The following is a 57,671-nucleotide window of genomic DNA, read 5'->3' as shown; positions in this document are numbered from 1 at the left end:
GCTTGAACAGTAGCGCTTGCTGTTTTAGCGTTAGAGTCAGTCCTGTTATCAGATTCGCTTACTTTTTCAAGGGACATGCGGACTTCATCACTGATACGAATAATGCGCTGGGCTTCCTCATAAGTGTCAGCATAGAGCTTGGTGTCTTCGTTGCGGTAAATCAGCACACCCATTTCATTATTATTGACTTGGCTAAATTCATAGAGATTCAGACTGGTAATGATGCACTCATTTTCGTTAAGGTAGCATTTGGCATGCAAGTTTTTGCAAAAGCTGGTACGGATAAAAGTAAGGTTTTTTAGCCAATTAATCTCTTCGGGGTGCAAGTCGTTTTTGCCATAGACAATGCGAATATCGATTTTAAGACGGTTACGATCCTCTAATAGCTCTTTGATGCGCTCATTGAGTTTTAAATAGGGGCTGATAATAATCAATCTGTCAGACGCATTTTTAATCAATTCTTCTAAATGATAAGTCGTCCCACTGCTATTTAAAAACTTTGCCATTCTAATGCCCCCAACATCTATTATCAAAATTTTTGCGTAGTCACAAAAAAACCCATCCCTAGCGTACTAGAAATGGGCAACATTGCAAACTACTTTTGTTTAGTATCGTCTCAAATAAACGTTAGTAGCGCTAATCGCAATAAATTAAGCTGGTTTATAACTGTCACGCAAGCTGACAATTTGATTAAACACGGGCTGGTCACTACTGTGCTCTTCGCTATCAGAGATAAAGTAGCCTTCACGCTCAAACTGGAAGCGCGTGCCAGCATCAGCATTGACCAATGATGGCTCAACCACGGCATTCAGCTCGGTCAATGAGTTAGGGTTCAATGCTTGATGGACGTCACTGACATTACTCGGATCTTCGACACTGAATAGCGGCTCGTATAGACGCACGGTGGCTGGAATCCCTTGGCTCGCCGATACCCAATGAATCACGCCTTTAACCTTGCGGCCTTCAGGATTTTGACCCAAGGTCGTCGGATCAATCGTCGCTTTTAGCTCCACGACGTTGCCACTATCATCGGTAATATGCTCGGTCACGGCCAATACATAAGTATTACGCAAACGAATTTCTGGCTTTTCAGGTGATAGACGCTTATAGCCTGCTGGCGGTTCAATCTCGTAATCGCCTTTATCGATATAAAGGGTCTCGGTAAACGGAATCTCACGCTCGCCCATATCGATATTGGGATGGTTTGGCTGCGTCAACCATAAGGTTTGTGCCTCAGCGTCAAAGCGCGCATTGACGCTGTCCGCTTTTAGCATTTTCCACTGACTTACCGCATCGCTGAAGTTAGTAATAGTCACTTTTAATGGCTTAAGCACCGCCATACCGCGTGCTGTAGTATTATCTAACGACTGACGAATACTAAATTCTAGCAAACGCATATCAGTCACACCATCCGCTTTGGAGACACCAACGCGATCACAGAAATCACGCAAGCCTTCAGGCGTATAGCCGCGACGACGCATACCAGCGACGGTTGGCATGCGTGGATCATCCCAGCCATCGACGATAGCTTCATCGACCAATTGCTTGAGCTTACGCTTACTGGTCAATGTATGGTCAACATTGAGGCGTGAGAACTCATACTGATGCGGCGGTTGCTCGAAGCCGATTTTATTGACAATCCAATCATAAAACGGACGATGGTCTTCAAATTCAAGGGTACATAGCGAATGAGTAATGCCTTCTAAGGCATCTGACAACGGATGGGCAAAATCATACATAGGATAGATGCACCATTTATCACCGGTCTGATGATGTTCTTGATGCATCACACGGTAGATAATTGGGTCGCGCATATTCATATTGGCATCAGTCATGTCAATTTTGGCACGTAATACGGCAGTACCGTCTACATATTTGCCGTTTTTCATGTCTTCAAACAATGCTAAATTGTCTGCTACGCTTGCATCACGCTGCGGTGATGCCTTGCCTGCTTCATTGAATGAGCCACGATTTTCTTTGATTTGCTCAGGGGTTTGTAGGTCAACGTATGCATCGCCTTGCTCGATCAACTGCACCGCCCAAACATATAGCTGGTCGAAGTAGCTAGAAGCATGCAGCGCCTCGCCTGCCCAGTCAAAACCCAACCATTGCACATCGTTTTTGATATTATCGATGTAATCTTGCTTTTCGGCCGTTGGGTTGGTGTCGTCATAGCGCAAATGACAGATACCACCAAACTCTTTAGCGACGCCAAAGTTTAGACAAATGGACTTTACGTGACCCAAATGCAAGTAGCCATTTGGCTCAGGCGGAAAACGGGTCACAATTTGCTGGTATTTTTGCGCATTGACATCGTCACGAATGATATTACGAATAAAGTCGTTTTTTTGTTCATCTTTTTGTGCATTGTTGCTTGAGTGCTCACTCATCGGGCATTGCTCCTAACGCAAATTGTCCATTCATGCAGCGTGCCATCACGCCTCATGAAAACTTAAACCAAACTATTAAAACCAATTTACTAAAACTAAGCTACTAAAAATGGATGGTCATAAACCCAATTGTTAAAATTGGCGCTGTTAAAATCAGCGTTCAAAAATCATTAAAAATGGAAAGTTGCGTTATTCTATCAGCTTTTGCAAACGCATTAACAGCCAGATACATGACACGGGATAAAAAAGCCGTTAGACTAGCCATAACTTTTAACCACCAACTTTTTATCCACCACTTAACAGCGTCATTTTAGGCGCTGCAATCAAAAAGGAATATCTTATGGTAGACATGCCACCAGTAGTAGAGCTTGAAACCAATATGGGTGCGATCGTTATCGAACTCAATGAAGAAAAAGCGCCAAAAACCGTAGAAAACTTTTTAAACTATGTAAAATCTGGTCATTATGACGGCACGATTTTTCATCGCATTATTGATGGCTTTATGATTCAAGGCGGCGGAATGGACGCTGAAATGAATGAAAAGCCAACCAATGCTCCAGTTGAAAACGAAGCAGACAATGGTCTAAAAAATGATGCTGGTACGATTGCGATGGCGCGTACGCAAGATCCGCATTCAGCAACCAGCCAGTTTTTCGTTAACGTAAAAGACAACGATTTTCTAAACCACTCTGGCAAAAACATGCAGGGTTGGGGCTACACTGTATTTGGTAAAGTAACAAGCGGTATGGATGTGATCGAAAAAATGCGCGGCGTTCCTACTGGTCGTTTCGGCATGCATGCTGACGTACCAAAAGAGCCAGTCGTTATCAACTCAGCGACCATCATTACTCAGTAATAGTTATTAAAGAATGGCTTCTCAGTAACATTTAATAAGTAATGGTTATTAAGTGATAGTCAAGATATAAGCATTATTGATAGAAGCTTATGACAAGTCACGAGGATAAGGATAAATGCAAAGTTTTGACCACCTAATTACCACCCGCCCTCATGAGGTGCGGCAAGTATTGATTAGCGATTTGCATTTATCGCCTGAAGAGCCTGCCTTAGTGCAGGCTTTTTTGGCGCTACTGGATGATTGCCTTGCCTTGCCTGCGCTTAAGCGCCTATTCATCTTGGGTGATTGGTTCGAAGTTTGGCTAGGCGATGATGTTTATTTGTCCTTATCAGAAGAGGAGCGACAAAGTCATTGGCTTACCCCACTTATCATTAAGTTGAAAGAACTACGGGTAGCTGGCTGCGAGATTTTAGTCATGCATGGCAACCGTGATTTTCTATTGGGGCAGCCTTTTTGTAATTTATTTGGTGGCGAGCTTATTTTTGAGCCTTACGCCTTAAAAGTCGGTCAACAAGACTACCGCTTAGAGCATGGCGATGCCTTGTGTACTGATGATAAAAAGTATCAGTTTTTTCGCAAAGTAATGCGCAATCCTATGACCCAATGGTATTTGCTGAACAAACCATTAGAGAAGCGCTTGGCTATCGCCGATAACATGCGTAAAAAAAGTCAAAAGAACAATGCTAATAAAGCCGCACATATTATGGATGTTAATGACAAAGCTGTAGCAGCCGCAATGAATAACGATGATGCGCTATTACACGGACATACTCATCGTCCAGATGTTCATCAGACTGCTAATAATAAAACCCGTTACGTCCTTGGCGACTGGCGCTTGCTCGATGAAGAAAAACGCCAACCCAAAGTTGTGGCGGTGATTGGTGCAATTGTGACAGAGGCCAGCGTAGAAAACGACCATACAGAATTTGATTTGGTTGAGTTTAGCTATCTAGTGTAGGGTGCGCCTCATTAAGTACCTTTCATTTAAAAGAAAAAAGGTCTGTTGCATAAGTAACAGACCCTTTTTTATACCTTTTCACATTCTGCTAACCATTATTCTGCTAACCATTATCCTAAGGCATGAGTTTAAAGAAATGCTGACGATAATGCTTTAGTTCACGGATAGAATCGCGAATATCATCCAATGCTAAATGACTGCCACCTTTTTCAAAGTTTCTGAGAATATCAGGACGCCAGCGGAAACACAGCTCTTTAATCGATGACACATCGAGGTTGCGATAATGGAAGAATCGCTCAAGCTCCGGCATTTGGCGCGCCATAAAGCGGCGATCTTGACAGATGGAGTTGCCACACATAGGTGACTTTCCGCTATCGACCCATTTATTGAGGAACTTAATCGTCTCGGCTTCAGCTTCTGCCAATGTCACGGTACTACGGCGCACACGATCCACCAACCCTGACTGCCCATGCTGCTTGGTATTCCAATCATCCATGCCGTTTAAAATACGGTCAGACACTTTGATAGCGAATACAGGTCCTTCAGCAAGGACATTTAAATCTTCATCCGTCACCACGGTAGCAATCTCGATAATCTCATCGTTGATGGTATCAAGTCCGGTCATTTCTAGGTCAATCCATACCAGCCCTTTTTTGCCTTGGTTTCTGATTTTAATCTTATTGGGATGGTCATCGGTACTCATATTTTGTCCTATGGTCAAAAAATTTTGGAACAACTTTGGCGCAGTATTACTTACGTAAATCATCGCCAGCTGGCAACGCGCAGATGGCATCGCTGTGCGCTTGGTGGTTCATAACGTCCAAAAAAACTTAAACATTACAAAACCACTGTCTGGCACAGGCGCTTTAGGCTGTATGTTAGCAAATTTTCACGCTACACTTAGCAATATTTTTTTAATAGGTCACACTCTCATGGCATTAATCCGGCAACGCAAGCTGACCAAACAACAGATTCGGCGCATCGACAAACAACAGCTGATCAGTCAAGACAGCATCGATGAGAGTTTGATGGATGGCGTGGTCATGGCGCACTATGGTAAGCAATTAGAAGTACAAGTCACCAGCTTGCCAGCGGTCATCCCAGCGCAGCCAGAAGTTGCCCCTGATGATCCTGAGCCGTTTTGGCAAACGCTTGAATTGGGTGATATTTGGCGCTGTCATGTACGTACCAATTTGCCGATGCTGGCCGCTGGTGACCAAGTACGCTGGAGCGCCGATTCTAATACGGGCTTTGGACGTATCGAATCAGTCAAACCGCGCACGTCTCTCGTCTCACGGCCTGATCGCTATCATAAGCTCAAACCGGTTGCTGCCAATGTCGATATTCTCGCCATTGTGTTTGCGCCGCTGCCTGCTGCTGCACCAACTTTAATCGATCGCTATTTGGTCGTCTGTCATCATGCTGGTGTAAAGCCGCTACTCGTACTTAATAAAGCTGATTTACTGGCAGCAGAAAACGGCGTTGATACCAGTGAGCTGTTGGCACAATATGCTGCCCTTGGTTATGAGAGCGTATTAACCTCAGTTGATTGCCCAGAAAACGTAGCAGATAGCGATGAGCAAGAAGGACTGGATGAGCTTAAGCGCTACATAGATAAAAAGCTGGTTATTTTTGCCGGACAATCGGGCGTTGGTAAAAGCAGTTTAATCAATGCGCTATTGCCAGACTCTGGGCAGATCGTCAATATCATCTCTGAGAACTCAAAGCTTGGTCAACATACCACCACCACCAGCCGTTTGTTACCTTTCAACCCTGATGATTTAACCCAAGGCGGTATCGTTGATACACCGGGTATTCGCGAATATGGTATTTGGCATTTGACGCCGGATGATATCCTCTCAGGCTTCGTTGAGCTTGCACCACTGTCAGGTGACTGTCAATTCCGTGATTGTCGCCACACTCATAACAGCAAAGGCTGCGCGTTATGGCAAGCCGTTGCTGACGGTGAAGTGCTACAACGCCGCGTTGAAAATTTGGTGACGCTAAGAGAAGAAGCTGACACCAAACCTTATTAACCGCTGCCTTATTAACTGTTAAACGTTAGGTTGAGCATCGCACGTTTACTATAGAGGACCTTATCGGTATAATAGCGCCTTGTTCAATATCGTTAGGCTGTCTTCTCAGCTTAACAGAACACTCATTTTTGGAGGTATGTTTTGGATCGTGCGCTAGAATTTGTGGGTAACCACCCGTTTTTATTTGGCATATTAGCCGTACTTGCCGTACTGTTCTTTGCTATCGAAAACAAACGTAGCGGTAAGAAAATATCACCCAATACCCTTGGGATGATGGTGAACTCGCAAAACGCGCAGCTTATCGATATTCGAGCCAAAAAAAAGTTTGAGACCGGTTATATCCAAGGCAGCCGTAACATACCTTTTACTGATCTCAAAGACCGCATCGAAGAGATTCGTGCGATTGAGCATCCAGTCATCATCATTTGCGATATGGGCGTGCAAGCAGGCGCAGCCATCCAAATGATTGGCAAAGACAGTGTTTACCGCTTAGAAGGCGGTGTTGGCGGTTGGCAAAGTGCTGGCATGCCGTTGGTCGGTGTAAAAGATGCCAAATCTAAAAATAAAGGTAAGGCAAAACCGAGCTTGCATAAGTAGCTTGCGTAAACCTACCTAATCAAATAGCTTGCTCAGGCTACACGCTCGTTCTCACTGCTAGCAGCGCAAAGTCAGAAAAAAGACACTTCTTCATTGGGTGTCTTTTTTTGTGTGGCATTTATGCTACTGTCACACCTTTTGGGCTTAGCCAGCTTGAATTTATGCTACCCATCCCCACTTTATAATGAGCATAACCAATTACATTTGTAATTTACTCGTTGGTGACGGATTATAATATTTTTTATAACATGAGTGTTTATAATAAAACTGTTGCCGCATAAACTGATAAATAAGGATTTACCATGACTGTATCTGTTAAAGTTTACACCACTCCTATCTGCCCTTACTGCTCAAACGCCAAACAACTGCTAAAATCTAAAGGCGTTGACTATGAAGAAATCGGCATGCATGACATGAGTAGCGATGAGCGCCGTGCTCTGATGCAAAAAACCAATAACTATCGCACCGTACCACAAATTTTCGTCGGTGAGACTTTCGTTGGTGGTTTTGATGAGCTCAATCAAATGAACCAACAGGGCAAACTTGACGAGCTATTAGCAGGTTAATCTGTTAACTTTGCTGACTGTCACTCTTTACCTGTGCTATCTTTGCGTTTGTAAAGATTTGATATTCGAAAATCAACAACCGTAAGAATAAAAAATTGGTAAAAAACATCGAGATAATGTCTAAATAACTTCGAAATAATATCGAAACATAGTCTCGATTTATATTACAATTATTGTTTGCCCACTCATTTGATTAACTTTTAGAGGAATTATCATGGCTGAAGAACAAGCACAACCACAATTGGCACTAGAACGCATTTATGTCAAAGACATGTCACTTGAAGTACCAGGCGCTGGCGTATTCACCAAAGAGTGGAACCCTGAGCTAGATATCAACTTATCAAGTAACGCTGAAAAACTTGACGACGATCATTATCAAGTGATTTTGACGGTAAGCGTCACGGCTAAAAACGCAGATGAAGCGGCGTTTATCGCTGAAGTGCATCAAGCCGGTATTTTCTTATTAAAAGATATTCCAGAAGATCAAATCGGTCAAATTTTAGGTGCTTACTGCCCGAACGTTTTGTTCCCATACGCTCGCGAAGTCATCAGTGACATCGTGACGCGTGGTAGCTTCCCGCAGTTATTGCTAGCACCCGTAAATTTTGATCAAGCTTACGCGCAAAGCCAGCAACAAGCGCAAGTGGATGCTGAAGGTAACGCATAAGTTTTAAATCAGAAGTGTACTGACTTTATAAGTCATATATTTTGATAAAAAAGCCGTTTACTCATGATGAGTGAGCGGCTTTTTTATGGGTTGGTTTCCATAATGTTAAGGCAGTTTTATAACTATCAATTTTTGGACATAAAAAAACCCTGCTAATGAACAGGGTTTTTACTGACTACATCTATCATTTACAATCGATAGCTAGCCTTTTAGGGCTGATAAGATTTGTTGCTTAACCTCATCGATGCCTTGGGTACCATCAAACTTGTCATAGTTAGGCGCTGCATTACCAACATCGCCGCCTTCTTTGGCTTTGTCTTGATAAAAACCAACGAGCGCTGATGTTTGCTCATGATAAGTAGACAGACGGTCGCGAATGGTAGACTCTTCATCGTCTTCACGCTGGATAAGCGCTTCGCCAGTCACATCATCAAGGCCTTCTTGCTTCGGTGGATTATGATCCACATGATAAACGCGACCTGAGCCTGGATGCTGGCGACGACCAGATAGGCGATTGACGATTTCATCATCAGGCACACTGATTTCAATCACATGATCAATCGCAACGTCTGCATCAGCAAGTGCTTGGGCTTGAGGAATCGTACGTGGAAAACCATCCAAGATACAACCATTCGCGCAATCAGGCTTAGCGATACGCTCTTTCACTAGGTTGATGATGAGATCGTCAGAAACCAAACCACCAGCATTCATAATGTCTTTGGCTTGTTTGCCAAGCTCGCTACCTTCTTTGATTGCTGCACGCAGCATATCACCCGTTGAGATCTGCGGAATATCATATTCTTTAGAGATAAACTGGGCTTGGGTACCTTTACCGGCGCCTGGTGGACCTAGCAAAATAATACGCATCATTACACGACTCTCCTTAAAAAATGGGATTTTGGGACAAATAAAAATCAGGGATTGGTTGATTGCAAAGCTACCTTACCTTGTGGCCTTGCAAAGCTCAAGTATTTTCATTATTACTGTGATAAGTTGCCATGACTTATCTGTTCATATAATGCTATTGCGCGTGACTCCGACGGGCAACAGCAGTGGGATTAAAAACTGATGGTGTGAGGAAATTATATCAAGGAACCTGTTGATTGATATCAACGTTGACCTGATTTTGCTCAGCGCTAATCACCACAGGATTACCCGATAAATCACCTGACTCTGCACTGGCATTGCCGCTATGGCTAATACGGGCAATGACGGCCAACTGTATTTTGTCCGCACGGGCAGATTTTAGCGTTCTTGTCGGCATCATGGCATCAAGATCGCTTAGACTGATATTGACCTCACCTTGCTTAATCACGCTAATTGGCAAACGCTTAGCAGCAAACGGTGGACCACCTTTGACATCGCGTATCGCTACAAACAAAACATCATCGCCTTTGACCAGCGGTAACAAACTGGCGTTGATCGTTATTGTGACGTCGATACCTTCAGAGGCTTGTTGTTGCTGAGTCGTCACATTAGCACTCAACTCGTCCAAACTGGCCAGCGCTTGTGTATGATCCCCAGGCTTGGCCGCAATACTAGCGCGCAAACGCTTAATCCAGCCTTGTGCTTGATCAAAGTTACTACTGCGTGCCTCACCCATTGCCATGAGCATTTGCGCACCCTCATGCTGTGGATTTTTGACTAAAACCGCCTCCAAAACGCGACGACTATTATCATCCAACTGCCCTTTATTGGCAAAGAAGCTAATCTGTGCGTACGTCGTCGCAATCTCTTCGTTATCTGGCGACAATCGATAGGCGCGCGACAATGCTTCTAATGCCGAGTCCGTCGCCTCTAATGATAAGAACAACTCTGATAAGCGCATCCAGCGATTGTAGTCATCAGCGTGGCGATAGACATTGGTTTGCATAGCGCTAATCAGCTGCTGCCCATCTTCAATGGCCCATGCTGGCGGCTGGTCAATCTTACCTGTGAGTAAATCATCAGCAACTTGACCGACTTTATCCTCGGCAGCCCACAATTCAAAAACAGGCGTGCGATCACCAATCATCAGATATGCCATGACAGCCAAGACCGGCACCCAAACTATAATAATCAATCGGCTTTTGATACCCGGTACGACCATCGGTGCTACAACGCGCTGTGCATCTAAAAGCTGACGTTCAAGCTCAAGCTTTTGGGTTTGATAATGGCTATCATCAATCGTGCCAGCATCCTTATCCGATTTTAGTTCTGCTAGACGCGCCCGAAAGACAGCGATATTGATATCAAGTAGCTGATTGTCCACGGGTTTATCTGGTGCGCGTGAGGCTCTTAACCACGGCATGATGGCGATAACACCAAGGATCAAAGCGATAAATAAGCTTAGAGCAATGAATAAGCCAACGGTAGAAAATAGGGTCATTTTTTGTCCTCGAGGCTGGTGGTGTCATGATCCGTTCTATTGACGCTATTATTGCTATCGGCGCGTGATAACAGGCGATCAAGTTCAGCTTGTTCTGCTGCCGTCAACGCAGCCGCGCTACTGTCCATCGTCACTCCACTTTGACCACTGGCAATACGCTGATGGCGCTTACTTTGCCAAAACCAACCAACAATTAAAAACACTAGTAATAAAGGCGGGAAAAACCATAGTATCCACGTCGAAGGACGGACAGGTGGCTTATAGCTAATAAAGTCACCATAGCGCTCCTGCATATAACTGCGAATTTCGGTATCACTGCGACCATCTTTGACCATATCGTAGGTTTTTTGCTTTAGGTCTTGGGCAATTGGCGCATCAGAACCTGCAAGGTTTTGATTTTGGCATTTGGGACAGCGCAGCTCTTCGATGAGACCACGATACTGGGCTTCTTGTTGTATAGAGTCAAAGTCGTAAACGTCAATGGCGGCATAAGCGGTCATACTTACGCTCATAGCAAGACTTATACTTAACAAACAGGCAGATATAAAGCTGGCGAATGTCGTGCTCAGAGTCTTCATTTGCTTTATAAGCATAGTCGTTATAGACATCGTCATCATTTGCACGCCTCCTTGACCTGAGTAGCGTCAGGACTGACATTACGCTTATTGGCTTCGTTGAGTACCATGAGACAAGGCGTGATACGACTTTGCCAATTGCTCTCATTAATCTCACCGATGATATGCTGACGAATCACTCCTTCACCATCGACGATGAAAGTCTCAGGCGCACCTGTCAAACCTAAGTCTAAAGCAAACTGTCCCGATAAATCCTGAATAGACATCGAGAAAGGATCACCACCACGGTTGAGATAGCTAAGGGCATCACCAATCTCATCTTTATAGTTGACGCCAACCAAATTGACACCGCGCTCTTCTAATTGCATTAAAAAAGGATGCTCGATAATACAAGTGGGACACCAAGAACCCCAAATATTTAGCAAAAACGGCTGATCAGGCAGATTGTCATTGGTCATAATACGGCTAGTATCGGATAACAATGGCAGCTCAAAAGCAGGTACTGGACGTTCAAGCGCGGTATTGGTCACGATCTCAGTCGGCTGACCTAAGCGCATGTAGAGCATAACCACAAAGCCTGCAAAGACGATGAGCGGAATGACAAACCATATCTTTAGCTGCTTTTTATTTATGGTCTTGTTGCCGTTTTGATTAGAGGTATTATTTGACCTAGTCATACTATTTGTCCCCCATCTTTGCTGCTGGTACTTCTACATCTGCTACTGTTGCAAAACCTGCAGCATTAATCACATTTTGGCTGACAGTCTTAGGTTTTTTGATGCGATAGCGCTTATCTAACATACTTAGCAGCCCACCTAGAGCCATAATAATAGCACCAAGCCATATCCAACGAATCAACGGCTTCACATAGATGCGTACCGCCCATTGGTTGCTGTCTTTAGCAATCGGTTCGCCAAGTGCCACATAAACATCACGCATGAGGCTGGCATCAATCGCCGCTTCAGTCATCGGCATCATACTAATGATATAGTTACGCTTTTCAGGGTACAAGGTAGTCACATCTTGACCGTCTTTGCTTACTAATACCTCGGCTTGTGTCGCATCAAAGTTACTGCCTTTGACTTCGCTAAAGCCTTTTACGGTAAAGTCATAGCCTTGCACGTGGACGCTATCGTTTGGTCCCAGCGCCACGTCACGCTCGATACTCAGACTGCTAGTAAAGGCAATACCGATAACCGCTATTAAGACGCCAATGTGTGCCGTTTGCTGACCCCAGTAGCTCAAACGTAATTGACTTAAGCCTTTTAAAAGGCTCGGTGCATTTTTGGTTTTGTCTTTGAAGTCGACCACCATCCAGAACAATACCCAAAAGCTAACCGCCAAAGTAACGCCAATATTGAGCATAGAAGAGGGATGGACAAAGTAGGTAATAATGGCCGCAAGCACCAGACTACTAACCGCAATGACCATACCAACGCCTAGTAATGGACGCTTGTCTTTTTTCCAACGGATATTGGAGCCCATACCCATTGCAATTAACAACAACCACGTTAAAGGCACAAACAGCGCATTGAAGTAAGGAGGACCAACGGACACTTGACCTAAATTAAAGGCATCAGCAATGATAGGATATAGCGTGCCAAGCAGCACCACCAAGGTCGAAATCAAAATAATGACGTTATTGATGACTAAGAATGACTCACGCGAGATGAGCTGGTACTGACTCTCAACCGTCAAGCTCCAGCCGCGGATAGCAAACATCAGTAAACCACCGCCAACGATCACACCCAAAATAACTAAAATAACCAGACCGCGCGTTGGATCGGCTGCGAACGAATGTACCGACGTAATGACCCCAGAGCGAACTAAGAAAGTACCGAGCAGACTGAGGGCAAAGGCAAAAATTGCCAGCATAATCGTCCAAGCCTTAAAGACACCGCGCTTTTCTGTGACTGCTAGCGAATGTAATAAAGCAAGACCCGCAAGCCATGGCATCAGTGAGGCGTTCTCTACCGGATCCCAGAACCACCAACCACCCCAGCCAAGCTCGTAATAGGCCCACCAAGAGCCCAGCGCGATACCAATGGTCAAAAAACCCCACGCAGCCAATGCCCATGGACGCGACCAACGCGTCCAAACGGCATCCAAGCGCCCTTCCCACAGTGCTGCCATACAAAACGCAAACGGCACCACCATACCCACATAACCCATATACAGCATAGGTGGATGAATAATCAGACCGAAATCTTGTAGAACCGGGTTTAAATCGGCCCCATCAACAGGCAGGTTCGGCAAGGTACGATCAAACGGCGATGAGGTGAAAATCAGCATCGCCAGCATCATCATCTGTACGCTAGCCAAAATCACCAGTACGCGCGCGCGCATAGATAGCGGCAAACCGCGGCTAAAGTACGACACCAAGGCACACCAAGTGGCCATGATGGTCATCCAAAGCAACAATGACCCTTCATGCCCGCCCCATGTTGCTGATAGCTTATAGTACCAAGGCAATAAAGTATTAGAGTGCTGGCTGACGTAAACTAGGCTAAAATCATTATAATAAAAGCCTGCCATCAAAGCGCCAAACGAGATAATCATTGCGGCAAACTGTGCCCACGCCAAACTTGGCGCCAAACGCTGCCAAGCAACGTGATCACGCATAACGCCAATGGTTGGTAATACTACTTGCAAAATCGCCAACATAAAAGCGATCAGCAAGGCAAAATAACCCAATTCTGTGATTAACATACGGTCTAACCTTGTTTACCTTGGATACAATTAAAGGTTCACCGATGGCATGGTTAGCCACTGGCAAACACTAAATAATCCTTTATTTGGTCATGGTTTACGGTTGAAAACTGAGGTTTTAGTGGCTATAGAAGCCCATAAAACCCGCTACTATTATCGTGATGTATTAATACGAATTATTAATACAAAGAAGCTGGCTTAAACTAGGGCATATCGAGCACTCAACCATAGCACTGGCAATAGCAGTGACTATATTATGAATGCTCTGTGAATCTTCAACACGCTCTAATATTGTTAACTATATTCTTTTATAAAGCTTTTAAAAGTTTTGACTCATTGCTCTACTACTGCATCGCTGGGAAAAACACCAATACCAAATGCAACCAACCTGCCAAAAATCCAGTCAATCCACCCAATACGATAAGTGTCATCTCATCTTCACGAAACGCTGGACGTAATAAATTCTGAAACTCATCTGGCGATAGCGCACGAATACGATCCCGAAACAGCCCAAATATCTTACTAGCGCGGCTTTCATTCAGCTCAGGATCTCGCAGTGGCACCATAGTAGCAACGATAGATTTGTCAATGATAGTATTTTTTAACTGTCCATACTCACGGCGACCAAGCCCTACGCGCAAGGTTGTGCTAATGACAGGAGATTCTAGCACTTCATATAGGTGCGACTTCATAAGTTCACGCGTTTGCACAGCACGATCCCCATACATCATCTCATTCATGATGTTCTCAAGCGTGACCAAATCCTTTACCACAATCTCAGCAAAAACTTCAGAGACTTCCTCTTGCCGTTTCATGAAACCACCCTGAAAACGATACTGACCAATATGTGGCAGCTGCGGCCTAATAAACGGGAAGCGACTTTGCAGCGCAAAAAACTTCACATAAGGGATAAAGTGTGGCTGCACTGGATTAAACACCATCCAAATGGCAATCCAGTTGGTGAGAAATCCCCAAATAGCGGCAAAGAAAGGCACTGTCCAATGCTGCGGCACCACCAAAAATATAAACATTTGGATAATACCGAAAACCAGTCCGATCAACGCACTGATATGCCAAATAAAGTTAATCTCTTTTTGGCCTACCTTCAAAAACATATCGACCATTAAGCGTCGATCATTTTCCATCGTATTAACGATCATTTTACGCATATCGACCAAGTCTTCGACATGATAAGTCAAATCCGTCACGAGCGACTGCATGATACTAGGCAGCTCTTTGTGCGCTTGAGCATAGACGCGACGCTTTAACGCATAAGGCAAATTGCCCCATAGTGCTGGCGAGTGATCCAGCATAATCTCATCAATCAGTGGCTCAAGGTTTTTATCCACCGTATCAGTGATGAATACTGCCATCTGCTCAGGTTCCATCGCCTTAAAAAACTCATTAAGCGAACCCAATTTGGAGAGCGTCTGATCTACAATCACCCCAGATATCTTGCCCGCTTTTCGCGGAACGATACCTTGCCAACCGATACCCGGTAGACCAAAAAATGGAAAGTTCGGAATACGAATACCCCAAAACTTGACCGGATAAAACAGCATTTTGAGCGCCATCCATACGTGTATCCAAGTGACGAATGCCGTCACTGGTGGAATGGTCAGCATGGCAAAAAACTCTGGGTGCTCAGCTATCGTCTGCCACAATGAAGTTGCGTCCATGACTTTCTGTGTCCCTGACGTGATGGTTGTCGTTGCTAATGAAATACGCTTAGCAAGTTGAGAACGCTTAAAAAGACGTTCCGCCCAAATAACTACTATAAAATAAATCGCCTGATTTTAGCATACTTGCCGTTTATTAGCACATGTAGACCAGAAGCAAGTTGTGACTAAAGGTGACATATTTTATGTGATTCTGATGGTAGGAAAAATATTAATATGGTCTATCGCTTGTCTGGCGTATTATGACAACAAAATAAATGGCTGAGTACTGCGCCCTCGCGTTTGTTCTGTTATAATTTGTGCTTAATTTGCAGCGAAACCTAGCATACCACCCCGTGCAATCCAATGCTTACTCATAATACTGTATGTGATTGAAATCCCTTATCTTTTATATCCATCGCGTTTTGGCTTACTTCCCTGCCCTTTTATTCCATTTCCAATGCTTCTCTGACCGCCTGAGTACTGATTTTCTATGAATAAACCGCTAGCTTCCGACACCGAACAGGTCAACCGTATTTTTGCGCACCGAATTATTATCTTTGGGCTGTTAATATTTTTGGGTCTGAGTGGTTTGCTAATACGCTATGGTTATTTGCAAGTTTATGCTCATGATAAATACACCACACAGGCAGACAATAATCGCATTAAGCTAATATCTGCGCCGCCAAGCCGTGGTTATATTTATGATCGTAATGGCGTGATTTTGGCAGATAATCAGCCCGTATTTACTGCCATGCTAAGCCCTGATGAAGTGGAAAACCCAGAACGCACTTTAAATTTGCTCGCGCCTATTTTTGAGCTTACTGATAAAGACATCACGGATATTTTGGCACGTCTGAGCAAAAGCAAAAATGATCCGGTAACCGTCAAAATCGACTTAACCGAGGCGCAACTGGCTCAGTTTAGCGAGCGCAAACCTTTCTTTCGTGGCGTAACCATCCAGAGTAAGCTGACACGCTCATATCCTTATGACGAGCTGTTTGCTCATGTCATTGGTTATGTCGGTCGTATCAATGATAAAGAAACCAAGCGCATTGACAAAGATCGCTATGCGGGCACGGATCTCATCGGCAAAATCGGCATCGAAGATTTTTATGAAGATATCTTACTTGGGCAACCGGGCTACCAATCGGTAGAAACAGACGCCCACGGCAACATCATCCGCCAACTAGACACCAAGCCACCGATTGCAGGGAATGACATTACCTTGAGCTTGGACTATGGTTTACAAACCATCGCCCAGCAGCAGCTCGATGGTCGTCGTGGTGCTATTGTGGCGATAGACCCCCAAAACGGTGACGTATTAGCCTTTGTCAGTAATCCAAGCTACGATCCCAACCCTTTTATCTCTGGCATCTCGTTTAAAGACTATGGCTCTCTGCGAGAAGACCTAGACCAGCCGCTCTACAACCGAGCGCTACAAGGCACCTACCCGCCCGGCTCTACCATTAAACCCTTTGAAGGCCTAGGCGGAATTCATTACGGTTTACGCAATTGGGACACCACCATCTATGATCCCGGTTATTTTAGCCTGCCTGGAGACTCACACCGTTTTCGCGATTGGAAACGCGGTGGTCACGGCACGGTCGATCTCAAAAAATCCATCGTGATGTCGGTTGATACCTACTATTATAAACTGGCCTACGAGATGGGCATTCAGCGTCTGCATGATTGGATGGTACGCTTTGGCTTTGGCGAAGAGACAGGCATTGACTTACCCAATGAAAAGTCAGGCATTATGCCTTCGCCTAAGTGGAAAAAAGACACTTACGATAAAGGCTGGTTACCTGGTGAAACCATCTCAGTCAGTATCGGTCAAGGGTATTTCTTGGCAACGCCGCTACAGATCGCTAATGCGACAGCGATGACTGCGAACAAAGGCTATCATATCACCCCGCATCTATTAAAAAGCAGCGATGGTGCGGCAGCGGTCAATGTCATCACCAAACCCGATGGCAAAATTGACTATAACGGCAAACCCTCTGATTGGCTGCGTATGCATGATGCGATGGAAAGTGTGGTTAAAGATGGTACGGGACGCGGTATCTATACCCCGCGCTATCGTATCGCGGGCAAGACTGGTACAGCACAGGTAAAATCCATCGCTCAAGGCAAACGTTATGATAAGTCTGCGATAGACAAACGCCACTGGGATCATGCGTGGTTCAATGGTTTTGCGCCAGTAGAAGACCCACAAATCGCCCTTGCCGTGTTGGTCGAAAACGGCGGCGGTGGTAGTGCCGTGGCAGCACCTATTGGTCGCGCACTGTTTGACTATTGGGTATTACAACGCAAAAACGGTCCTATCCTGCCACCCTCTGCTGATGAGCTAAAAGTTATCAAACGTCAAAAAGCCTTTGAAAAAATCATGCGTGACACCCTGCGTGATAAAGAAGAGGCACTAGCAGAGCAGGCAGCCGCACAAGCAGAAACCACGACAGCGACCGAATAAAAATCAATAAAGAAAAAGAATAGTGGCCATGAAAAAAACAGCAGCATCGCGTAATACCAAACAGAAAACATCTCATCAGGAAAAATCATCGTCGGCCGGTCAGGTACGTATTATCGGTGGGCAATTTAAACGTCGCAGCGTCAGTTTCATTGATGCTGAAGGTCTGCGCCCAACACCAGATCGCCTGCGGGAGACACTATTCAATTGGCTACTTGCCGACATCCATGGTGCATACGTACTTGATAGCTGTGCTGGTAGCGGCGTTTTAGGCTTTGAAGCGCTGTCTCGTGGCGCAGCACACTGCACCTTTATTGAGATGAATCGTCGGCAAAGTCAAATGCTAGGCCAAAGTGCTGAGCAGTTGCGGCTCAACGCTGACACCTATCAAATTATCAATGGCACAGCAGAGCAAGTATTGATGCAAAGTCACATCGTCCCGCGCCCTTTCGATGTCGTATTTATCGATCCGCCTTATGCTGAGGATTTATGGCAGCCTATTCTAGCAACGCTTATTACCCAAGCATTCATCAACACCGAGACGCTTATTTATTTAGAAGCGGACAGAGACTTAGCGACACAGTTGGAGCAGTTAGAAGAGACTATTAATAATAGTATGGTGACTCAACCATCTGTTATTCAGCAACCAATTAACTTTGAATGCTTGAAACAAGCCAAAGTTGGACAAGTTGTTGCTGGACTTTTTCGCCTATCATCGTCATAATTGTCGGGTTAATGAAAGCCGTTAATAAATTTTAAAAATGTTTAAAACCGCTAAAAAACTGGCCAACGCTGCAGTTTAATGTATATAAGGCGAAAATAAACCCCAATGCAGCTTGCAAGCGTAGGCGCTACTGCTTATAATGTGCAGTCTGTTTTTTGAGAGCCCCGTTTTCCCAGCTAAACTCTCAACGAATTCTAATTTTAAGGTTTTATCATGAAAACACTTAGTGCAAAACCAGCTGAAGTGACCCATGACTGGTATGTCGTAGATGCTGACGGCAAAACCCTTGGTCGCTTAGCCACTCAAATCGCTACTCGCTTACGTGGCAAGCATAAGCCATCTTTTACGCCGCACGTTGATACTGGTGACTTTATTGTTGTCATCAATGCTGACAAAATCACGGTAACGGGTAAAAAAGCGCAAGATAAGAAGTACTATCGTCACAGTGGCTACCCAGGTGGTATCAAAGAAACCAACTTCAGTAAACTGCTTGCACATAAGCCTGAAGATGTTCTACACAAAGCGGTTAAGGGTATGCTTCCAAAAGGTCCTCTTGGCTATGCGATGATCAAGAAGCTGAAACTTTATGCGGGTACTGAACATCCACATGAAGCACAGCAACCTAAAGCACTAGACATCTAAGGATATACTTATGGAACGCAATTACGGAACTGGTCGCCGCAAAACTTCTACCGCTCGTGTCTTTTTAGCGAAAGGTACTGGTAGCATTGTTGTTAACGGCAAACCACTTGATGAGTATTTCAGTCGCGAAACGTCGCGCATGGTTGTTCGTCAGCCTTTAGAATTACTTGACACCCCTACTGCTTATGACCTTTACATCACTGTAAAAGGCGGCGGTATTAGTGGTCAAGCTGGCGCAATCCGTCACGGCATCACGCGTGCATTGATTGAGCTTGACGAAGCCAACAAACCTGCTCTAAAAGCAGCTGGTTTTGTTACTCGTGATTCACGTCAAGTTGAACGTAAGAAATTGGGTCTACGTAAAGCACGTAAACGTCCACAATTCTCGAAACGTTAATCAAAGCTACTTCTTTGCTTTTTGTGGTTATCGCCTTTTTCTCAGAGTCGATTTAACACTATTAAGCAAAAGAATAGATTTGCAAAACCTCATAAGCTGGTCACAGTTTATGAGGTTTTTTTATGGCTGCTCATTAAGTGTCGAAAACCAGCTTGCAAACCAGTAGCGACTACCCCATCATTATAATAACTTTTTGTCATTAGCTCCGACGTTATAAACAGTGCTACAAAAGGACATTATGAAAGCGCCCGAACAATACGACCCCAGCAAACCGCCAGCAAAAAACAGCATACCACCACTGAGTATGCAGCGGTCGGATAAGTCACCCGCCATTCCTGTCGGCACGCCAACGATTACCCAAACTCATAAACGTACGGCACGAGCAGATAAAAAGCCCTTTCAATGGCAGTTCTTATCGCCTAAATATTGGGCAATTTGGCTATTGTTCTTGATGATGTTGCCCATGATTTATCTACCGCTACGCTGGCAGTTTTGGCTAGGGCGTAAAGTGGGTATCTTGTTTTACAAAGTTGTAGGCTCGCGGCGACGTGATACGCTCATTAATTTAAAACTGGCCTTTCCAGAAAAGCCGGAAGTTGAACGTGAGCTGATGGCAAAGCAGGTCTTTGTCAATCAAGGTATTGGTCTATTTGAAACCTTGTGTGCTTGGTTCCGCCCGAATGTCTTTACTCGCACCGTTTCTATTTCAGGACTACAGCATTTAGTTAATGCCCAAAACGAAAATCGTCCGGTCATTTTGCTAGGTGCACATTATACAATGCTTGATTTGGGTGGATTGTTTTGCGCGCAATTTTTTGCCTTAGACTGTATGTATCGTACACAGAATAACCCGCTACTTGATTGGTTCATTTATAACGGTCGCACCAATATCTTCGGTAAGCAAATCTCCAGTCGTGATATGCGTAGCTTGGTGAGTTCAATTAAAGCTGGGCATGTCATTTGGTATTCTCCTGACCAAGACTATGGTCTTAAGCAAGGTGTCATGGCACCGTTTTTTGGTGTGCCTGCAGCCACTATCACTGCCTCAAGACGCATGGCAAAATTGGGCAGCAAGGCGCATCCGCCTGCTGTCATGGCATTGCATACCTATCGGCAAACGCCAGATAACTTGCCGAGTGGCAAACGCCCGCATTATCATCTGACGATTACACCTGAGCTGCATAATTATCCAAGTAATGATGAGGTTGCTGACGCCACTCAGGTGAATGAAGTCTTAGAAGGACTCATTCGTATCGATCCCACCCAGTGGATGTGGTTTCATCGGCGCTTTAAACATGGGCCTAATGGTCGCACAAATATCTATAAGTAGACTTTATTCCCAAAAATATAAGTAAAATTTGCTATACTTTGAGGCTAATATTTTTGCCACTAACTGTGCAAAACTAACCATAAATTTATAATAATTTGATAAACCAAATAATGGATTTCCCATGAGTAACAACCGTACTTCTGATAATCAGACCTCTGATAGCCAAATCTCTAATAGCTCAACGCAAGCCAAACGCATTTTAACTGGTATCAAGCCAACAGGTACGCTACATTTAGGCAATTACGTTGGTGCTATTCGTCCAGCAATTCAGTCTATCCAAAACAGTGATGATGAAGCATTTTTCTTTTTAGCAGATTATCATGGCATTATTGGCTGTTACGACCCTGCCGTCATCCATGAGTCGACCAAAGCCATTGCCGCGACTTGGATTGCCTGCGGTCTTGACCCTGAGCGTGTGACTTTTTATCGTCAATCAGATGTACCAGAAATATCAGAGCTGGCTTGGATTTTAAATTGTTCATGTGCCAAAGGTCTGATGAATCGTGCTCATGCTTATAAAGCAGCGGTTGATATCAATATGGAAAAAGAAGACGTTGATCCTGATCAAGGTATTAATATGGGGCTGTTTGGATATCCAGTGCTGATGGCAGCAGATATCTTGATGTTCAATGCCACTCATGTGCCTGTTGGTCGTGATCAAATTCAGCATATTGAGATGGCACGTGATATCGCCGGTACATTTAACCACCGCTACAAACCGCTTTTCACCCTACCCTCAGCGGTCGTTGACGACAATATCCCGCTATTGACTGGTCTTGATGGTCGTAAGATGAGCAAAAGCTATGGCAATACCATTCCGCTATTTGGTGAGTCTAACCCGCAAGTCAGTGCCGAAAAACAAATGCACAAAGCCATCATGAAAATCGTCACTAACTCGCAGCTGCCTGAAGAGCCGAAAGATCCTGACGACTCTGCTATCTTTGAGATTTATAAAGCTTTTGCCACGCCGCAAGAAATTTCTGACATGCGTACGCAGTTTGCCGCTGGTATTGGCTGGGGCGATGCCAAGCAAGCATTATTTGACAAAATAGATGCTGAGATTGCCCCATTTCGCGAGCGTTACCAAGAGCTAATGGCCAATCCGAAAGAGCTGGAAGCAATCTTACAAATGGGTGCAGAAAAAGCCCGTCGCCATAGCCGTAAACAGTTAGACAAGACTCGCCGCGCCATTGGTATTCGTCCACTTGCCAAACTTAAATAGTCATTTAATGATGGTCACCAATACGGATATAAAACGTGGATACTGACCTACAGTATGGACAAGCAGCTGTATCACAAGCTGTCTTGTCCATAGATGCCTATCAAATGTCTGAATCTCTAACGAGTCATGACGCTACAAGTGCTACAGACCGCTCAACTATCCGTGATACGTCGTTACGCATCTATCAAACGCCAGTACAGCATTTGCCAGAAGATCTTTACGTGCCACCACAAGCATTTGCTATTTGGTTAGAGCAGTTTGCTGGACCGTTAGATTTTTTATTATATCTGGTCAAAAAAAACAACGTTGATCTGACGCAAATGCCAATACTGCCTATCACTGAGCAATACTTGGCTTACATCAGCGAATTAGATACCGAGCACTTTGAGTTGGCCGGTGATTATCTATTGATGGCATCAACGTTGATTGCGATTAAAACCGAGCTATTACTACCCAAGCCAGAGACCCCTACCGATGAGCGCGACCCAAAAGCTGAGCTGATTGAGCGCCTTGAGGAGTATGCGCAAATTAAAGTAGCCAGTCAGCGCTTGGATAGTCTGGTACGTCTTGAGCGTGATGTGTTCTTGGCGATGGTCAGTATGCCCAGTCAAGACATCATAAATGCCGAGCTGCCGAACTACTCACCGAATTTATTGATTGATAGCTTGTTCAAAATGCAGCTACAGCCAGACTATCAAATGCATTCCATCAAGGTCGATACCGTTCCACTTGCCGATCGCATTGCCAGTATTAGTAGGCAATTAAGCACGGATGGTGCACGCTCCTTTTATGAGCTACTAGACAAAGCGCAAGGTAAAATAGGTGTGGTGGTCAGCTTTGTCGCCGTGCTCGAGCTGATGAAGCGGCAACTAGTTGGTGTTGTGGTAAATTCTGCTTCTGACGGTGATAAGACCTCAATGGATACGAATCAATCTGCTATAAACGAGCAAATGAGACCATTGACCTTACAGTGGTTGGCTTAATGATTTTCAAAAGAGAGCTTTTCTAATGACAGATATTCAGTGTCAACATCTTGAAGAGATAAGCAAGCATATCGAAGTGCTGTTGCATGCATCTGAAGCACCACTCCATGCCAATGCCTTAAAGAAGCACCTGTCGTTGTCTAATAAAGAGCTAAAACAAGCCTTAGACCTACTAAGACAACGCTTAGATACGGGCGTCCTTAGCCTACATGAAACTGCCAGTGGTTATCGCTTGCAAATCGCAGATAGCTACAGCCTTTTAATCCAACGCGTGTTCCCGCAACGTCAAGAACGACTGAGCCAGGCCCTACTTGAGACCTTAAGTGTGGTTGCTTATAAACAACCAGTGACCCGCAGTGATATCGAGCACGTGCGCGGTGTCACACTATCGAGCAATATATTGCGCCAATTGTTTGATAAAGGTTGGATTGAAGAGAAGGGCTATAAAGAGACTTTGGGTCGACCAGCATTGCTACATACCACTGCGCAATTCTTAGATGCATTTGGACTGAGTGATTTAGATGAGTTACCACCAATGCCAGATATGGCAGCCATCAAGACCATGGCCTAATGTTTATATCGCTTCGAAAAAAAGGACAGACCTCATTAGGTCTGTCCTTTTTTCGAAGCTGATTGGTGTAAACCAATACAGCTTGAGTGTGTCATCAATTAGCAGTACTGATTACTGATTACTGATTACTGATTACTGATTACTGATTACTGATTAATAATATCAACACCCTTTGGCGGAGTAAATTTGAACTGACTGCTGCTAATGCTTGGGTTTAGCTTGATACCGCTGAATTTGATAGAAGTGGTTTGACCCAGGGTATCGTTTAATACCATCATCACTGGTTTACCACCGCTAAAACTCATTGATAAACTCTTAAAACTGGCACTATCTGACTTTGGATACAGCACATAATAGTTTTTATTATCGTACGGCTGGGTGATTTTAAAGCTTTGATCAATTTTACTTGGATCACCTGACAATAACAGTGCTGGGGTGTTGCCCACTTGGCTATCGACGTTTTGTTTGGTCGCTTGCTCTAAATCTTTATCATAGACCCACATAGAGCTACCATTAGCAATGATCAGCTGCTGTGAGGGTGATTTTGTCTCCCAGCGAAAATTGTTTGGACGCTGCACACTCATAGAGCCAGAAAAAGTACCACTGCTAGCGCCTTTTGTCGTTTGGCTAAAGTTGGCTGTCATGCTTTTTGTGTTTGTTAGCAGTTTATTCAAACGCGTCGCTGCTGTTAGATTGTCAGCAGGCGCGGCGGTAGCAGACTGGGTCAATGCCATCATTGGAGCTGCAACACCAAGCGAAGTCATTAATACACCCGCTAAAGCACCGCTCATTATTTTTTGTTTTAGAGTGGTTGTCTGTTCAATCGCTTGTTTGTTTAGTAAAGTCATTATTAATTCTCTCTTAAAGTGCGTAATCGCTAAAAAATAAATGTTCTTATTAAATTTTTTGTTTTCGATAATGTTTAACTCACCAGATAAAACCAGTGTCATTAAGCAATGCGCACAGTGTGCCAGTTTTTTCATTACGCGCCTAGTCATGATTTGCAATCATTACTACGCCTGCCATACACGCTTGTAACCAACTCTGTTACACAGTACGTCAAGGTTTTTAGATAGGGTTTTAAAGGCTGTGATGGCTCACGAACGCAAATCTACTATAAAGTATAGATATAAAAAAGCCTCCACTACCATACGGTAATAGAGGCTTTTCTAGTCATCAGATTATTTTATTCACAGAGAATAAAATAATTCAGATGGGCAATTATGCACTTTCAACCATAACATAACGACGGTTGAATTTACCTTTGGTCGCAAACTTTACAACACCGTCATTCAGTGCAAATAAAGTGTGATCACGACCCATGCCAACGCCTTCGCCTGCGTGGAATTCTGTACCACGTTGACGAACGATGATGTTACCAGCGACGATGGCTTGACCGCCAAAGATTTTTACGCCGAGCATTTTTGGGTTTGAATCACGACCGTTACGTGACGAGCCGGCAGCTTTTTTATGTGCCATGAGAAAATCTCCTTGTTAATGTGACTTATCGCTAATGCGACAACTCTTAAGCATTTAGTGCGCTGTTTAGCAATAATTGCTAAATGGGTAATTAGGCATTAATGGCTTTGATTTTTAACAAGGTATACCATTGGCGGTGACCTTGCTCTTTGTGATAATGCTTACGACGGTTGTGCTTGACGATACGAATTTTTTCGCCGCGACCATGCTCAACAACTTCAACTTCAACGCTAGCACCTTCAACGATAGGCTGACCGATTTTGACAGTTTCACCGTCAACAATCATCAATACGTCTTCAAATTTGATTGTAGCGCCAGTTTCTGCTTTTAGTAGTTCAACTTTAAGCAATTCATCGACGACTACACGGTGCTGTTTACCACCAGTTTTGATTACTGCGTACATTGTATGACTCCGTTTAACCCGTGTGCCGTGGCTGATGTTATACCAACGCTTTTACGACGAACACGACAGGGAAAAATTAAAGGCAAGATTTTACGGCTTTTTGCTCATAAAAGCAAGCCGCGCCTCTTGTTTTTGTAAGGTGGTTACACTAATGACAATCACTCATCCTGCTATATCTACTGCTGATTATAAGAGCGTCATAGACAACAATTCTAATATGAGCATACAAAACAGTAATGACGAATGATCGATTAAGCCCAACAGCGGTTATTATAACTTATGCAATCAGTTACTTACAGCCTTTTATGAGTCATTTATGTGATTAAAAAATTTTAAATAAGCTAGGGAACATATATTCAAAATATAAAAGGTTTTTACAGTTTTTATTCTTCTTAACCAGCGCAGTAAAGCGTGTATAAAACATTTTTATTCTACTTCTGCTATATACTTTAACCCACAATTTAAACGTACAGCTATGCTATTATAAGCAAAACGATACCTTACCTATAGATAGATAAAGTCAAGGTTATAAAAACTCTCTTTATTCTTATTAATATGACTATTTATTATGACTATTACCTCTTCAACTAATACCTCTTCTATGACTCAATCCATGCCTAGCTATGCTGATATTCAAAGTATCGTCGCTGATGATTTTGAGGTGATGGACAAGCAAGTATTTGGTAGTCTCAACTCAAAAGTACAGCTCGTCATGAGCGTCTCGCAGCATGTAATCAATGCTGGTGGCAAACGTATGCGTCCACTGATTACCTTATTATGTGCCCGCATGTTCAATGACAATCCATCAGAAAAAGCCATGCATTTAGCTGCCATCACTGAGATGCTGCATACTGCTACCCTCGTCCACGATGATGTCATTGATGAGTCAGGACAGCGCCGCGGTAAGCCAACGGCGAATGCCACATGGGACAATGCCACCGCAGTATTGGTCGGTGATTACCTCATTGCCCGCGCCTTTAATCTTTTGGTCGGTTTTCAAAGCTTGCCATTGTTGCAAGTGTTCTCGGATGGTACTTGTGATATTGCTGAAGGTGAAGTGTTGCAGCTACAGCATCAGCATAACCCTGCCGCGACAGAAGAAGACTACCTACGCATTATCGATGGCAAAACCTCACGTCTGTTTATGATGGCGACCCAAGGTGCCGCTATCTTGCAAGATAAAACAGAATATATGACGGCATTGGGTGATTTCGGACAACACTTTGGCAATGCCTTTCAGATTATCGATGATGTGCTTGATTATAGTGGTGATAGTGAAGTGATGGGCAAAAACCTAGGCGACGACCTTGCTGAAGGCAAACCTACTTTACCAACGATCAAAGCGCTTGAGTTGCTAAAAAACAGCGATACAGAAGGCTATGAGCAGCTCCGCATTGCCGTACAAACTGGGAAAACGCCTAACGCTGAACAGCTTATTGAGTTGGTGCGCCGCTCAGGCTCATTAGATTATTGCAAACAGCGTGCTTTGGAAGAAACTAAACTGGCGCAACAAGCACTGAGCACGCTACCAGACAATCGCTATCGTCAAGGTTTACATCAACTGACCGAGCTTGCTAGCGCACGTTTAGTGTAGATAGTGTAGCAGCATCGTTTTTTAACAGTTGTTAGTCTCGATTCGCATTTCTATTGTGATGCTAATTTATGCATAGTAGAAACTATTGAGCGCTATTTTTATGGTCATAATTAGTAGTTGATAAATTCGTTATTTTGTTTACAAACCCAAATTTTCATTGTTTAAAAGCCTCAATGATTATGTGGTTTATAAATATAACAAAAGTTTACAATATGTTTTGATAGTAGGTTGTATGTAGCCCTATTAGCGGTTAACTGAGGTGAGGCTTACTATAGCGGCACCTCGTTTATTCATAAAACGTAATATTGCCGCTTTTTGCCGCCTTCCCTCTCCTAAAGTACTTGACTGTGGGGTAACCCCATTAGTTTATAATAACTGATTAAGTTTACTAATCAACTCTGTGGCTTGCCTACATCTATGATGCTAAAAACCTTGCCTGATAATTCATCATACAAACATAAGAACTGGGCATTCTAGTCATTACGTGATATTAAAATTGGTTCTATTAAAACTGATATTATCGAAAGTGATCTGAGCAAGATATGGCGTGTACTTAGCGTTAAGACTGCCCCTACATTTAATACCTTTAAAATTTCATACATTAAGATTTATTTACTTATAAATTTTTTATACTGTCACTATTTATTTTATACCTATTGCCGAGGACATTGATGAAGCACTCTACTCTTGCGCTTGTAATAGCATCTGTACTATCTGGAGCTGTACTGATTGGCTGTGACAAAAACGAGGACGCCGCTGGCGCAGATGCCGCACAGCAGCAGATGCCGCCTGCGGTTGTCAACGTTCAGACTGTCACTCTCGATACCGTACCCCAAGTACAAACATTCTCTGGACGCACTGCGGCCTATCAAACCGCTGACGTTCGTCCACAAGTTAATGGCGTCATTGACGAGGTACTGTTCCGTGAGGGCGGTAATGTCAAAAAAGACCAGCCACTCTATCGTATCAATACTGATAACTATGCCACTTCTATCACCAGCGGTGAAGCAGCAGTTGCTCAGTCTCAAGCCAATTATCAGACTGCACTGGCCAATAACGCCAATGCCAAAGCTGAATTGGGCAGTCGCCAAGCTTCATTAGCCCAAGCGGTCAATGATTTTCAGCGACTACAAGGTCTTGTAGAGATCGACGCTATCTCTAAACAACAATACGATCAAGCACAGACAGAAGTCCGTACAGCACAAGCTTCATTAGAAAGTGCGCGTGCGGCGGTCGGTCAGACACAAGCAGGTATCGAAAGCGCGAAAGCAGGTATCCAAACGGCTCAAGCAGGATTGGAGTCCAGCACGTTAGATCTTAATCGCACGATTGTACGGGCACCGATCTCAGGGCGCACAGAGCGCTCGAATGTGACTGCGGGTACTTTAGTCAGCGCCAGTCAAGCCAGTCCACTGGTGACGATTTCGCGTCTAGACCCTATCTATGTAGATATCAGTCAATCATCGTCTGAGCTGCTCAAATTACGCCAGCAAATATCTGAAGGCAAAGCACAGCCCGGTATGAACTCGGTTGAATTGGTTCTAGAAGATGGCTCAGTCTATCCTGTACGTGGCAAGCTTGCATTGTCTGAAGCAAAGGTTGATGCGTCAACTGGCGCTGTGACCTTGCGTGCCATCTTCCCGAACAGCAATAACATCTTGCTGCCGGGTATGTATGTCACTGCACGCTTGACCCAAAGCGTCATTACCAATGCCGCGCTAGTGCCGCAAAGTGCAGTGTCACGTACGCCTAAGAGTGAGACGCAAGTCTATATCGTCGATGAAAACAACAAAATCCAAGTACGTCCAGTCACTATTAATGGTACTTATAACGGACAATGGGTAGTTACTGACGGTCTAAAAGCAGGTGATAAGGTCGTGATTATTGGTGGCTCAAAAGTCAAACCTGATCAAGAGGTAGTCGCTAAGCCATTAGAAAGCACCAATCCAGCACCATCTGCAAAAGGACAAGGCATGCCAAACGCCAAAACGCCTCAGCAAGCTGCAAAAACGGTGGATAAGCCAGCTGGTAACGGAACTTCTGCTAAGAAACCTACAGAAACCACTGCTAACTAATTCCATTCAAAGATAGGAAGACTTAGGGATATACTATGTCACGTTTTTTTATTAATCGCCCTATTTTTGCATGGGTTATGGCTATTTTAGTCATGCTCATCGGGGTGATATCGGTCATTAACCTACCGATCGAACAGTATCCACGTATTGCACCACCGACCATCTCAGTCAGTGCCAGCTATCCTGGTGCTAACGCACAAACTGTCGAGAACTCAGTCGTACAGATCATTGAACAACGTATGAAGGGTCTTGATGGTCTGATGTATATGTCGTCATCGAGCTCGTCAAATGGTAGCGCCTCAGTGACGCTTACCTTTGAGAATGGTACTGATTCTGATACCGCACAAGTACAAGTACAGAACAAATTGCAAGCAGCGATGAGCTCCTTGCCTGAGTCAGTTCAGCGTCAGGGCGTCAACGTCAATAAATCGTCTAGCAGCTTTTTGATGGTGCAAGCATTTATTTCTGAAGATGGCACCATGGATCGAGCGGATATTGCCGATTACATTAACTCCAATGTCGTCGATTCGATCAGTCGTGTAGAGGGTGTGGGTGAAGTTCAAGTCTTCGGTTCTACCTATGCGATGCGTGTATGGCTTGACCCTTCACGCCTACGCAGCTATAACATGGTACCGTCTGATGTCGTCAATGCAATACGAGCGCAGAACGCGCAAGTATCTGCTGGTCAGCTAGGTCAAGCACCTGCTGATACCGACCAACAGGTTATCAATGCCACCGTTACAGTGCAAAGCTATCTACAAACACCTGAAGAATTCCAAAATATTCTGTTAAAAACAGACACCTCAGGCGCCCAAGTACGCTTAGGCGATGTGGCAGATGTCGAAATCGGTAGTGCAGACTATAGTGTAGTATCGCTATACAACGGTCAAGAAGCTGCCGCTTTGGGTATTTCACTCGCAGGTGGTGCTAACGCGCTTGAGACTCGTGAAGCCGTTGGCGCACGTATGGCGGAGCTAGAAAAAAACTTCCCAATTGGTCTAGCCTCAGTCGTTCCTTATGACACCACGCCATTCGTACGCTTGTCTATCGAACAAGTCGTCATGACCCTCATTGAGGCGATTGTGTTGGTATTTATCGTCATGTTCATTTTCTTACAGAACTGGCGTGCAACTATTATTCCGACGCTTGCCGTACCTGTCGTTTTATTGGGCACGTTTGCAGTGCTTTATGTAGCGGGTTTTAGTATCAACGTGCTGACCATGTTTGCGATGGTACTATCCATCGGTCTACTGGTCGATGATGCGATCGTTGTGGTAGAGAACGTTGAACGTATCTTAGAAGAAGATCCTCATATTTCTATTAAAGACGCGACCATTCAATCGATGGGTGAGATTAGTAAGATTGTTATCGGTATTGCTTTGATTCTATCAGCAGTATTTGTACCGATGGCCTTCTTCGGTGGTTCAACGGGCGTAATTTACCGTCAGTTCTCCATTACTTTGATTACTGCTATGGTGTTATCAGCCATTGTTGCCCTTGTTTTCACCCCTGCGCTATGCGTGACCTTATTAAAACGTGGCAAGAGCCATGAAAAAGGCAACGAAGAAAAGCAAAAAGGCTTTTTTGGCTGGTTTAACCGCTCATTCTTTAAGCTTAGTCGTTCATACGAAGGCTTTGTCGGTAAAAGCTTTCGCTTCAAATGGTTATATTTGATTGGTTATGCGGCCATTATTGGCGTCATGGTGGTGGTATTCTTACGTATTCCCGGCTCATTTTTACCAGAAGAAGATCAAGGTATTATGTTTACCTTGGTTCAGCTTCCTGCCGGTTCGACGTTAGATGAAACACAAGAAGTGCTCGATAAAGTAAGAAACTATTACGACACTCAAGAAACCGATAACATTGCCTCCGTCTTTACCATTGCAGGCTTCAGCTTTGCAGGTCAAGGGCAAAATATGGGACTGGCATTCGTTCGCCTGTCAGATTGGGAAGCGCGTTCCGGTGATGAGAACACCGCTCAGGCTGTTGCTGGTCGAGCAATGGGTTACTTCTTTACCCAATTAAATGAAGCGCAAGTTTTTGCGATTGTACCGCCAGCCATTACCGAACTTGGTAACGCCAGTGGTTTTGATTTAATGCTCCAAGATAATGGTAACCTTGGTCATGATGGGCTACTTGAAGCACGAAACATGCTGCTAGGCATGGCAGCGCAAAACGAGCAAGTCGCTGGTGTACGTCCTAACGGTCAGGAAGACTCACCGCAGCTTAAGGTGAATATCAACCAAGAGCAAGCCGCCGCTTATGGCTTGTCACTAGGTAATATCAATAGCGTTATCTCAACCGCTTGGGGCTCAAGCTACGTTAATGACTTCATTGATCGTGGCCGTATTAAACGCGTCTTTGTTCAAGGTGAAGCGAGTAGCCGCACCAATCCTGATGATATTGGTAAATGGTATGTGCGAAATGAAATGGGCGATATGATCTCATTTAATGCTTTTTCGACCAGTGAATGGCAATCAGGCTCACCACGTCTGACCCGCTACAATAGCTTACCGTCTATGAACATTCAAGGTAGTGCTGCGCCCGGTCTAAGTACTGGTGAAGCCATGAGCTCGATGGAAACCATGATTGAGAAGCTACCTGAAGGTATCGGTTACGAGTGGACAGGTATGTCACTAGAAGAGCAAAAGTCAGGCGCTCAAGCACCGATGCTCTACGCGCTTTCAATCTTAGTCGTGTTCTTATGTTTGGCAGCCCTCTATGAAAGCTGGTCTATCCCCTTCTCTGTCCTACTGGTCATTCCACTTGGGGTATTAGGGGCAGTCATATTTACGTGGTTACGAGGTTTCGCCAACGATATTTACCTGCAAGTAGGTCTATTGACGGTGGTTGGTCTATCGGCCAAAAACGCCATCTTGATTATCGAGTTCGCTAAAGAGCATCAAGAGGAAGGCTATAGTCTAAAAGAGGCAGTCATGACAGCAGCACGCCAACGTCTGCGCCCCATTATCATGACCTCACTTGCCTTTGGTCTAGGTGTTGTGCCATTATTCTTGGCGAGTGGTCCAGGTTCAGGCAGTCAGAACGCCATTGGTACCAGTGTGGTTGGCGGTGTTGTAACGGCGACCCTCTTAGGCATCTTCTTTATCCCAATGTTCTACATTTGGATACGCAGTGTGTTCCCTCACAAGTATGACAACAATAAGCCAAATGATAAAGGCGATGGCGACAATGGTACGCCTGCTCCTCAGAACCCAACTCCCTCAGAGAGTTATCAGCCTGCAAGCCTTGGAGACAATACATAATGAGTGCTCAAAAAACATGTACAACCAATACTACAGCGGTGGTAGCCTCTGCTACCCTTGCGCGCCCAGTTCTATCACGCATGCGCAAGAACAGCGGTCGTTTAATCGGCTTGACTGCTTTAGCGATGAGTATGGCGGCTTGTAACACCATTCCAAAAGCCGATACTCGCCCTGTACTTGCTGAGCCCAATATCTCTATTGAACAAGCCTACGGGGCGTTCGACAAGGAAACGGCTAGTAACGCGTCACAGCCAAGTATTGCGGGTCAACGCTGGCAAAACTTCTACAGCGATGAGCGTCTAAAAGGGCTGATTGCTTTAGGACTTGAGAACAATAAAGACTTTGAAAGTGCCCGTTTAGCCATTGAAAAAGCACGAGCGCAATATCAAATCACCGATATTAACGACCTCCCAACCATCAATGGTAGTGGCGGCTACACGCGCCAAGCACAGAATAGAACCGACAAAAACCCCAACAGTAGTTATAACGTCAACCTAGGATTGGCCAACTACGAGCTGGATTTTTGGGGTAAGATTTCTAGCCTAAAAGATCAAGCGTTGCAGAATTTTTTGGCGACTACAGCCGCGAAGGATTCGACTCAAATTAGTCTAATCAGTAATATTGCCCAAAGCTATGCCAATTTAAGCTATAGCTTGGCACAGCTTAAGCTGGCAGAAGCTACTGTTGAGAGTCGTGACAGATCATTGTTTATTGCGAGCAAACGTTTTGAGGCAGGCATTGATCCTAAACTGCCTTCACTTCAAGCCAGTGCTTCTTTAGAAAATGCTAAGCTTGCCGTATTACGGGCACAAAGCAGCATCTTGACCTCACGTAATGCCTTGCAATATTTGATTGGTGCTTCTATTCCAAACGAGTTGATTCCAACACCGGCAGTCAGCAATATTACTAGCCAGCAACTCTTTAATGCTGGCTTACCAAGTGAGTTGTTACGCTATCGCCCTGATGTCCTACAAGCGGAATACAACCTAAAAGCTGCGGGTGCCAATATCGAAGTGGCACGTGCGTCTTACTTCCCTTCTATTAGCTTAGCAAGTAGTGTTGGTGTCAGTAGCGGTAGCTTAGATGATCTATTCAAAAGCGGTGCAGTCGGCTGGTCTTTTGGCCCAAGTATTAGTGTCCCAATCTTTGATGCAGGACGTTTGGATGCTGAATACAATGTGGCCAAAATCGAGCGTGAGCAGACGCTTTCGAGTTATGAGCGCTCTATCCAAACCGCATTCCGCGAAGTGTCGGATGTGCTAGCGACGCGCGCCACCTTGGGTGAGCAGTTAGAATCCCAGTATCGCCTACAAGATAACTTTGAGCAAACCTATCAAATTGCCGATGCACGCTTTAAAGCGGGTGTCTCCAACTATCTAGATGTCCTCGATGCCCAGCGTTCGTTGTTCTCAACCCAGCAGGGAATTTTGGATTTAGAACTACAAAAACTTGTCAGCCAAATTGAATTGTACCAAGCGCTCGGTGGCGGTGCTAATCTTGATGTGCCAACGGTCATCCCTGTGCCGCAATATACCAACTTGGTTCAAGTCGTCAATCTACCTGCCTATAGCAACAAAGTAAAAGCGGCTAACGCGATTGATGCGGCGAGCTCAGCACGTGTGGCGTCTGTACAAGAAGCCATCGCAATCAAACAAGCGCAGCCGCTAGAAACCACTACCTTTGAGCCGACTGCTATCGTCGATGTCAATAGCGATGGTAAAACAGATGCTGCAGTGGGTGTGATTACCGAAGAGACGCGTTTCAATGAAAATAGTGTTGAGCAAGTGCCGGTCACACAGATTGTTGAGCCTTAAATGGTTCGATCTTAAAATCGTGACATCACAGTATCCTTGTATTGACAGTTGATAAGTACCATTAGCCCTGCCGACTTGGTAGGGCTTTTTGCTTTTATCAGTTGTCTTTGGTTATAGTAGAATCACTAGGGCGTGTCTTCATTTCAAAAATGGTGATAAAAATGAGGTAAATTGCCGTCAAACAAGAAAAATAGTGCAGATAATATCGGGATATTAACCAGCTATTTGACGATGTTTGGCAAGATTTAGCCATTTTTAGCCCATTTAGATGACTATCGAGTGAATTGAAGACACGCCCTAGGCTAGCGGCTATTTTGTTAGCGCCCATTTTCAAATATTACATCTATAGTCGATACTATAGTTAATACTAAATAAAATGGATACGTTATTTAATAACGCGAAGCTGGTATAAATTTTTCTTGCTTGCTATGCCTACGCAGACAGAGACTAAAAAAAAATTATATCAATCACACTGTCTCTTTTTTATATTGAACTGACTATATCAGTACCTATGCTCCAATGACATGAAGCGATAACCATTAAAACGATCGTAAGGAATGATTATGACCTATACCTTTAACCGCCAATACCCTGCCACTCGCCTGCGCCGCCTACGTTATAACGATAATGTACGGGCTATGATTCGTGAAGTAGAGCTACATCCTAAGCATTTCATCGCCCCCGTATTTGTCTTAGAAGGCAACAACCAGCGCGAAACCATCGCTAGTATGCCGGGTGTTGAACGCTTGTCAGTTGATTTACTGATTGATTATGCCAAGGAATTATTAACAGAAGGTGTCACCACTATCGACATCTTCCCTGTCATTGATAATGCCTTAAAAACGCCTGATGGCAAAGCAGCCTATGATGAAAATGCCCTGACTGCACGTACGATAAAGGCGGTCAAAGACGCTGTGCCAGAAATGGTTGTCATGACCGATGTGGCATTAGATCCTTATACTTCACACGGTCAAGACGGCCTGCTCGATGACAGTGGTTATGTCATCAACGATGCAACCATCGAAGTATTGGTCAAGCAAGCGTTAGTACACGCCCGCGCAGGTGCTGATATCATCTCTCCTAGTGACATGATGGATGGTCGTATCAAAGCTATGCGTGATGCGTTTGAAGCAGAAGGTTTTGTGAATACCGCGATTATGGCCTACTCAGCCAAGTATGCCTCTGCATATTATGGTCCATTCCGTGATGCTGTCGGTAGTGCTGGCAATCTAAAAGGTGGGCATAAGAAACAATATCAGATGGACTTTGGCAATCGTGCTGAAGCACTGCATGAAGTGGCTATGGACATTAACGAAGGTGCTGATATGGTCATGATAAAACCCGGTCAGCCATACTTAGATTTGATTCGTGAAGTTAAAGACACCTTTGGCGTACCAACCTTTGCCTATCAAGTGTCTGGTGAATACGCCATGCATATGGCTGCTATTCAAAATGGCTGGCTCAGTGATGCAGTCATTTTAGAGTCTTTGATTGGTTTCCGCCGTGCGGGTGCTGATGGTATCTTGACGTACTTTGCGCTAGAGGCAGCACGTCAGCTAAATAATGCTTGATAGTAACTAAAATACCTTTTGTCTTGTAAAAAATGCCCCAGCTGCTTCATAGTCGCTGGGGCGATTTTTTATACTGCAACTCTATTTGAGGCAAAAGATTTTTATTGTGCTTACGAAGTATCTATATTTATAACTGCTCACGATTATGCGCTGTCATAAAATCAATAGCAGGACCAACAGGTATGATACGAGTGGGATTTATGTTGGCATGACTGGTGTAGTAATGCTGCTTGATGTGAGTCATATTCACCGTCTCTGCAATACCTGGCACTTGGTATAAATCACGCAGATAGCCCCACAGATTTGGATAATCAACAATGCGATGCAGATTACATTTAAAATGCCCAACATAAACAGCATCAAAACGCACCAAGGTGGTAAACAGTCGCCAATCGGCTTCGGTTATAGTGCTGCCTGTTAGATAACGCTGGTGTGCCAAGCGCGCCTCAAGTGTATCTAGTGCCGCAAACAGCTCAATCACGGCCTCTTCATAGGCTTCTTGTGTGGTCGAAAACCCAGTTTTATACACGCCATTATTAATCGTAGAATAAACAAACGTATTGATATCATCGATTTCGCTCAACAGATCTGCTGGCAAAAAATTACCTGCTACAGCACCAACTTCGTCGAAAGCTGAATTAAACATGCGAATGATTTCAGATGATTCATTACTCACGATCGTATTGGTCTTCTTATCCCATAAAATCGGCACTGTGACACGGCCTGTATAATCTGGCTTTGCTTTGGTATACAGCTCATACGCATAGTCTGCATGGATAACTGGGTCAGCAACGACGCCTGCACCATCTGCAAATGTCCAACCGTGCTCACCCATATAGGGATTAACCACGGATATTGGGATGAGGTCTTCTAAACCTTTGAGCTTACGATAAATCAAAGCACGATGCGCCCAAGGACACGCAAGCGACACATATAGATGGTAACGGTCAGATTCGGCTTTAAAGCCCTTAATACCTGTTGGCCTTGCCCTGCCATCCACGGTCACCCAGTTTCTAAAGCCTGCGTCTTCACGCTCAAAACGTCCACCGTTGGCTTCTGTCTCGTACCATTTGTCTTGCCATTGTCCGTCTACCAATAAGCCCATATTATTCTCCGACTATTTCTAATTTTCATTTGACGCTATTAGGCATGACTGAATCTAAGTCATTACTATTATGACTCTCACTTCAGTTAGAGAGATATCATACCAGTTATAGGCTTTTATTTATTAGGATTAGCCTTATTATTAACAATAAAAACTAAACTTATTAAATGATATATTTAGAAAATATACATAAAAAATATTTTGTAATATTCAATATAGGGCTTAATACCAAATATTATGATAATAAAATAAGATTATGATAAAAAAGACTTGCAAAGTCTGAGAAACTTGCTAAAATGCTCAACCTAAATAGGCGTATAGCTCAGTTGGTTAGAGCGCTACCTTGACATGGTAGAGGTCAGCAGTTCGAGTCTGCTTATGCCTACCAAATATTTAGAAAGCCCCAGTCTAACGATTGGGGCTTTTTTTGTCTGAAAAATATAGGCTGTAGGGGGAAATCCTTGCTTATATCAACTCATAGTTATGGTTATTTAATCAGCTTCAAATCAATTGAAAAAGCGACGGTGACCAAAACGTGATCAACCCTTAAAAATCATTAAAATTAAAATCCTCTTTTTGACCTTTACCGTGAATGAGCTATGCTGAAAAAACCGTACACCTAAACTTGGTAAACTAAGCGTATTAATCGGAGTTCACCATGACCAAGAAATTAAGAACCTACAGTGACGAATTTAAAGCTGAAGCTGTTAAAAGGACAGCAGACAACAACGGCAATATTTCAGCGACTGCAAAACAGCTTGGCATAGCCATGCAGACCTTCTCTACTGGCACAGTAAAGCCAACCAAGGCAAGCTTGTCGGCATAGAACAATATGATCCCGAACTTATGACGGCTCTTCAAGAAATAAAGCAGCTCAAGCAACAACTTAAAGTTGCTGAAGAGGAACGTTAAGAAACAGTCTAGTAGACTGTTTTAGTGACGCAAGACGTAGGTGACAGCTAGTAAGTTACGCCTTTATTAAAGACAATCAGCAGATATTTAACATCACCACTGACTCAAATCATAACAAGCTAGTTTATCCAAACGTGCTGGATCAAAAGTTTGACGCCAGTCAACCTAATGAATCTTGGGTCAGTGACATAACTTATATCTGGACGAATGAGGGCTGGCTGTACTTGGCTGGTGTTAAAGACTTATATACCAAAGAGCTCGTCGGCTACGCTATAAGTAAGCGCATGACCGCTGATTTATTTTGCCGTGCATTGAATATGGCAATCAAGAACAAGAGACCAGACCAAGGGCTAATAATCCACTCTGACAGGGGCAGCCAGTATTGCAGTCATGCCTACCACAAGATTATCAAACAGCATCAATTTACAGGCTCCTTGAGTGGTAAGGGCAACTGCTTTGATAACGCTCCGATAGAAAGCTTCTGGGTACATTGAAGAATGAGCTTGTGTATCACCAGAACTATAAAACAAGGTTTACAGCGATCAATGATATCATCGGCTATATCGAGCTGTACTACATGAGGAGCGATTAGCAAAATAAAAAGCCAGATACTTGCAGTATTTGGCTTTTCATAAGGCTCTAAATTATTTTAGAGTGAAGAGTAAGAAGGTAAATCAATCGACTTAGATAACGTCACCATACCCATTATTCATACTATTCTCATCAAACTGCTGCATCATATCTAACATAGAGCCCAGTGTACTTTGATGCTGGGAGCTAGAAACGTTAGTAGGGTTTGGATTACTAATGCCATAAGCACCAAATATCTGATCCGCGCTGATACTACCGCCTGATGCAAAGCTGATATTACCAACTGCTGACTCTCCTCCTTCAAAGAAGTCAGCGATTGTTAATTGGTCAGTAGCGCCACTCACTTTGAGAATCAGATCGTCATTGCTGCGCATGAGTCCACTGGCTATATCGTTAAAACCAACTCCATCAAAATAGATGTTGTCAATGCCGCCGCCCGTGTTGTCTATGGTATCTTGTCCAAATCCTGCTTCGAAGTAATAGAGATCGTCGCCTTCACCACCTTTTAATAGATCATTACCCAGTCCACCAATGAGAATGTCATTACCTAGTCCACCATCCAACTGATCGTCGTCTAGTAGTCCCTGAAGTCTGTTATCGACTTCCGTACCTTGAAGTTGGTCATCACCATCTGTACCGATAATATCAGCACCTGCATCATTATTAGGTGCATTAGGGGTTGTATTATCGACAGGTGTGGCTTCCGGTATTGCTTTACCAAATAGCCCAAAGATTTGCTCGTGTGAAATACTACCGCCAGTCTCAAAGCTAATAGTTTCAATGATGCTATCGCCATTACTAAAGTAGTCTTTGATCGTGACTTGATTATTGGCATTGCCATTCACTCGTAAAATGAGATCATTACCAGAACTCATCAACCCTGATCCAATCTGATTATAAGTGATACCGTTACTAAAGATAATTTCGTCTACACCATGCGTATCAATAATAGTATCTATGCCAGCTGTGTAGATATACGTATCGTTACCTCTGCCACCTTTCAACTGGTCGTTACCTGCCGTGTCTACGATAGTATTATCACCCGATAGATCTGTATTATCAGTAGGTACTTCAGGATCGGTTGGTGTGGTGGTGTCGTCATTGCCACCATTATCTGTATCACCACTGCCAGATTCAGGTAATGCTGTCAATTGACTAGCGATACTCTGAGCAGAGATAACCATATTACTGCTTGGAACAATATAATCGATGGCTTTATCATTACTACTAAAATGTCCTTCAACTTTAACTTGCTGATTCAAGTCCCCATCGACTAGGATAATGAGATCATCTCCTTCTTGATGGTAGCTGAGTTGGCTCTTATCTATACCTTGAAAGAAGATGCCGTCATTACCACCACCAGCGTTGTCAATGATATCCATCCCTTGATTGGCTTTGTAGATGTAGCTGTCATTACCTGCGCCGCCAGATAAGGTGTCGTTACCGTCTTCACCAGATAAGGTGTCATTGCCTGTGCCGCCGTTGAGAATATCATTACCTGAGTTGCTACCTGAGCCGTTACCGCCTGCTAGGTAGTCGTCACCTGCACCACCATTCAAGGTATCATTACCAGTAAACCCAAACAGCTGGTCATCACCTAAATAGCCGTTGATAATATCATTACCAGTCGTTCCTGAAAGCTGTTCGCTACTGTCTGTGCCTTCTACGGTATTGGTAGGGGTGGTATCGACAGGCGTGTCAACGGGCTGACTTGAATTGACAGTGAGACTGACATAAGCGCCTGCGCTGGTGCCAAAGAGGTCACCTGCCCACAAGATAAACGAGTAGTTGCCGATGCTGTCTACAGAAGGTTCACCCGTTAAGGTTAATGTGTCTGCATCAAAATGCAACCAATCAGGAATCTCTGGATAACTGCCGCTCGCATCTTTTTCTGCTAAGGTGATGCGGTAGTTCAGCGCGCTATCCCACGCATCTTGATCGACGATGGTGTCTGCATCAAATTGGACGTTTAGACTGTCGTCATCATTGATGGTGATGGCTTGTGGGTGTTTATTGACAGTTGGTGCGTGATTATCTGCTCTATCGATGATGGCGGCTTCAATGTCCTGTTGGGTAAGGATGACTTCTGCGCCGTTGTTGTCAAAGATGATGCGGTCGATTTTGTTGTCGATTACAATATCACTGGGGTCATCTAAATTATTTAGAAGAAAGTTTTGGTCTGTTGAAAACTGAAACTCATCAGCTGATGCTTGAGGGGTAAAATAATCGAAGAAAGTAATACTATCTCCATTACCTTTAAGACGAACAACCAGCATATCATGTACACTTAAAGTGTTTTCAACACGGGTAAATATAGCATCATTGAGATCGTAACCTTCTATTACAAGGGTGTCTTGAGACGATATATCATTAGTAGCACTGACTGTATCTTTGCCACCACCTTTTTTATAAATGATAGTATCATTACCCGTCTGACCGCTCACAAAGTTATCTTGAGAATTCAAAGTAATCGTATTGTCTAGCTCGTTACCAAACGCTGTTTTAGCGTCACCTTTTAAGATAAGGTTTTCAACATTCCGTTGTAATATATGGTATTTACCAGTATCTTGCCATATGTTCTGCTCATTCATCTGATAATAGTGATGATCTACCCACTGCTCTACAGTATCAATACCACCGCTATCGCCTATAATATAGTTAAATTCATTCAATTCGCCCTCAGCAACTTTGTCACCCTCTATTAAGGTAATAGAACCATTATCGTTAGTCACAAGCGTCTCATATTGATCAACGACGTAATAGTCATGTCCTGCGCCTCCTGATAAAAGGTCGGCTCCCTGTTTGCCATCTAGGTAGTTGCTTCCTGAATTACCGTAAATTTCATTATTGAATTCACTACCTATACCATTGAGATCACTCGTGCCTCTTAAATGTAACTCTTCAATATTAGTACCAGACAAGTTAAAGGAGTCATCGATAAATATACGATCATACCCTTCATCCTCGTTCTCAACGATAGTGTCCTGATTGTCAGCAAAATAGTTATCATCACCTTCGCCACCAATCAAGGTATCAGCACCTTCGCCACCCTCCAGCCAATCTTGTCCTTGACCACCTTGGAGCTCATCATCACCTTGGTGACCAAACATAGTATCATCACCTTCACCCGCGATAATGATATCGTTAGCATTACCTCCATTGATGATATCGTCACCTGTTTCGCCATCAATATGGTTTGATTCGGTCCAGCTACCCTGCAACTCATCATTTCCTTCTAGACCATAGATATGATGGTTCGATGTGACATAAATATCATTAACTTGATCATCTTTGTCAGAACCTATGATATAGGCATCTCTTAAGATACTATCAATACTGATTTTTGGGCTATCAATAAAGCTGATATCAATATTGGCTAAATCCTTATTATCTACTTCTCGAAGTATCAGTTGGTTATCTACTCCATATAAAAGGTAAAGATCACCATCTTGATAATAAGTTTCTTTGAGTAATGATTTTTCAAAGTTAAATTGTAAGTATGACCCATCTTTCTGTGACCAATCTTCAATTATTTCATCATTTCCAGAATTAGAATCAAAGATGTAAGTGTCATAACCAGTGTGTCCAAATAATTTATCGTTACCAGCTTTGCCGTCAAGTATGTCGTTTGACTCAAATGTGTGAAGCTGGTTATCTCTACTATTACCAGTTAAGTAGTCATCACCCTCCCAACCACTAAAATAGTCAGAATCAGAATTTTCGATATTTTCAATAGGCTGACTTATGATTGTTTCAAAGCTTACGATCTCATCGTCAAACACAAACTCTAAAGTACGATCAGTATCTAAGAATAACCCGTTAGTGATTGTAAACTCTTGCTCTTCATATCCAATAATTAGGTTTTTACCCTGAGACTTAAATGAGACCATGCTTAATGGAATGCTTTCAAAGATTAATTTATCCGTACCAGTTGAGCCATAATCAAAATCGACAATATCCGATCCAGTATCTAAACTAAAGATGTAAGTATTATCTCCACCTTGACCGATAAGAGTGTCATTACCTAAGCCGCTGACAAATACCTCGTCAGCATCAGAACCAGTAACTTTTTTATCATTTACTCCTGATAAATAAATAGTGTTTTCACCGCTAGATACCTCAAACTCTGTTACTGAATCATCGATAAATATAGAGTTTACAATGTCTCCATGTTCTACGATGTATTGATCTATAACGACATTATTAGTGGTATACCAATTTGCTAGAGTTAGATAACCTTCACCAAAATTGTATTCCGAGAATTCGTCAGTGTTAATACCTAACAGGTTAAGTAAGTGAATACTGGTTTTACCGGCATCTGTTAGATAATTTGTATCTAATAGCGCTTCTAACTTAAAAAAGTTAGTAAAATTTAATTGATTAAATTGGTACACTTCAATACTGTCAAAGTAAGGCTTAAGTATCGTCTGGTTGATAATATCAGACTCTACAGCAGTCTTAATATCTTGATAGACATTAAGAAATTCAGATGTCTGATCAGAAGTAGCTTGGTTAATATAATCGGTTGGATTAATGCCAGTAATCGCATCAATGAGTTTGACCATTTGCTTATCATTTTGGTTCAAATAACTATAGTTAGTAACCGTATTCGTTTCACTAACATATTCTGGTAGATCTTGATTTGGTCTTATTTGAATCACATGTTCAGCATTTTCGTTTTCAGTCCATTTAATATTATTGTTATTAACGATAGCCACTTCACTATCATTATTCTTACTGTCTGTGCCCGCCCATAACTCTAATAATTTATCAGACTGGTCGAAAATATTTTCAATATCTTTGTTTTCATCTAAATATTTAGCTAATATCGATAATTCATCAGTACCCTTGGCAGCGTCTGCTAGGTCATCTAAACGGCCAAATCCAGAAAGATTCAGACCGTCAGTTTTTTCATCAGGTGTCGATATAAAGTCACTATGAATCAAATCTTGGTCAAAGTTAATGTCCGCCATCAATAATGTGTTGCCGTCATTATCTACATAACTTCCTTGTTCTTTTACAGTGCCGCCGCTTGTCTCTACCTCGTTGCTTGAATCGAAGCTTAGATTTAATTCGGATATACCTATCTGTTCAAGAGTTTTAAGTTCATCTTGAGAAGTGACACCATCAATATTAGTATCTTGCCAAACTCTTAACTCACTAAAACTGGTATCGTCTTTATTGATCACACCATCAGCATTGGTATCTAAATCCGCCAATGCTTCAAAACCATGTTTGGCAATCAATCCACTATTTAGTTCAGTTTGATCCCCGAACATCTCCTTACCATTGTTAATGACACCATCTTTATTAATATCTCTAACTAAAAATCCATCCTCACTCGATAACCAACCTGTAGCAGTTTTGATGCCGTCACCGTCGTTATCAAACATGACACCTTGCTTATTGTTTTCAGCAACTGTGTTAATAACTCCATCTTTGTTAAGATCTAATACCAGAGGATCATAATATTCTATTTGATATTCTGATTCAAAATTGCCATCTTGATCTTTTTGTAAGTTTGGAAGAAGAGAGTTTAGTAATAGTGAGTTGCCACTGAGATTAAACATCGTTTGATCGGTCACCATATGAGAAAATGGCTCATCCGATTTCTCATTAGAGTCTACAACAAACTGACCACCAGCCTTTCTTTCTACACTATAGCCTTCAGCAACTATCTTTGAAGTGAAATTGTCACTAGTGATAATGATATTATTTGCGTTGTATTCCATATAATTGCCAAGCCCGTCCTGCCACTTGACTACAACATCCGACTTATCCTCGTTATTACTTATAGATAATATTTGCCAATCATTGTCTAGTAGGTTGTCATCTCCTAATAGGATTTGACCTTTCCTATCTGTATCAACAATATAATTGGTTTTACCATCTTGAAGTGTGGCAAGTTCAAAGAAATAAGCATCTTCACCTTCGCCACCATAAAGATAATCCTCACCTTGTCCTGCCATTAAAAAGTCATCACCTTCATCACCATAGAGCTTATCATCACCCGATCCGCCATAGATGAGATCAGAACCTTTTCCACCTTTGATAATGTCATTACCAGACTCAAGACCTATCGGATTATTGTAATCTGCATCATCACCATAAAGGTTATCTGCTCCATCTCCTCCATTAATAGTGTCGTTACCTCCGCCACCGTAAACAGTATCATCACCGCTACCAGCATTGATAGTGTCATCACCATGGAACGATCCACCTATTGACTGCGAATCGCCCTCAATATAGTCATCACCTTCTCCACCTTCAATGATATCGTTACCACCGTTACCCCAAATACTATCGTCACCTGCCCCACCATACAAAGTATCATTGCCGTGATATTGACCTTTGATTTCTTCTGTATCACCAATTATTTGATCATTGCCTTCACCACCGCTAATAGTATCTTTACCACCATTACCAACTAACATATTGTTGTTATCGTTACCAGTAATAACGTTATCACTATCATCACCGATGGCATTTTTCGCATCAGCCAGAAGTGTAACGTTTTCTACATTATTGCCATCGATCAAAGTGTAGTTAATAGTTGAATAAACAGTATCTATACCTGCATCAGCTTGCTCTAGAACTTCATCTTTTTCGTTATCAACATAATAGATATCATCTCCCTTTTGGCCCGCCATCTGATCAGCACCTTGCTCACCATTTAGGGTATTATCACTTTCATTACCAATGAGGATATTATCTTTATCATTGCCTTTTATGGAGGAGCTCAATGTGTCAATCAATATGGCATTATCTGCATCTGAAGTCAGTTCAGCTTCACCAGATACTTCAAGCATATTCTTGGCTAAGGCTTTAACGTCATTAGAAGTATAGTTTTCACCATCTATCTCCCACGTCTCAATATTGTCTACATTGACAATTAGACCATCACCTAACGCACTATAATAAATATGCCCTTTGTAATTATATAAATGATTAGTATTGATCTCTTCAAGCACTATTTTACTATTTTTATCTGAGTCAATTATTGTATTAAGTCCATCACCTTGATTAAACACATAAGTATCTTGTCCTTGGCCACCAGATAATATGTTATCGAGTTCATTACTCACTAATGTATCATCGCCACTACCGCCAATAGCGTTCTCAATGTGAGTATTATATCCAATGAAGCTTTGGCTAGGCGCAAGGATACTGTCATTTTTCTCAGCAATATATGACCAGCCACCTTGGTTAATATCTATATATGTACTTTCGGTTTGGACTGATGCATCAAATGTGTCAACGCCAGCACCATCCCATATATATTTGTTTTCAAAGCCATATATGTCGTTCCCTATAGCATTATCTATATTTACACCATGAAGATATTGCAGTGCCGCTATATCAAATAGTTTTAAATCAGTATCGTTCTCGCCATTTGAAGAGTAAGTCATAATAGAGTTATTTTGATTATTCTCATCGCTTGGCAAATATGGCATTTCAAAAGGATGTTTTAGTCCAAATACATGTCCTAACTCATGAAGTAGTACTTCAAATCCATACTCTCCTGATTGTAATAGGCCCTCTCCTCCATACATTTTGGAGTTGAGATGTACCTCCCCTGTAGCTGAATCTCCATAACCAGAAAATGTGCTGCTACCCGCTGTGGACAAGTCATCCAAATATAGCTTTAAGTCTGGTGCTTCGGTAGTATTATCTTCTTCGATAGTAAGACCAAGAACCTCAGCATATTTTGAAAGTGCCTCCCTTACCGCATCTTTTTGTTCTTCAGTAAAGGCTTGGTAGCCATTCAATTTATCGTCTAGGTTATCTAAGAATCCATAAGTAATACTTGTCTTACCTTTTAAAGGAATGTCTGCGCGATCCACTAAAGCATCTATAAAATAAGCCATACCTTCTTCTAATGATGAAGTAGCTTGTAGCGAATCTGCTGTTAGTGGTGCCATCTCGAAAATATCGTCTACATTCCAAGATATACCATCGTTGAATTTGAACTGAGAAATTTCTGTATTGTTAGTATATGGGTCTATTTCTGAGACGTATACTGCCTCCTCAGTAGCTTCTACCATATGGTTTGAAGTGTTGTTAGCAACATAGTAATCTTTGATTGTGACGCTATTTTTTTGAGAGTTTTCACTTTCTGAGTAGGTAATCTTAAGATCTCTATCCTCGATGTTTTCAACATTTCGAATCTTCGATGATTCGAAGTTAAATTGAACAAGATTAAGATTAAAAGTATTTTCCGATTTTAGATTGAGAAGTATCTCTATAATCGTGTCATCACCGTCATTCATATCGAATATATAGACATCTTCTCCAAATCCACCCTTTAGCGTGTCATTGTCAGCTCCACCTATAAGAATGTCGTTACCTGAATTACCCTCTAAAATATCCATACCGGCTTTACCCATGAGGATATCATCGCCTATACCACCATCAATTGCATCTACATCTTTTCCGCCTTCAAGAACATCATCACCGACACCACCAAATATAGCATTATGACCATCACCACCAAATATTCGATCATTTCCCTCGTTGCCAGAGAGCTTTTCAGGTTCTTCACCTTCGTTACTACCTCCCCAGATATAATCGTCACCTAAACCGCCAGATATTGTGTCTGTTCCATCGTCTCCATGTAGATAGTCATTACCTGTACCCCCTAAGATTGTATCGTTATCATCGCCTCCGTGGATGATATCATCACCGCCATTCCCTTCAATTTCATCGTCACCTTTACCGCCATAAATCAAATCTGCACCTTCTTCCTCAGTATTGTAAAATGAAGGATTTCTATCATATTGATCTAATAAACTATCTCCATATACCCTGTCGTCTCCGGAACCACCATATATAACGTCGTTACCATAACCTGCTTTAATGTAATCATCACCTTCACCACCATCTATATAATCATTGCCTCTGCCTGCTCTAATACCGTCATTTCCTGAACCTCCATAGATCTTATCATTCCCGTCCTTTCCAAAGAGAAAGTCATCACCACCCTCACCATAAATAATATCGGCGTCTGATGATCCAAAGACAATATCACCTCCATCTCCTGATTTTATTAAGTCATTATCAGGATTAGCATTTCTAACTTCAGGTACATATGACCAAGTTGCACCTTCAGGATCAGGATTAGAATCTACGGACAATCCGGCTGTCATATAGCTCTTAACACTGCCATCATAAAAGATACTAAATTCCTCACCATAAATATTTACTGTTTTTTTATACCCTACGTCATAATACAGCTCATTACTCTGCTCGGTACTAAACTCTAAAGAGCTTGAAATATAATCATGACCGCTACCCCCTTTTATGACATCATGACCTTCACCTGTGTGGATAGTGTTTCTACCTGTGGTATTGCTTGCATCTACATGCACCGAACCTGTTGTAGAGATTATTTTGTTCTCACCTTTCCCATATAATTCAGGCGAGGTTTGTGACTCAATAGCTTGCCACTGCTGTTGCTCAATAGATTCATTAAAATTTAGACCAAAATGGCCTTGCTTAAAATCTTCAATATATATAGTATTTTTATAGTTGCCCAACTTATTAATAGTAACTGTACCGTTTGTACCATCTTCTGAAGCGAACTTTCTAATCTCATACTGACCGTCGCCACTTAACCAATATTGTTTTTCTGCATCAAACTCGCCTAGCGTCAAGACTGCTGCATCAATCTCAATGGTTCCTGTACCATCGTTGTCTTTGATACTATCAGTACCAAGCTCACTGCTCTTAAACGCATAAGTTTCATTACCTGCGCCACCGATCAAACGATCACTACCTGCACCACCTCGCAGAGTTCCTGAGTTATTTTCCCCACTTATCAGTAGGTCACTGTCTGCACCACCATCTAAAATATCTATACCTTTATCACTGGCATACAGTACGTCATTACCTTCATTACCTTCCAAAAAGTCAATATCTTGATCATCGCCTGCGTAGATAGTGTCATTACCCTCGCCGCCACGAGCGTCATCCTTACCACCGCCTGCATAGATAATATCGTTGCCTGAGCCGCCTAATAGATTGCCACCCAGTAATTGATTATCATCTTCGTCTCCTGAGAAGATAATGTCATTACCCTCGCCACCATCGGCTATTAATACACCAGTACCGCCAATGAGGACATCATTACCCTCGCCACCTTTTAGGTTATCAAGACCACTACCGCCATGCAAATAATCATGACCCTTACCGCCTAGTAGAATGTCAGTATCACTGCCACCTAGTAAGATGTCATTACCATCACCGCCAGTTAAGGTGTCATCACCACTACCACCGAGTAAGGTATCATCGCCATCACCACCGATTAGAGTATCGTTACCCTTATTACCTTCTAGGTAGTCACTGCCTGCGCCACTATCTAGAGTGTCATCGCCTTTGCCACCGAATAAGAAGTCATTGGTATCTCCATAGTCTAATGATTTGACTGGTTGTCCATCATCCGCTGCGAAGATAACTTCTGAACGATAAGCGCCAATACCATTGTTACCTGAGCCATAGTCGGTATATTTACTTAAGATATCCTGCTCTGTGGTTATATCTCGATAGCTGTGTTCTCCATTGCTCGTGCCTGTGGTTAGCTCTTGGATTTTGGCTTCAAGCATTTCGGCACGCTTTTCGATATATTCGTCTGTCATACCATCAGGGTGTGCTGCGCTATAGAGTTCTAGTTCACCATTTTCATTAAATTGCGCATAGTCAATATCAGTGATGACGAATGGGTTTAGTTTTAAGAGGGCATAGCGATACGCGAGGTCACTCTTGGCAAGGGCGGCAAGTTGATCATCGGTTATATTTGCATCAATGAGAGAGGTGTTTGCTTTTAGCAGTTCTGGAATCTGCGCTTGATCAATGTTTTTACCAAATAGTAGCGTACCGATTTTATCAAAGATGTCGGCCTTGCCATCTCCATCCAAATCCTTGGTTAGCTGATATAAGTCTTTAGCAGCGTCTTCACCGTATATACCCGCTACGATACCAACTGATATAGCTGCGACGGCTGCGACAGGAGCGGACAAGCCTAGTACAAAGGCACCTGCTAAACCAACTAGTGCTGTTGCTACAGCACCAGATATTTCTGCACCAAACTCTCCTACCGCAAACTCAATCCAAACTTCTTTTGCGCCCTCACTATCTCCAGCCTCTTCTAGTGCTTTAGCTTGTGCATTAGTAGAGGACAATGCTAATAAAATAAGGGCTGAGCTAACGACAGGTAAGTTTTTGACAATTTTATTATCTGTAAAAGCTCCGTACTTACTATGAAAGTCTTTTAATGTGTCCTGTAATGAATTGAATAGTCCTGGATTACTATTTGCCAGTTCCACGAGTTTCTCTGGCGTATTAATTTCTAACCATGTACCCGTGTTTTGAAAACTTAACTTTGACAGTTCGGTATGTTGAATGGCATTAGCGACTATAGCGTTGCTTGGATTCTCAAACTGCCTAATCTGTTCAACAGGAATATTGTCAATAGTAATACCATCTCGTTGTAACAAAGCTGGAATTTCAGTATTGATAAGGATAGTGGTCTGAAAATCATCTGCTCTCTGTATTATCGTGTTGGTACCTGCCATTATTCTGACATTGGCATTATCGGGAAGCTCATCAACAAACTTTTTAGAAACCACATTCCACAACGACGGACTATTCGAATCATTGATCATTTTTCCATATTCACTTGCCCATATTTTTTTTTGTGATGCTGTTAAGGCAGTATTGAAGGAAGAAAAACCTAGGTCTTTACCTATTTCATTGTAGAATTTGGTATAAGCCAAGTTCTTAAACAAAGTAGTAAAATCAGGATGGTCGGCAAGTTTTCCTGCAGGTGTTTGAAATACTGATATAAGGTCATTATTTCCCTTGGCAATATTTTTAACTATTGGTTGAGTAGGCTGATTACCATCTAGATATCCGCTATAGAGTAAATGAGTACGACCGTCAGCCTCTCCAGCGGAGGCAGATGTACTCTCAACCACTAACATCAACTCGTCAAATGAGTTTGCTTGTTTTGCAGCTTCTAAAGCAGATTTAACGTCAGTATAAGTATTCACACTAGGTTCCTTTTGAATTATCGCTATCTATATAAATAAAAGTGGGTAGGATTAAGAAAAATTCAGCTGTTTGCTTTCAATAAATGTATAAGTTCTACTCATAGCGATACGTTTTACTTTTTCAGGCAACCCGCTGAGATTATCTCCCGTTAGCATATCTCCACCATAAATAAGCGCTTGCGTCATTACTTCTTTGATGTGAGGCAGACTTTCCCTCAATATAGAAGAACAATAGTATATGGATAACTCATAACCCTCTGCTGTTTCAATCATAGTGCAGATACCCTTATTAAACAGATAAGCGTAACGTAGCGTATCTCCTTTAACAGACGAATAATTACCTACATTGAAAATCATCTCGCCTGTTGCTTCAATGACAGCTACTCTCCAACTACAATCAATCATGCATCCAGCATGTTGTCTGTCAAAAAACATACCATATAGCGCTTCTTTAACCTCTGGTGAAGCGAAAAGTAAATCTAAGTCGTCGTCCGTAATTTCTCTAAATATAAAAGTCATTGTTTATCTCATAAATGTATAAATGGTTACCATGATCTAATTACGCTTGATAAAGATCATAGACTGAGGAATGCAATGTTCTTATCGATAGCTAAAAAATAAAAATCCCCTATGTTCTTTAGCCATTTTAACTTTATAACTTCACCTTACTCATCGGGATAGCACACTCCATAACTATCAGTCCAGCGATACTGGGTGATAGTACCTCTTTCGCTTGATCCATCAGACTTTGAATGGCGAGCGCATAGGCCATACCCCAGTCTCCAGCAGGTACAGGTAGGTTGTCGAGTATTTCAGTTTTAAGCGGTTGCCATAGTTCAAGACACTGCATAAGGGTATAGCGGATAGGATGACCTTCAGGCAAGCGCGGCTGACCAAATTCAGGCGTGCCAATGCTAGCCGTTGTATGTTCAACTATCGCATTGACGTCAGGAAGTGTACCGCCATGCGACTGTACTGCACCACCAACCAATGACCAAACTGACAGCTTATCCTCGAGTAAGGGTTGATTGATGCCATTACCGTAGTAGTAGTTGTTACCTTGCTCATCACTGATAGTAATGATGGCATCCTCACCACCTGTGGATTTATTATTCTTCATCTCCTTCAAGGCCCTTTGTTGACACGCATAACCCGCTAACGAGCCAAGGGCTGCAAAGGCAGACTCGACATGGACACCTTTGTCATCACTCATGGTAGACAAAATACGTTCTACGATAGCACCAGCGGCTATCTTTGCTGCAATGTACGGATCAGAAACTTGTTTCTCTTGAATTTGACGTTGTAGTGCGATTAATGCTGGGTCTTGAGGTTGTGACATGGTTATGTTCCTATTGGATAATGTAAATGGTTATTATATTCTACTTTTATCGATTGACTTACTCTGAAGTCTTGTCTAACTTTATTGTTTCAACTTAGTTTGTCCGCACCCCATGTCCATAACGTGCCATCGTCCTTGACCCCTGCACTCCATGAGCTGGTCATCGCAAGACGCTTAGGTTCGATGTTGATCTCAAGTGGGGTTTCTAATGGCTCATCTGACATATTTGCCACAGGATATTTGTCTTCGGTGAGGGTTTGAAGGTATTCGATAGGGGTTTTATCGCAGGCGGATAACATAGACATCATGAGTATGTTTGCTGAACTCGTGGTTGGTTTTATCTTTAGGAAACTATTTATTTTTCGCATGAGTGGTAGTATTTCAGAGATAATCAGCAACCAATACTAACAATTGTTTACATAAGTGTGTAGTTTTTTTATTGTATTTTTATGCCAAATATCAACATCTTGAATCTAATGTGGCTTCATAAGATAGATGCTCTCAATTATTGATAAAAGGACTAGAAAAGATAAAGGTTAAGAAGATGGACACAGAGAAGTGGAAGTACATACTGGAGCGTGGATTGTAATCTTGATATATTGAATTCTTGGCCGCTATGAGAAGTAGCGTTATAGAAGCGCATATTGAACCATGTGAGGCTATATGATTTATGAAAGATAAACAGAACAACTTGGTAGAGATATAGAAGATACCGCTGTATGTTTCTAACGGTATCTAAGATTTAACTTTGAACTTCCCCTTCTGTCAGTGCCATCAGATGCTTCTCTTGCAAAACTTGAGCAGGATCTCGCAATTGTTCAAGCTCAGCATCCAATCTGGTTAACTTGGTTTTTAGCGGCGTTACATAAATATGAATTAGACATAATATACGACTAGCAAAAAATACTTTTGCCTTAAAATAAGATAGTTGACCGTTATAAATGGCTAAAAACCAATTATCGCCTAAGATATTATGGGCAGAGTAGCAGTCAAAAACACGGCCAAATGGCAGTGCCTAATTACGAGTTAAATATTAATTTACATTAGGGTCTGTTGAAGTCAGTTGGTTAGAGCGCTACCTTGACATGGTAGAGGATGTCAGCAGTTCGAGTCTGCTTATGCCTACCAAATTTAGAAAGCCCCGATCTCACGATTGGGGCTTTTTTTGTCTGAAAAATATGGGCTATAGCGGGAAAGGAAACTATACGTCGATTCAAATCTCCTCTTTTGGCACTTTCAGCAAACGTCATCAAAAAACGTGTGTGCCCAAATTGTGCCTAAGTTGCGCCTGCTCTCTATTTTGCCTTTCTTTCAAAGTAGCACTTTCGACCTCTACCCTAAATTATTTAAAACACTCTCAAGTGGCACAATAGGCGATTCATACGACAATGCCTTGGCTGAAACCGTCAACGGGCTATATAAGTCTGAGGTGATTAAGTACCTAAAAGAACAGTAACATGCGGTGAACGATGTTGAACTGGCAGCCCTTGAATGGGTAGTACTTCGAGCACAGCTCTCATCTTGCAAAGCTAAATCGATAACTAATCTATTTTTAACGCTTCTCAGGTTTAATAAAGCTCGACTGCATAGTGCAATTGGTCATGTCTCACCTTTTGAGTTTGAAAAGCGGTATTATGATAATTTAACCCTGTCAGGCATTGCTGATTGACTTAAGTAAACCAGTCTCTAATATAGTCCGCCAGATCACTACCCTTAGGGAGTTCGAACATGATCCTGAAACTTAACGTCAAACTCCATTATCGACTCTCCGCGCCAATGGACCTTTTACTTCAGATCGAAGCCGCCGATCTTGTGGATCAGCGGGTGCGTTCGACCGAGATTTGGACATCAGACGTTGCGCATTTTTCACGGGTCGCCGCCGATGATGGCATAGGAGAGCGGATTTGGATCCGCGCCGAAGGGGATTTTAGCTGCACTTACATCGCAGAAATTGCCGTTGACCGTCCTATCTTGGACATATCGGCACTGCCCCAAACGCCACTACACCTTTTGCCCGGAGAGACGATCAAACATTTGATGCCATCTCGCTATTGCCCGTCAGACGAGTTCCAAGCCTTCGTGGACGCCGAGTTTGGCGATCTCGCCGGCGGCGCACGGATTGCCGCGATGCGTGATTGGATCGAGTCGGCGTTTAGCTATGTGCCCGGATCGAGCCACGCACAAACCACCGCGCTCGACAGCTTTGTTCAACGTCAGGGCGTCTGCCGCGACTTCGCGCATGTTCTCGTGACACTAGCGCGTGCGTCGTCGATACCCGCTAGGTTCGCGAGTGTTTATGCGCCCGATGTGACGCCACAGGACTTCCATGCCGTGGCCGAAGTCTATCTCGGGGGAAGCTGGCACCTCATTGATCCGACCGGCATGGCAGATGCCGACACGATGGCACGCATCGGTGTTGGATCTGACGCTTCCAGCGTCGCGTTCTTAACCTCGTTCGGATCCATGGAGTTTGTCAACCAATCGGTATCCGTAACCAGACAAGCTTAGAATCCTGACCCTAGGCATGCGGACCTGCGTTTAAGACAATGACCGCCGCCATAACAGAAGGGAGGCGGCAGTGGTCTTGCTCAATCGGTTTCGCGCTCTTTGCCCTGCGGATCAAGGACACGGTAGGCATGCCATATTGCGTGTCCAAGAATAAGCAAGACCAAGATCTACTACAAACGAGTAACGGCGTCGGTGTTATTGTCTTAAGACAGATACTGTCCCTCATGCACGATAAAAACTTTACTAAAGCGTCTCAGGCTGCTGCCTTTTTAGGACTGATCCCTATTCAATCTCTAAACCCATTTTCAAAGTGGTATATTCGTTCAATGATTTATCAGTATATGTTCGATGCACTATACAGGCATCAAACTGCTATTGTTAGATATGAACTTAATGACTATAAAATCGACAGCATGGGTCATTATAATCGAGCTGTCTGATTAAAACCTCCCATGTTATTTTCTACAATTTCTTCAGAATAGCTCAATTGACATTGTAGTTTAGCGAACTGGATTGCACTCAAAAAAGATCACATAAAAGTAGGCAACGTCGTTTTATGGATCACTTGTCTAACTGATAAGTGGGTATGTATGTCTTTAACGCTAGTAAGCTTATGTAGCTTACGAGTAAATTCTTCATAACCGTTGAGATCTGGGCTTACCACCTCTAATAAGTAATCGTAAGAGCCCGAAACAACATGTCCATTAATCACCTCATCCATCTCAGATAACGCTTTTTCAAAGGCTATAATTGATTCTTCTTGATGGTTGCTCAGACTAACTTCTACAAAAAAGCTCATCGTAATACCAACTTTAGCTTTGTTTACGTTCGCCTGATAGCCCTCTATATAAAACTCATCTTCTAAACGTTTCAAGCGCCTGGCACAAGGTGAGGGTGACAACCCTATTCGCTCGGCTAATTCAGCCGTTGATAAGCGTCCTTCTTTTTGAAGCACTTCCAGAATATGACGATCAATTTTATCCATAAATTACCTCTCTAGTGCTTTCAGCTAAAATTTCACAGTTATTTAGCATTATCCATCAAACAACTGTGAAATTGCAATCAATAAACAGAGATAAAGGCGTGGCTTTTGATTGATAATTGATTTTTAAATATAAGCATAAGTAATCAATATGAATACAGTATTTCAGTCCTCACCACGTAAAAAACCCTTATTCATAATGTCGCCGCTAATGAAAGGCTATGTGGCTATGATTATTGTGTTATTTATATGGTCAGGCTTTGCATTAACTGTTCGAGCTGTTGGTGCGTCGTCGTTAAGCATTGCTGATGTCATGTTAATTAGATTTAGCGTGCCCCTACTTCTATTGACGCCATGGGTATTGTCCAGTTTGAAGGAAATCAAAAATATTAGATGGTCTGATATCACGTTTATTATGCTTGGCGGTGTTCCTTTTCTCTTGCTAGCCACTTTTGGCGCGAGCACTGCTCCCGCAGCTTACGTTGGCACTATTTTGACAGGGACGCCAGTATTCTTTGCCGCACTCTTGTCCTTTATTTTTTATCGCCAACGAATCTCGCTGAGTAAATTTTTGGCATTTCTTCTTATTCTCTTTGGCATAGCCACTATGATTGTCGGGAATGCAAGGTCAATACCTGACAGTCTTCTATATGGCGCAGCCTTTTTACTGATAGCGAGTCTGGTTTGGGCGGGTTACACCTTAGGCTTAAAAAATACGAAATTGAGTCCAATAGCTGTTGCTATCGTACTTTCTTATATGTCATTCTTTGTGACATTGGTGATGGTACTATCTGGTATTTTGAAGACAAATCTAGGGGTGATTTCTTTTGACGACGCCCTACCTTTTATCTTAGTACAAGGTGTTGGCGTTGGTGTTATCTCAACCATTGGATTTTCTTATGCGGTCAATAAACTTGGTTCTATTCGCTCTTTGTTACTTGGCTCCCTGTCTCCCGGATTAACCGCATTACTCGCAGCGTTGATACTTCATGAAGCCTTATCAATTGCAATGATATGCGGCATAGCGCTAAGCACAATTGGCGTCATTTTGTCTAATCGGGCAAAATAAATGAGGACATGTCCTCATTTTAAAAATGAAGATAAAAAAGAAATAAACTACCGTCAAACACTGTTTGGCAGAATTTATCACCTCTATAGTTATACTTCCATGAAGTGTCAATTCAATCTTTTCCCTGTACTCCATTTTGTCGATAAGCAGTATATGTATTGTCTGTACCAGATATTAATCTTTCTACCTTACTTGCAAACATGCGAGCAGATGTAGCTCCGCGACTAAAACCAACTACATCTCAGTACACTGTTATCGGCTTCTTATTACCCTTATATTGTTTATCTACTTTAGCTAAATATTGTTCCAAGTAACCAATCATAGTATTTACTCGTCTAACTATGGATAGTCCAAACCCACCATCCGTTTAATCACCTTTTTCTCCAGTATACGGATCTGTCGTAGCGTTACCTGAAATATAGAATGCATTATTTTCAGCAAATTTGCCAAATGCTTTATTCTGTTTAGTTATTTTTTTAACATCGACTTTTCCAGTTTTCTTATTAATGTCAAACATGCGTGGCTCATTCACATCAGCTTGATAAGCATCTCTAAACTTCACTACATTACTCTACTTAGTTGTTGGAGAGGATAAATACCTTATGTATTCATCTGTAGTTACTGTGAAATCAGGGTTAAAGGTAATGTTGTAATGTACAAATGAACTTCTTGCATAGTTGTAAGGGCTCAAGTTGTCATATTTTTGCATGACTTTGCGAGGATGGAAGGTATAGGTGTGCCAATCGATAGCTTCTTTAGAAGCTATTTTGGCCTCATTTACAGCTTTATACTTTGGTATGTTAAATCAGTTCTCATAAAAGTCGGCTTTAGCTTTTTCAAAAACGGCCTTAGACTCATAGTTTTCTTCTAGAAGAGGTTCATCGACAAATGCTTCTCTCGGTATAGGCGGAAATTTATGATACTCTTCATTTTCTGATAGCCATATTCCGTATCGAAATACTATCTTTTCAGGTAATGGTATTTCTTGGCTCAATGCACAGTGACTGACATCAAACTTACCATCAGGTGTATTACTACAAACTACGGGAGTTGTCGCTTCAACGATCATCTGAGGCACATTATTGTAGTTATTCTCTTTATCCTCTGGAAACCATTCTGCTGAACCGCCCCGGGATTGTCGGAGACTTAATATTCTGAGAGAATACGACAATGAAAAGACAAACCTACACTCCTGAG

42 protein-coding genes, 2 tRNA genes and 2 pseudogenes (1 of these 46 running past the window's edge) are annotated in these 57,671 nt (G+C 42.8%); 26 read left to right on the top strand and 20 right to left on the bottom strand.

The features are described from left to right. Together AAEY72_RS11480 and AAEY72_RS11475 are read right to left on the bottom strand one after the other, a co-directional pair. A protein-coding gene (locus tag AAEY72_RS11480; RefSeq protein WP_352310612.1) for a phospholipase D family protein crosses the window boundary here: on the bottom strand, positions 1-506 show its 5' portion. 241 nt of this gene lie to the left of the window's left edge; only the first 506 of its 747 coding nucleotides appear in the window; it begins with the start codon at positions 504-506; its stop codon lies off the left edge, out of view. A gap of 144 nt (positions 507-650) precedes the next feature. Continuing rightward, positions 651-2,390 carry a glutamine--tRNA ligase/YqeY domain fusion protein gene (locus tag AAEY72_RS11475; RefSeq protein WP_352310611.1) on the bottom strand — a complete coding sequence of 580 codons (1,740 nt, stop codon included), beginning with the start codon at positions 2,388-2,390 and terminating at the stop codon, positions 651-653. A gap of 340 nt (positions 2,391-2,730) precedes the next feature. Here AAEY72_RS11475 and AAEY72_RS11470 point away from each other — a divergent pair, with 340 nt between their 5' ends. Together AAEY72_RS11470 and AAEY72_RS11465 are read left to right on the top strand one after the other, a co-directional pair. Further along, positions 2,731-3,246, top strand: coding sequence for a peptidylprolyl isomerase (locus tag AAEY72_RS11470; RefSeq protein ID WP_352310610.1), 516 nt, complete (start codon positions 2,731-2,733; stop codon positions 3,244-3,246). Positions 3,247-3,361: 115 nt separating this feature from the next. Continuing rightward, a complete protein-coding gene (locus tag AAEY72_RS11465) occupies positions 3,362-4,204 on the top strand; it encodes a UDP-2,3-diacylglucosamine diphosphatase (RefSeq protein WP_352310609.1) in 843 nt (280 codons plus the stop codon). A 115-nt stretch (positions 4,205-4,319) separates the two neighbouring features. Here the strand turns inward: AAEY72_RS11465 and orn are convergent, their stop codons facing one another. After that, positions 4,320-4,907: an oligoribonuclease gene (gene orn, locus AAEY72_RS11460; protein WP_037033272.1), complete on the bottom strand. Its 588-nt coding sequence runs from the start codon at positions 4,905-4,907 to the stop codon at positions 4,320-4,322. 229 nt (positions 4,908-5,136) lie between these two features. Between orn and rsgA the strand changes: the two genes are divergently transcribed. The 4 genes from rsgA to secB all read left to right on the top strand — a co-directional run bounded on the left by rsgA (position 5,137) and on the right by secB (position 8,070). After that, a complete protein-coding gene (gene rsgA, locus AAEY72_RS11455; RefSeq protein ID WP_352310608.1) occupies positions 5,137-6,240 on the top strand; it encodes a ribosome small subunit-dependent GTPase A in 1,104 nt (367 codons plus the stop codon). A 141-nt stretch (positions 6,241-6,381) separates the two neighbouring features. Then, entirely contained in the window at positions 6,382-6,837 is a 456-nt protein-coding gene (locus AAEY72_RS11450) for a rhodanese-like domain-containing protein (protein ID WP_010199245.1), read from the top strand. A 302-nt stretch (positions 6,838-7,139) separates the two neighbouring features. Next, positions 7,140-7,403: a glutaredoxin 3 gene (gene grxC / locus AAEY72_RS11445; protein ID WP_010199242.1), complete on the top strand. Its 264-nt coding sequence runs from the start codon at positions 7,140-7,142 to the stop codon at positions 7,401-7,403. Positions 7,404-7,617: 214 nt separating this feature from the next. Further along, positions 7,618-8,070: a protein-export chaperone SecB gene (secB, locus tag AAEY72_RS11440; RefSeq protein WP_010199239.1), complete on the top strand. Its 453-nt coding sequence runs from the start codon at positions 7,618-7,620 to the stop codon at positions 8,068-8,070. A gap of 201 nt (positions 8,071-8,271) precedes the next feature. On the opposite strand, the gene adk is transcribed toward secB, so the two are convergent. The 6 genes from adk to AAEY72_RS11410 all read right to left on the bottom strand — a co-directional run bounded on the left by adk (position 8,272) and on the right by AAEY72_RS11410 (position 15,401). Further along, positions 8,272-8,940, bottom strand: coding sequence for an adenylate kinase (gene adk / locus AAEY72_RS11435; RefSeq protein WP_189584221.1), 669 nt, complete (start codon positions 8,938-8,940; stop codon positions 8,272-8,274). A gap of 217 nt (positions 8,941-9,157) precedes the next feature. Beyond that, entirely contained in the window at positions 9,158-10,438 is a 1,281-nt protein-coding gene (gene ccmI, locus AAEY72_RS11430; RefSeq protein WP_352310607.1) for a c-type cytochrome biogenesis protein CcmI, read from the bottom strand. Next, a complete protein-coding gene (locus tag AAEY72_RS11425) occupies positions 10,435-10,938 on the bottom strand; it encodes a cytochrome c-type biogenesis protein (RefSeq protein WP_413190212.1) in 504 nt (167 codons plus the stop codon). The genes ccmI and AAEY72_RS11425 overlap by 4 nt, the downstream gene beginning before the upstream one ends. 113 nt (positions 10,939-11,051) lie before the next feature. Further along, on the bottom strand, positions 11,052-11,690 hold the full coding sequence (locus tag AAEY72_RS11420) for a DsbE family thiol:disulfide interchange protein (RefSeq protein ID WP_010199230.1): 639 nt from the start codon (positions 11,688-11,690) through the stop codon (positions 11,052-11,054). Position 11,691: 1 nt separating this feature from the next. Next, positions 11,692-13,722 carry a heme lyase CcmF/NrfE family subunit gene (locus tag AAEY72_RS11415; RefSeq protein ID WP_352310606.1) on the bottom strand — a complete coding sequence of 677 codons (2,031 nt, stop codon included), beginning with the start codon at positions 13,720-13,722 and terminating at the stop codon, positions 11,692-11,694. Between the two features lie 344 nt (positions 13,723-14,066). Beyond that, a complete protein-coding gene (locus AAEY72_RS11410) occupies positions 14,067-15,401 on the bottom strand; it encodes a DUF445 domain-containing protein (protein ID WP_010199226.1) in 1,335 nt (444 codons plus the stop codon). Between the two features lie 472 nt (positions 15,402-15,873). On the opposite strand from AAEY72_RS11410, the gene mrdA reads away from it, so the two are divergent. The 8 genes from mrdA to scpB all read left to right on the top strand — a co-directional run bounded on the left by mrdA (position 15,874) and on the right by scpB (position 23,719). Continuing rightward, positions 15,874-17,853: a penicillin-binding protein 2 gene (gene mrdA, locus AAEY72_RS11405; protein WP_352310605.1), complete on the top strand. Its 1,980-nt coding sequence runs from the start codon at positions 15,874-15,876 to the stop codon at positions 17,851-17,853. A gap of 28 nt (positions 17,854-17,881) precedes the next feature. Further along, on the top strand, positions 17,882-18,574 hold the full coding sequence (gene rsmD, locus AAEY72_RS11400) for a 16S rRNA (guanine(966)-N(2))-methyltransferase RsmD (RefSeq protein ID WP_352310604.1): 693 nt from the start codon (positions 17,882-17,884) through the stop codon (positions 18,572-18,574). A gap of 213 nt (positions 18,575-18,787) precedes the next feature. Further along, complete coding sequence (gene rplM / locus AAEY72_RS11395; protein WP_010199223.1) at positions 18,788-19,216, top strand: 50S ribosomal protein L13; 429 nt, start codon at positions 18,788-18,790, stop codon at positions 19,214-19,216. A gap of 10 nt (positions 19,217-19,226) precedes the next feature. Next, positions 19,227-19,613, top strand: coding sequence for a 30S ribosomal protein S9 (rpsI, locus tag AAEY72_RS11390; RefSeq protein ID WP_010199221.1), 387 nt, complete (start codon positions 19,227-19,229; stop codon positions 19,611-19,613). Between the two features lie 238 nt (positions 19,614-19,851). Then, entirely contained in the window at positions 19,852-20,943 is a 1,092-nt protein-coding gene (locus AAEY72_RS11385; protein ID WP_352310603.1) for an LpxL/LpxP family acyltransferase, read from the top strand. Between the two features lie 121 nt (positions 20,944-21,064). Then, positions 21,065-22,165, top strand: a complete 1,101-nt coding sequence (locus tag AAEY72_RS11380; RefSeq protein WP_352310602.1) for a tryptophan--tRNA ligase — start codon at positions 21,065-21,067, stop codon at positions 22,163-22,165. Positions 22,166-22,269: 104 nt separating this feature from the next. Beyond that, positions 22,270-23,148: a segregation and condensation protein A gene (locus AAEY72_RS11375; RefSeq protein WP_502945373.1), complete on the top strand. Its 879-nt coding sequence runs from the start codon at positions 22,270-22,272 to the stop codon at positions 23,146-23,148. A 25-nt stretch (positions 23,149-23,173) separates the two neighbouring features. Beyond that, positions 23,174-23,719 carry an SMC-Scp complex subunit ScpB gene (scpB, locus tag AAEY72_RS11370; RefSeq protein ID WP_352310600.1) on the top strand — a complete coding sequence of 182 codons (546 nt, stop codon included), beginning with the start codon at positions 23,174-23,176 and terminating at the stop codon, positions 23,717-23,719. Between the two features lie 146 nt (positions 23,720-23,865). Here the strand turns inward: scpB and lolA are convergent, their stop codons facing one another. The 3 genes from lolA to rplU form a co-directional block, all read right to left on the bottom strand. Continuing rightward, positions 23,866-24,567 carry an outer membrane lipoprotein periplasmic chaperone LolA gene (gene lolA / locus AAEY72_RS11365; protein ID WP_352310599.1) on the bottom strand — a complete coding sequence of 234 codons (702 nt, stop codon included), beginning with the start codon at positions 24,565-24,567 and terminating at the stop codon, positions 23,866-23,868. A 373-nt stretch (positions 24,568-24,940) separates the two neighbouring features. Then, complete coding sequence (gene rpmA / locus AAEY72_RS11360; RefSeq protein ID WP_010199200.1) at positions 24,941-25,198, bottom strand: 50S ribosomal protein L27; 258 nt, start codon at positions 25,196-25,198, stop codon at positions 24,941-24,943. Positions 25,199-25,289: 91 nt separating this feature from the next. Continuing rightward, positions 25,290-25,601, bottom strand: coding sequence for a 50S ribosomal protein L21 (rplU, locus tag AAEY72_RS11355; protein ID WP_010199185.1), 312 nt, complete (start codon positions 25,599-25,601; stop codon positions 25,290-25,292). A 568-nt stretch (positions 25,602-26,169) separates the two neighbouring features. Between rplU and AAEY72_RS11350 the strand changes: the two genes are divergently transcribed. The 5 genes from AAEY72_RS11350 (at position 26,170) to hemB (ending at position 35,921) form a co-directional block, all read left to right on the top strand. Continuing rightward, entirely contained in the window at positions 26,170-27,195 is a 1,026-nt protein-coding gene (locus AAEY72_RS11350) for a polyprenyl synthetase family protein (protein WP_189584189.1), read from the top strand. A gap of 671 nt (positions 27,196-27,866) precedes the next feature. Continuing rightward, on the top strand, positions 27,867-29,270 hold the full coding sequence (locus AAEY72_RS11345) for an efflux RND transporter periplasmic adaptor subunit (protein WP_352310598.1): 1,404 nt from the start codon (positions 27,867-27,869) through the stop codon (positions 29,268-29,270). A gap of 35 nt (positions 29,271-29,305) precedes the next feature. After that, on the top strand, positions 29,306-32,536 hold the full coding sequence (locus AAEY72_RS11340) for an efflux RND transporter permease subunit (protein ID WP_352310597.1): 3,231 nt from the start codon (positions 29,306-29,308) through the stop codon (positions 32,534-32,536). Then, the gene (locus AAEY72_RS11335; protein WP_352310596.1) at positions 32,536-34,350 is read left to right on the top strand and encodes an efflux transporter outer membrane subunit; all 1,815 of its coding nucleotides are present in this window, start codon (positions 32,536-32,538) and stop codon (positions 34,348-34,350) included. The genes AAEY72_RS11340 and AAEY72_RS11335 overlap by 1 nt, the downstream gene beginning before the upstream one ends. A gap of 563 nt (positions 34,351-34,913) precedes the next feature. Further along, complete coding sequence (gene hemB / locus AAEY72_RS11330; protein WP_352310595.1) at positions 34,914-35,921, top strand: porphobilinogen synthase; 1,008 nt, start codon at positions 34,914-34,916, stop codon at positions 35,919-35,921. Positions 35,922-36,048: 127 nt separating this feature from the next. On the opposite strand, the gene AAEY72_RS11325 is transcribed toward hemB, so the two are convergent. Beyond that, on the bottom strand, positions 36,049-37,026 hold the full coding sequence (locus AAEY72_RS11325; RefSeq protein ID WP_352310594.1) for a glutathione S-transferase family protein: 978 nt from the start codon (positions 37,024-37,026) through the stop codon (positions 36,049-36,051). A gap of 311 nt (positions 37,027-37,337) precedes the next feature. Here AAEY72_RS11325 and AAEY72_RS11320 point away from each other — a divergent pair. Next, positions 37,338-37,414: transfer RNA gene (locus tag AAEY72_RS11320), tRNA-Val, on the top strand. A gap of 270 nt (positions 37,415-37,684) precedes the next feature. Beyond that, positions 37,685-38,515 (top strand): annotated as a pseudogene (locus AAEY72_RS11315) (IS3 family transposase); the annotation flags it as partial. 106 nt (positions 38,516-38,621) lie between these two features. Here the strand turns inward: AAEY72_RS11315 and AAEY72_RS11310 are convergent. The 4 genes from AAEY72_RS11310 to AAEY72_RS11295 form a co-directional block, all read right to left on the bottom strand. Further along, positions 38,622-50,576, bottom strand: coding sequence for an SPM autocatalytic domain-containing protein (locus AAEY72_RS11310; protein ID WP_352310593.1), 11,955 nt, complete (start codon positions 50,574-50,576; stop codon positions 38,622-38,624). Positions 50,577-50,627: 51 nt separating this feature from the next. After that, positions 50,628-51,095 carry a hypothetical protein gene (locus AAEY72_RS11305; RefSeq protein ID WP_352310592.1) on the bottom strand — a complete coding sequence of 156 codons (468 nt, stop codon included), beginning with the start codon at positions 51,093-51,095 and terminating at the stop codon, positions 50,628-50,630. Positions 51,096-51,228: 133 nt separating this feature from the next. Continuing rightward, a complete protein-coding gene (locus AAEY72_RS11300; protein ID WP_352310591.1) occupies positions 51,229-51,915 on the bottom strand; it encodes a hypothetical protein in 687 nt (228 codons plus the stop codon). An 89-nt stretch (positions 51,916-52,004) separates the two neighbouring features. Next, entirely contained in the window at positions 52,005-52,220 is a 216-nt protein-coding gene (locus tag AAEY72_RS11295; protein WP_352310590.1) for a hypothetical protein, read from the bottom strand. Between the two features lie 741 nt (positions 52,221-52,961). Here AAEY72_RS11295 and AAEY72_RS11290 point away from each other — a divergent pair. The 4 genes and pseudogenes from AAEY72_RS11290 (at position 52,962) to AAEY72_RS11275 (ending at position 54,863) form a co-directional block, all read left to right on the top strand. Beyond that, positions 52,962-53,043: transfer RNA gene (locus AAEY72_RS11290), tRNA-Val, on the top strand. Between the two features lie 229 nt (positions 53,044-53,272). Beyond that, positions 53,273-53,584 (top strand): annotated as a pseudogene (locus AAEY72_RS11285) (hypothetical protein); the annotation flags it as partial. Positions 53,585-53,643: 59 nt separating this feature from the next. Next, on the top strand, positions 53,644-54,423 hold the full coding sequence (locus AAEY72_RS11280) for a transglutaminase-like domain-containing protein (RefSeq protein WP_194620231.1): 780 nt from the start codon (positions 53,644-53,646) through the stop codon (positions 54,421-54,423). 38 nt (positions 54,424-54,461) lie between these two features. Then, positions 54,462-54,863, top strand: coding sequence for a transposase (locus AAEY72_RS11275; RefSeq protein ID WP_352310589.1), 402 nt, complete (start codon positions 54,462-54,464; stop codon positions 54,861-54,863). 89 nt (positions 54,864-54,952) lie between these two features. Here AAEY72_RS11275 and AAEY72_RS11270 read toward each other — a convergent pair whose 3' ends face one another. Beyond that, positions 54,953-55,408: an Lrp/AsnC family transcriptional regulator gene (locus AAEY72_RS11270; protein ID WP_189584166.1), complete on the bottom strand. Its 456-nt coding sequence runs from the start codon at positions 55,406-55,408 to the stop codon at positions 54,953-54,955. A 148-nt stretch (positions 55,409-55,556) separates the two neighbouring features. On the opposite strand from AAEY72_RS11270, the gene AAEY72_RS11265 reads away from it, so the two are divergent. Beyond that, positions 55,557-56,474, top strand: coding sequence for a DMT family transporter (locus AAEY72_RS11265; protein ID WP_352310588.1), 918 nt, complete (start codon positions 55,557-55,559; stop codon positions 56,472-56,474). 367 nt (positions 56,475-56,841) lie between these two features. Here the strand turns inward: AAEY72_RS11265 and AAEY72_RS11260 are convergent, their stop codons facing one another. Together AAEY72_RS11260 and AAEY72_RS11255 are read right to left on the bottom strand one after the other, a co-directional pair. Further along, entirely contained in the window at positions 56,842-56,991 is a 150-nt protein-coding gene (locus AAEY72_RS11260; protein ID WP_210541453.1) for a hypothetical protein, read from the bottom strand. A gap of 288 nt (positions 56,992-57,279) precedes the next feature. After that, positions 57,280-57,671 (bottom strand): hypothetical protein (locus AAEY72_RS11255; RefSeq protein WP_352310587.1); only part of this gene is annotated, 392 nt, incomplete at its 5' end.

The organism is Psychrobacter sp. W2-37-MNA-CIBAN-0211 (genome assembly GCF_040309405.1).
Taxonomy (GTDB): Bacteria; Pseudomonadota; Gammaproteobacteria; order Pseudomonadales; family Moraxellaceae; genus Psychrobacter; species Psychrobacter glaciei.
The sequence above is the reverse complement of the archived record's forward strand: the minus strand, read 5'-3'. Positions and strand labels throughout refer to the sequence as shown.

Excerpts from the sequence above, each read along its gene's own strand:
- AAEY72_RS11350 (WP_189584189.1), top strand. The coding sequence starts at position 26,170 with ATGACTATTACCTCTTCAACTAATACCTCTTCTATGACTCAATCCATG.
- orn (WP_037033272.1), bottom strand. The coding sequence starts at position 4,907 with ATGAGTACCGATGACCATCCCAATAAGATTAAAATCAGAAACCAAGGC.
- ccmI (WP_352310607.1), bottom strand. The coding sequence starts at position 10,438 with ATGACCCTATTTTCTACCGTTGGCTTATTCATTGCTCTAAGCTTATTT.
- AAEY72_RS11470 (WP_352310610.1), top strand. The coding sequence starts at position 2,731 with ATGGTAGACATGCCACCAGTAGTAGAGCTTGAAACCAATATGGGTGCG.
- secB (WP_010199239.1), top strand. The coding sequence starts at position 7,618 with ATGGCTGAAGAACAAGCACAACCACAATTGGCACTAGAACGCATTTAT.
- AAEY72_RS11375 (WP_502945373.1), top strand. The coding sequence starts at position 22,270 with ATGTCTGAATCTCTAACGAGTCATGACGCTACAAGTGCTACAGACCGC.
- AAEY72_RS11325 (WP_352310594.1), bottom strand. The coding sequence starts at position 37,026 with ATGGGCTTATTGGTAGACGGACAATGGCAAGACAAATGGTACGAGACA.
- grxC (WP_010199242.1), top strand. The coding sequence starts at position 7,140 with ATGACTGTATCTGTTAAAGTTTACACCACTCCTATCTGCCCTTACTGC.
- AAEY72_RS11465 (WP_352310609.1), top strand. The coding sequence starts at position 3,362 with ATGCAAAGTTTTGACCACCTAATTACCACCCGCCCTCATGAGGTGCGG.
- mrdA (WP_352310605.1), top strand. The coding sequence starts at position 15,874 with ATGAATAAACCGCTAGCTTCCGACACCGAACAGGTCAACCGTATTTTT.
- AAEY72_RS11280 (WP_194620231.1), top strand. The coding sequence starts at position 53,644 with ATGATCCTGAAACTTAACGTCAAACTCCATTATCGACTCTCCGCGCCA.
- AAEY72_RS11335 (WP_352310596.1), top strand. The coding sequence starts at position 32,536 with ATGAGTGCTCAAAAAACATGTACAACCAATACTACAGCGGTGGTAGCC.
- rplU (WP_010199185.1), bottom strand. The coding sequence starts at position 25,601 with ATGTACGCAGTAATCAAAACTGGTGGTAAACAGCACCGTGTAGTCGTC.
- AAEY72_RS11415 (WP_352310606.1), bottom strand. The coding sequence starts at position 13,722 with ATGTTAATCACAGAATTGGGTTATTTTGCCTTGCTGATCGCTTTTATG.
- rpsI (WP_010199221.1), top strand. The coding sequence starts at position 19,227 with ATGGAACGCAATTACGGAACTGGTCGCCGCAAAACTTCTACCGCTCGT.
- AAEY72_RS11475 (WP_352310611.1), bottom strand. The coding sequence starts at position 2,390 with ATGAGTGAGCACTCAAGCAACAATGCACAAAAAGATGAACAAAAAAAC.
- AAEY72_RS11295 (WP_352310590.1), bottom strand. The coding sequence starts at position 52,220 with ATGTCTATGTTATCCGCCTGCGATAAAACCCCTATCGAATACCTTCAA.
- rplM (WP_010199223.1), top strand. The coding sequence starts at position 18,788 with ATGAAAACACTTAGTGCAAAACCAGCTGAAGTGACCCATGACTGGTAT.
- AAEY72_RS11385 (WP_352310603.1), top strand. The coding sequence starts at position 19,852 with ATGAAAGCGCCCGAACAATACGACCCCAGCAAACCGCCAGCAAAAAAC.
- lolA (WP_352310599.1), bottom strand. The coding sequence starts at position 24,567 with ATGACTTTACTAAACAAACAAGCGATTGAACAGACAACCACTCTAAAA.
- AAEY72_RS11425 (WP_413190212.1), bottom strand. The coding sequence starts at position 10,938 with ATGACCGCTTATGCCGCCATTGACGTTTACGACTTTGACTCTATACAA.
- AAEY72_RS11260 (WP_210541453.1), bottom strand. The coding sequence starts at position 56,991 with ATGTTTGACATTAATAAGAAAACTGGAAAAGTCGATGTTAAAAAAATA.
- adk (WP_189584221.1), bottom strand. The coding sequence starts at position 8,940 with ATGATGCGTATTATTTTGCTAGGTCCACCAGGCGCCGGTAAAGGTACC.
- AAEY72_RS11340 (WP_352310597.1), top strand. The coding sequence starts at position 29,306 with ATGTCACGTTTTTTTATTAATCGCCCTATTTTTGCATGGGTTATGGCT.
- AAEY72_RS11380 (WP_352310602.1), top strand. The coding sequence starts at position 21,065 with ATGAGTAACAACCGTACTTCTGATAATCAGACCTCTGATAGCCAAATC.
- scpB (WP_352310600.1), top strand. The coding sequence starts at position 23,174 with ATGACAGATATTCAGTGTCAACATCTTGAAGAGATAAGCAAGCATATC.
- AAEY72_RS11275 (WP_352310589.1), top strand. The coding sequence starts at position 54,462 with ATGACCGCCGCCATAACAGAAGGGAGGCGGCAGTGGTCTTGCTCAATC.
- AAEY72_RS11305 (WP_352310592.1), bottom strand. The coding sequence starts at position 51,095 with ATGACTTTTATATTTAGAGAAATTACGGACGACGACTTAGATTTACTT.
- AAEY72_RS11420 (WP_010199230.1), bottom strand. The coding sequence starts at position 11,690 with ATGACTAGGTCAAATAATACCTCTAATCAAAACGGCAACAAGACCATA.
- rpmA (WP_010199200.1), bottom strand. The coding sequence starts at position 25,198 with ATGGCACATAAAAAAGCTGCCGGCTCGTCACGTAACGGTCGTGATTCA.
- AAEY72_RS11270 (WP_189584166.1), bottom strand. The coding sequence starts at position 55,408 with ATGGATAAAATTGATCGTCATATTCTGGAAGTGCTTCAAAAAGAAGGA.
- rsmD (WP_352310604.1), top strand. The coding sequence starts at position 17,882 with ATGAAAAAAACAGCAGCATCGCGTAATACCAAACAGAAAACATCTCAT.
- AAEY72_RS11300 (WP_352310591.1), bottom strand. The coding sequence starts at position 51,915 with ATGTCACAACCTCAAGACCCAGCATTAATCGCACTACAACGTCAAATT.
- hemB (WP_352310595.1), top strand. The coding sequence starts at position 34,914 with ATGACCTATACCTTTAACCGCCAATACCCTGCCACTCGCCTGCGCCGC.
- AAEY72_RS11265 (WP_352310588.1), top strand. The coding sequence starts at position 55,557 with ATGAATACAGTATTTCAGTCCTCACCACGTAAAAAACCCTTATTCATA.
- AAEY72_RS11410 (WP_010199226.1), bottom strand. The coding sequence starts at position 15,401 with ATGGACGCAACTTCATTGTGGCAGACGATAGCTGAGCACCCAGAGTTT.
- AAEY72_RS11345 (WP_352310598.1), top strand. The coding sequence starts at position 27,867 with ATGAAGCACTCTACTCTTGCGCTTGTAATAGCATCTGTACTATCTGGA.
- rsgA (WP_352310608.1), top strand. The coding sequence starts at position 5,137 with ATGGCATTAATCCGGCAACGCAAGCTGACCAAACAACAGATTCGGCGC.